The following is a 56,261-nucleotide window of genomic DNA, read 5'->3' as shown; positions in this document are numbered from 1 at the left end:
GCACGGTTTTCGCCGGGTCGATGAAGTTCTTGCGCTGGGACGGATCGAGCTCCAGCCCGAGATGTTCGTAGAAGGGCTTTACCACCGCCGTAGGTGACCCGGGCAGAACAGGCGCGGCAGGCGCCGGTTCGGCCGGCTTGCTTTCCGGCGCAGCGGCCGCAGGCGGCGAGGTATCGTCGCCCGATGAGGCTTTCGGCGGCGGCGCACCGAAGAGCCCCTGCGCAGAGGCGCCGCCACTCAGTCCCGCGGCCAGCATCGACAAGCTCGCCAGCGCGAGGACAAAGCGGCGAAGCACGACATCACTCCGTCGAGGCGCCGCATTCCAGCGCGCTGAGCTTCCAGTCGCTGGTCTTGGAGCTGATGTCGGCGATCTTCCACTTGCCGTCCACTTTCTTCAGCGACCACACCATTTCGCGTTTGGAGTCATCGCCTTCCGGGAAAAGATTGAAGTTTGCCGTCACCTCGGCGGTATCGCCGTTGACGGTCTCGGTGAGCTTCAGCGTCTTCGACAGAGTCTTCTGATCGAAATCCTGCGCGTCGAGGCCGGGGTCGAAGTCGAGGCAGGACACCTCGTCGGGCTTCTCCTTCTGCGCCTTGTCGTTGGCTTCGAACAGCTTGGTGACCGGCTCGGTGAAACGGTCGCGATATTTCGCGTCTCCCTCGAACTTCACCGCCGGCACATAGAAGAACTTGACGGCGTTGGACGCCGGCCCGGCGAGCACGGCGCCGGGCAAGGCAATCGAGAAGACAGCGGCAAGCACTATCGGCTTCATGCAGGATCTCCGGGGTTCGGCGGCGTGGCGGCACGCTTGCCACCACGCATCCTGCATATCGCCTTTTTTGCGGCTCATGAAGTCCAGGCGCGCTCAGGCATCCAGCCAGACGTTCTGGAAGTCCATTTCATAGGTCTGGTGCATCGAATAGTTCTTCACCTTTTTGTTCATGTGGCAGTAGAGCTTCTGCCAGAAGGGCTGGATGATGACGCCGGAGTCCTGCAGGATCGCCTCGACGTCTTTCATCACCTCCTTGCGCTTGGCGACATCGATCTGCGACAGCGCCTCCTTGAGCTTGGCATCGAACTCCGGATTGGAATAGGCCGTCTCGTTCCAGGCTTCGCCCGAGCGGTAGCCCAGCGCCAGCACCTGCACGCCGAGCGGGCGCATGTACCAGATGGTCATGGAATAAGGATATTTCGTCCAGTCGTTCCAGAAGGTCGAGCCGGGCAGCACGGTGCGCTTCACCTTGATGCCGGCATCGCGCAGCTGTCCGGCGATGGCATCGCCGGTGTTCTTCTGCCACTCGTCCTCGACGGTGATCAGCTCATGTTCGAAGTCGGCCTGGCCAGCGTCGGCCATCAGCTTCTTGGCGCCGGCGGCGTCGCGCTCCTTCTTAGGCAGCGGGTAGTATTCGGGATGGATCGGGGCGACGTGGTGGTTCTCGCCGACCGTGCCGCGGCCATTGTAGCCGAGCTGCATCACCTGGTTGTTGTCGACCGCCATCTGCAGTGCGTTGCGCACCCGCTTGTCGTCATAAGGCTTATGGGTGATGTTCGTGCGGGCGACGAGCGTGGTTGCCGTCGCGACCTCCGACTTGATCAGGCCCATCTTGTCCAGCGGATCGATGTAGTCGGCCGGCGTCTCGAAATCGAGGTCGATCTCGCCGGAATCGAAGGCGTTCAGCGTGGCGTTGAAGTCGGTGCCGTAGTCGATGAACTCGACGCCGTCGAGCGGTGCCTCGCCACCCCACCACTTGCCGTTTTCGCGGCGCTTGACGACCGCCTTTTGACCCACCGAATAGGACACCAGCTCGAAAGCTCCGGTGCCGATCGGCTTCTTGATCGGATCGGCGCCGTCCTTGTCGAAGTCGCGATGCACGACCAGCGCCGGATAGTCGGTGAGGCCAGGTATGATGGCGATATCGGCTTCGTTGAGCTTCAGCTTGACCGTGTGGTCGTCGACCTTGGTGATCGCGCCATCCTTCGCCTTGCCGGTCTTGGCGTCGATCAGCGCGCCGACGCGGGCGGCCATGGAATTGCCGGAAGCCCCCTTCTCGCACCAGCGGTTCAGATTGGCGACCACGTCATCGGCGTTGAAGGCATCGCCATTGTTCCAGGTCACGCCCTTGCGCAGATGCAGCGTGTATTCGGTGGCATCATCATTGACGTCCCAGCTTTCGAGCAGGACCGGCTCGAAGGTGAACTGGTGCGTGTAGCGCACCAGCGGCTCCAGCCAGCAGCGGGTGACGTTCGCCATCTCCGTCCAGTCATAGGTGCGCGGATCCTTCTGCGCCTTGACCGACATGGCGACATGCAGCGTGCCGCCCTTCTTGGGCTCGTCGGCCAGCGCCTTGGTCGGCGCGGCAAGGCCGAGCATGCCATAGGCGAAAGCCGTCGATGCGCCGAAGGCGCTTGCCAGCGCCAGGAATTCGCGCCGGTCGACACGGCCCGCGCGCGCCTCCTCGGCCATCGCTTCGATCGCGGCCGGGACCCGGTCACCATTGCTTCTGAAAAGTGTCATTGTCGTTCTCCCATTCTTATCGGGTCTACGCCCGTTTTTGGTTCAACTAGTGCGTTTCACCGTTTCACTGAAACGGCGAAACGCCCTATCTCCTTGTTTTTAAGCAATTCCGGACGGAAAACCGCTCACACTTCTCCTGGAATTGCTCTAACGCTGCCTTCCATCAACTAACGCTGTCGGGCAGCTTTTCCTCACGCCGCGCGATCAAATCCGCGAGACCCTCGGCAATGGCCTCGTCGAGCTTCGGCTCCTGGTAGTCGGCCAGCATGGCGCGCGCCTTTTCGCGGCCGCGCGTGTCGTGGTCCTTCGCGCCTTCGGCGCTCCATTGCTCGAAGGAATTGAAGTCCATGATGTTGGGCATGAAGAAGGCGCTCTCGAAATGCTCGAGCGTGTGCTGCGTGCCGAGGAAATGCCCTTGCGGGCCGACCTCGCGGATCGCCGCCATCGCTTCCTTGAAATCGCCGAAGGGCAAGCCGCCGGCATATTTGTACCAGCCGACCAGTTGCTCGCAGTCGGTGGCGAATTTCGAATAGCCGCAGGTGAGGCCCGCCTCCAGCCAGCCCGCGGAATGCCAGATGTAGTTGGCGCCGGACAGGATCGCGGCATGCATAAGCATGTTCGCCTCGTAGCCGGCCTGCGCATCGTTGAGCTTTGAGCCGACATGGAAGCCGGAGGTGCGCCATGGCAGCTTGTATTTCCTGGCCAGCGCGCCCATCAGATACATCATCTGGGCAGCCTCCGGGGTGCCGCCCATCGGCGCGCCGGTCTTCATGTCGACCGTCACCATGAACTGACCATAGATCTGCGGCGAGCCCGGACGGATGAGCTGGGTGAACGCGACCCCGGCCAGCGCCTCGGCATTGACCTGCGCCACCGCGCCGACGGCGGAAGCCGGCGTCGAGGCGCCGCAGAGCGCGAACGGCGCCAGGATGAGCGGCTGATTGTGGCGCGCGTAAACCCGCATGGCGTCGAGCATGGTGGCGTCCCACACCAGCGGCGAATTGCAGTTGGTGATCGCCACCAGCACGGGGTTGTCGCGCACGAACTCCTCGCCGAAGACGATTGCAGCCATGGCCATCGTATCCTCGGCGCGCTCCTTGGAGGTCACGATACCCATGAACGGCTTGTCGGAGTGTTTCAGCGCCGAATGGATGATGTGCAGATGCCGCTTCGGCACCGGGATCTCCATCGGCTCGCAGATGATCGAGCTCGACGAATGCAGCGCCGGCGCCATGTAGGCCATCTTGTGGAAATTGTTGAGGTCAGCGAGTGTGCCGTAGCGGCGCTTGTTGTCGAGGTCGCGGATATAGGGCGCGCCATACATCGGCACGAAGATCGAATTCTTGCCGCCGACGCGGACGGTGCGTTCGGGGTTGCGCGCGTGAAGCGTGAACTCCGGCGGGACCTTCGAGACCAGCTCCATCAACAGCGCGCGGTCGATACGCACACGCGTATCCCTGACATCGGCGCCCGCCGCCTTCCAGAGCGCGATGGCCTCGTCGTCGCGGAATTCGCAGCCCACTTCCTCGAGGATCTTCAGCGATTCCTCGTGGATCAGCTCCACCGCCTCGTCGGGCACGATCTCGTAGGCGGGAATCTGCCGGACAAGGGTGGGAAACGACGCGATCGGCGCGCTTCTGAGCGCCTTGCGGCCAAGGCGGCCACCGCCGCGACGGTGCGTCTGTTCGGTCAGTTCAACGGCCGGTGCGTTCATGGGATCTCCTTCTTCCCGCCCGACCAAGTTAGCGAGACGAAATATGGATGTGATGCTGGAAAATCCTGATCTCTTGTATAAGCTCGCCTTATGCGAAGCCTACGCCACCTCCTGCCCTCCGCCGGCAGCCTCATCGTCTTCGAGGCCGCGGGCCGACTGTCGAGCTTCACCGCCGCCGGGCGCGAGCTCGGCATGACGCAGGCGGCCGTCTCCTATGCGGTGCGCGGCCTGGAGGAGCAGCTCGGCGCCAAGCTCTTCCAGCGGCGCCACCGCCAGGTGGTTCTGACGGAGGCCGGCGAACGTTTCCACGCCGACGTATCGCTGGGCCTCTCGCATATCCGCAAGTCGGCCGAGGACCTTCGCCTGCAGGCGACCGGCGGTCATGTGACTCTAGCCGCCTCGACCGCCTTCGGCTCCTTCTGGATGATGCCGCGCCTGCAGCAGTTCCGCGACGAACTGCCGGGCGTCGACCTGCGCATCCAGACCGCCGACCGCGACCTCGACATCATCGCCGAGGGGATTCCGCTCGGGGTGCGCGGCGGCGTGCCGCGCGACTGGCCGGACTATCATTCGCTGTCGCTGTCCGACGAAGAAATCTTCCCGGTCGCCGGCCCAAGCTATCTCGCCAAATTCGGCAAGCCGAGGACGGTCGAGGAACTGGCCACGCACCGGCTGATCCACCTGGAAGAACCTTATCGCGAGGCCCCGACCTGGGACGAATGGTTCGCATCGGCCGGCACCAGCCTGCGCAATGCCGAGCGTGGCTTGCGCATCAACGACTATGCGCTGGTGATTCAGGCGGTGATGGAAGGGCAAGGCATCTCGCTCGGCTGGCGGCATCTGGTCGAGCGCCTTGTGGCCTCAGGGCTGCTGGTGCCGGTGACCGATCATGTGATGCGGACCGGCATCGGCTTTCACGTCATCTGGCCGAAGAACCGCGACCTCAGCGACAACGCCCGCAGGGTCAGGGACTGGCTGGTGGCGCAGGCGTGAGGTTCTGGAAACAACCCCTCCCCGACGCAGTTCGAATCCGCCTATAATCGCCGCATGCCCATCCGCCAGCTTTCCGAAACGATGATCAACCAGATCGCCGCCGGCGAGGTCATCGAGCGTCCGGCGAGCGTGGTGAAAGAGCTGGTCGAGAATGCGCTCGACGCCGGCGCTTCGCGCGTCGAGATCGTCACCGCCGGCGGCGGGCTGAACCTGATCCGCGTCACCGATGACGGCTCGGGTATCCCCGAACGGGAACTGGCGCTGGCCATTGCCCGCCACTGCACCTCGAAGCTTTCCGACGATATCCACGACATCCGCTCGCTCGGCTTTCGCGGCGAGGCCTTGCCCTCGATCGGGTCCGTCGCGCGGCTGTCGATCCGTTCGCGCACGGTGTCCGGCGACAGCGCGGCCGAGATCGGCATCGACGGCGGGCGCGTCTTACCGGTGAAGCCGGCGGCAGCCAATCGCGGCACGACGGTCGAGGTGCGTGACCTTTTTTTCGCCACGCCGGCACGCCTGAAATTCATGAAGGGCGAACGCGCCGAAAGCTCAGCCACCAGCGACGTGGTGAAACGCATCGCCATCGCCTTTCCCGCTGTCCGTTTCACGCTAGCCGGTGCCGACCGCTCGACGCTCGAATTGCCGGCGACCAGCGACACACCAGAGGGCCGGCTCGCCCGCGTCGCGCAGGTGATGGGCAAGGATTTCCCCGACAATGCCATTGCAATCGATGCCATGCGCGACGGCGTGCATCTGGCCGGCCACGTCTCGATCCCGTCCTACACGCGCGCCAACGCGCTGCAGCAATATGCCTATGTCAACGGACGGCCGGTGCGCGACAAGCTGATCGCCGGCGCGATCCGCGGCGCCTTCGCCGACGTTTTGCCGCGCGACCGCCATGCGGTCACCGTGCTCTTCCTGTCGCTCGATCCTTCGACGGTCGACGTCAATGTGCATCCGGCCAAGGCCGATGTGCGCTTCCGCGATCCGGGCCTGGTGCGCGGACTGATCGTCGGCGCCATCCGCGAGGCGCTGGCCGGCGCGGGCATTCGCGCGGCAACCACGGGGGCTGCCGGCATGATGGCGGCGTTCAGGCCGGGCGTAGCGCCTTATTCGCATCCCGGCCCGACCGGCGGCCATCGCAGCTACGAGGCCGCCTATCACGCTTCCGGGTCCGGCGGCTTCGACCCGTTGCGCTCGGCGCAGCGGCCACTCGACATGGGTTACGGCGAAGCAAGGCCGCCAGCGAACGGCTTTGCGGAAAGCGAGCAAGCGGCTTTCGACACCGGGCCGCTGGCCAGCGCCGATGCCCGCGCGGGCGTCGCCGAGCCGGCCGAGGCGCTGCTCGGCATGGTGCTGGGCGCGGCGCGCGCGCAGGTGCATGAGAATTATATCGTCGCCCAGACGAGGGATTCGCTCATCATCGTCGACCAGCATGCCGCGCATGAGCGGCTGGTCTATGAGGCGCTGAAGAATGCGCTGCATTCGCGCGCGGTGCCGTCGCAGATGCTTCTGCTGCCCGAGATCGTCGACCTGCCGGAAGAAGACGCCGAGCGGCTGGCGATGCATTCCGAGACGCTTGCCCAATTCGGCCTAGGCCTGGAGCGCTTCGGCCCCGGCGCGGTAGTGGTGCGCGAGACGCCGTCGATGCTCGGCGAAACCAATGTGCAGCAGCTGGTGCGAGACCTTGCGGACGAGATCGCCGACAACGACACCGTCGAGACGCTCAAAGACCGGCTGGACAAGATCGCCGCCACCATGGCCTGTCACGGTTCCGTCCGCTCCGGCCGGCTGCTCAAGGCGGAAGAGATGAATGCGCTGCTGCGCCAGATGGAGGCGACGCCCGGCTCCGGCACCTGTAATCATGGCCGCCCGACCTATATCGAGCTGAAGCTCGCCGACATCGAAAGGCTGTTTGGGCGGCGGTGAGATTTCGCCAGCCTTCAACAGGCAATCTCATCAGTGCACCAATCGGTGATACGTCCCGGTTTTCGGGGAGAAGCCATACTCCACCGTATAGCCGCCGTTGCCGCGAAAATTCACGGAAATAATCTCTTCGTCCTGCTTTTGAACGTTCAAATAGATGGGCGTCATCAGCATGCCGGCGTTGCAGTCGTTATCGTCGAACCGAATGCTCTGAACGGCCTTCCTTTGCTTCTTGCTGATAACCTGCAGTTTGGTCATGCATATACCGGCGTCGGTTTTGGTGAAGATGCCTGTAAATCGATGGATGGCCGTCTGCGCCCAAAAGGGAATCTCGACGATTCCCTTGACCCTGCCCTCGGCCGTATCGTCGAGGCCGGCGACCTGCTGAAGCACGACCGGAAACTTCTCCAGCCCCTTGATCCAGATTCCGGTTGCTCCGCTTTCACTGAGGTCGAGCGAAAGCGGGCATCCCGTGGTATCGACAGGCGTCTTTGATCCCATCACCAAAACTCGATCCAATTCCTTGTCGTCTGCGATCTCGCAAAGCGTGAGCTTGGTTCCTTCGGCTTTGCCGTAGAGCGCGATAGGGCTCTGCTTGGCGTCGTAAAAGTAGCTTCCCTCCACCGTGATCCCGCTGCCGAAGCCGTCATATCTCTGGAGGGACAGGTGCACCGGGTTCGGCCCGATTGAGCCTTCATAGTTCTTGACCTGATACCAGCCCGCGAAAGCTTTTCCGCTCGACACGAGCAGGCAGAGCGTCACGGCTAAGAGCCATTTTCCCATCTCGATCCCCTCCATCGAACGGGGGTCAAGATAGCTTGCTTCGTGCCGGCATCAAAAGCCGGCACTTGATTGATTGCAACTTATCAACTTGAGTCCGGAAACGGCCTCAACCATTTGATCTACCGCTTCAAATTCACCACGATCACACCACCCAGCGCCAGCGCGCCGCCGAGGATGCCGAGCAGGCTTGGCACTTCGCCCAGCCAGAAGAAGCCGATCAGCGCGGAGGTCGGAGAGACCAGGTAGAGGAAGTTCGAGGCGCGGGCGGCAGGCAGGCGCGAGAGCGCCGTTGCCCAGGCGGCATAGGCGATCAACGAGGGCACGATGCCGAGATAGATGACGGCACCAAGGCCGGCATGGTCAGCGACGGCGGCCTGCCGGAATGCCTCGGGCAGGAAGGGCGACAAACAGAGCGCGCCGAGCACCATGTTGGAGGCGGAGATCGTCAACGGATGGTGGCGGGCAAAGAGCGGCTTCTGGACGATGGTGTTGACGGCTGAACAAAGCGCCGAGCCCAGCACCAGCAGCGCGCCGGTATTGAAATGCAGCCCGTGCCCGTCAGCCATCGCGATGATGCCGATGCCGGCGAACGAGATGACGGTGCCCAGCCAGGCGATGCCGGAAAAGCGCTCGCCGAGCAGCGCCATCGCCATGATCGCCGTGAAGATCGGGCTGACATTGATGATGAAGCCGGCCGCGCCCGCCGAGACGGTGAGCTCGCCGAAATTGAGCATGGCGGTGTAGAGCGCGACGAAGATGGCGCCGCCGAAGGCGAAGCGCCAAAGCTCGTCGATCCTGGGCAGCGCCGGGCGCCTCACGGCCAGGAAGATGGCGGCCGGAACCGCCGCGATGGCAAAGCGCAGCGCACCGAGCTCCAGCGGCTGGAAGGCGGCGAGGCCGGCGCGGATCGCCGGGAAGGCCGAGGCCCAGCCAAGCACCGTCAGCGCCACCGCGATGGCCGCGGTGGTGTCCATGCGCTGTGTCTCATTCAACGTGCCGGTGTAAGCGCTCATTGCCGTAACCTCGTTTTTCTGTGCCATGGATGCAGAAAACGCTATCGCCGGCCAATTGACAAACGAGCAAATCGAGGGTCAGCTGTGAGCATGGATCACAGCTCTGACCAGATATTGCCGTTGGAAACCTTGCGCGCCTTCGATGCCGCGGCGCGCACGGGGAGTTTTTCCGCGGCGGCCGAAAAACTCAACCTCACCCATGGCGCGGTGAGTCGCCAGATCGCCAAGCTTGAAGACTGGCTGGGGCTGAAAGTCTTCGAGCGCAATGCGCGCGGCGTGACGCTGACGATCGAGGGCAATCGCCTGCATCTTCGCACCACGGAGGCCTTCGCGCTGATTTCGGTCAATTCCGACCGCTGGGTCGAGCCCCGCGGCACAGCCGTCGTGCGGCTGGCCTCGATCCCCTCGGTGAGCGGGCTGTGGCTGATGCCGCGCATGGCCGCATTGGAGAACCATCCGACCAAGCTGCGCATCGTGCTCGATGTCGACAACCGCCAGGCAGACCTTGCCGACGAAGGCATCGACCTTTCGGTGCGCTGCGGCCGCGGCCGCATTCCCGGCCGCGTCTCGGTGCAGCTCTTCGAGGAGCAGATTTTCCCCATTGCCTCGCCGGAACTCGCCAAGGAGATCGGACGGGGCGACCCCGCGCGGCTGCTGAAGTACCCGCTGATCAACGATTCCGATGCATCCGCGTGGCGCGCATGGCTCGCCGCGCAAGACATCGATTACCGCCCCCGTCCGCAGGACAGGCGTTTCGAGGACTACAATCTGGTGCTGGACGCGGCGGCGCATGGGCTGGGCATTGCGCTGGCGCGGCCGCCGCTGACCGCGGACCAACTCCAATCGGGCCGCATCGTTGCCGTCGATGAGCGCGTTGCGCTCAATCCGGTGTCTTACTGGATGGACCGCCCGGTCGGCCGGCCGCGCGCGGCCGCGGCAGATCTTGCCGGGCGCATCGCCGAGCAGGCGGGGCTTGCTCCGGAAAAGCTCGAAGCTTTCCTTCAGGACGATGTCTAAGGACTGACTTAGCGAAGCAGCAGAACCATGATTGTTGCCGTCACCGCCGAGACGATGGCCGTGACAACCGAGATCGTCCAAAGGGATATCGGCGCGGATTCCGATCTCGGCGCGTGACCAGCCGAGCGGACCGCGGCGCCGCGCGGCTGCGGCGCGTTGGCGTTGGCCGCAACCAGCACCGCGGCGGAAGCGACGGCCGGCGAAAAAGTTGACGGCACCGGCACAACCGCGGGCCTGGACATATTGTCTGCAACCGCTGCCTGCGGCGAGCCGAAGCCGCGCGGAGCCTGATCGGTATCCGTCGCCGCCCTGCCCGTCGAGGGTCTTGCCGGCGATTCTTCGGTGACGGCATCGGGCTCCATCACGGCCCGGTAAGCGTCCTCGACCTCGGAGGACGACAGGCGTTGCGGTGCCTGGGCCGCAGGGCGCGGCAGCGCGCTTTGCAGCGACTGGGCCGCGATTTGCGCCGCCTGCCCCGTCGAGGGCGCCGGCGGCTGGATCAGCGTCTTGATCAAAGCCGCCGCCGCCGGATCGGCCTTGGGCAAAGGCACCGGCTGCGGCGTGAGCGCTTCACCGATCAGTGCGTTCAAGCGGGTCGAGGTGATGTCCATGCCGGCTTCCGGAAACCATTTCTCCACTTGAGCCATACCGCATGAGCATTGCGTCAAGCTTGACGTTGCCGGCAATTTGTGGCGATTGAAACCCGATGAACGCAAGCGTCCTTTCATGATGAACCGTTTCGAAGGCCCGGGCGGCAGGGAAGCCCGGATCCGCTATCTCGACGGTGACTTCCAGGTCACCAGTCCGGGTGCGTTCGTGCGCTGCGCGGTGACGGGCGAGAACATTCCGCTCGACGAGCTCAAATATTGGAGCGTCGCCCGGCAGGAGCCCTACGTGAACGCCGCGGTCTCGCTTGCCCGCGAAATCGAGATGCACCCGGAACTGCGCAAACGGGGATAGGCCGTGCGAGCCCATGGCGCCGTGGCAATCAAATCTCGACCGCCGACGATACCGCATTGAAAACTTCAAAAACTCTCTCAAGACCCTTCTTCGCATGCCACTTATCATGCGTGCGAGACTGCGCGATCGGGCGGTGTCGAGGGCGCCTCGATTCAAGCTGACGGCCTGCGCCATCTTCCGCGAGGAAGCGCCGTTCCTGGCCGAGTGGATCAGGTTCCACCAGAATGTGGGATTTGAGCACTTCTATCTCTACAACAACTTCTCGACCGACAATTTCAGGACGGTGCTGGAGCCGTTCATCGAGGAAGGGCTGGTCACGCTGGTCGATTGGCCGCGGCCGGTGGGGCAGTTGTCCGCCTATCAGGACTGCGTCCGCCGGCGCTGGAACGAAGCATTGTGGATCGGGCTGTTCGATATCGACGAGTTTCTTTTCGCGCCCGACGGGCGCGACGTTCCCTCCGTCCTCAGGGACTATCGCGACCTGCCTGGCGTTTGCGTCTGGCAGGCTTTCTATGGCTCGTCGGGGCATGTCGAGCGACCGGAAAGTCCGGTGGTTGAAGCCTATACGATGCGGGCAGGACCGGATATCACGACCGCCAAGACAATCGTCAATCCGCGCTTGGTCTACAAGCCGGGGGTCCATCTGTCGAAATTCCTGTTCGGCGAAGGGATGGACACCCATAGGCGGACGATCGTGCCCGGCATGCCTCCCAAGCTCGATATTTTGAGGATCAATTACTATTGGTCGCGATCGCTCGCCGACCTCGACCAGAAAATCCGGCGCGGCGACGCCTCGACGTCGGCACTGCGCGACCGGGACTGGCATTTCGATTTCGAAAGCAAGCTCAATGTCGAGCGCGACGAGGCCATCCTCGAGGCGATGCGGCGCCAGCGCTGAGGCAAACCTTGCAACTGGCCTCGTGGCTTCACCGCCGGCACCATCCGCCCGCGGAACCCGGCCCCATACAGGTTCGCGGCCGAGTGCCGGCAACAATTGATCGCCGCGGCGAAAAACCATTCTTCCAACGCACGTGACAGGTTCGTGAATCTGCGGTTATAGAAGTTGGGGGTATGGGGGATCTGCCGTGAAGGCTCTGGTGACCGGCGGCGCCGGCTTTATTGGTTCGCATCTATGCGACCTGTTGCTGGCAAGAGGCCATGAAGTAATATGTCTCGACAATTTCTCGACTGGTTCGGATGAGAACATCCGCCACCTTTCAAACAATGCGCGGTTCAGGCTGCTGAGGCACGATGTCACCGTGCCGCTTCAGGCCGAGGCCGATGAGATCTTCAATCTCGCTTGCCCCGCCTCGCCTGTTCACTATCAGCGCATTCCGATCGAGACGACAAAGGCCTGCGTCTATGGCGCCATCAACATGCTCGACCTTGCATGTGCTTCGGGCGCCAAAATCCTTCAGGCGTCGACATCCGAGGTCTATGGCGATCCGCAGGTCCATCCCCAGACCGAGGCCTATTGGGGTCATGTCAACCCGATCGGCCCGCGCAGCTGCTATGATGAAGGCAAAAGATGCGCCGAAGCGCTGTTCTTCGACTATCGGCGCCGGTCGCAACTGCCGATCAAGGTGGTGCGCATCTTCAACACCTATGGGCCTCGCATGCACCCTTCGGATGGGCGCGTGGTCAGCAATTTCATCGTCCAGGCGTTGCGCAACGACCCCATAACCATCTACGGCGACGGAAGCCACACGCGCAGCTTCTGCTACGTCGACGACCTGGTGGAGGCGATGGCCGGGATGATGGCGACGCCCGACGATTTCATCGCGCCCGTCAACATCGGAAACCCGATGGAAGTCACGATCCTAGAGCTGGCCGAACTGGTGTTGGGCATCGTCGGCGGCAAGTCCAAAATCGAGTTCAAACCCCTCCCGGAAGACGATCCGCAACAGCGCCAACCCGATATAGGCCTGGCGCGTTCGGCATTGGGCTGGTCCCCTCGTGTTGCCCTCGAAGACGGACTTGGCGAGACCGTCCGCTATTTCCGTGGGCTTATCAACTGACCGCAGCGCACCGGATCGACCAGGCGCACCGGAAACTCAGCCGCGCATCTTGCGCTGGCGCCAGGCGTCGAGCGTCTCGCCGATGATGCGTTCGGGCACGTGATCGAGCTCGAACACGGCCTCGATATCGAGCACGTCCAGTTGATCGAGGAAACCGGCGGGCACCTCGCCGTGGCGCAGCCGCGCTGCGTCCTTCGCAGTGGTGACGAGGCGCAGCCCCTCCTGGCGGGCGAGCGTCAGAAGGTCGGCAAGCTCGTCCTGGGCGTAGAAATGATGGTCCGGAAAGGCGCGCGACTGGGGCACTTCGCCGCCCGCGCCGCGCACCGTGTCGAAGAATTTCTCCGGATGGCCGATGCCGGCGAAGGCAAGGAAGCGGCCGCCGGCGAAGCGCGACGGATCCGCCGGCTCGACATGCGCCAGGAAGATCGGCCGGCCGGCGCGCGCCGCCTGGCGCACCACGCCGTCGGCGGCGGCCCCCTCGCCCATCTTCAGCAAGCCGCTGGTGAAGACCAGTTGGTCGACGACCTTGGCGCGAAGCGGTCCGCCCGGGATGACGCGGCCGTTGCCGACGCCGAAACGGGCGTCGACCACGACCAGCGCATAGTCGATATGGATGCGCGCCGACTGGAAGCCGTCATCCATGATCAGGAAGTCGCAGCCATGCTCTTCGATCAGCAGTTTCGCGCCGGCGGCGCGATTCGCCGTCACCGCCACCGGGGCATGTTCGGCCAGAAGCAGCGGCTCGTCGCCGACATGCTTGGCGGCGTCGTGATGCGCATCGACGACATGCGGCTTGGCGAACGAGCCGCCATGGCCGCGCGACAGGAAGCCGGGCGTGAGCTGCATGCGCCTGGCTTGCTTCGCCAGAGCGATAGCGACCGGCGTCTTGCCGCTGCCGCCGACGGTCAGATTGCCGACGCACAGCACAGGTGCTGCGACCTTCTGGCGAGGGGCATGCCGCATGCGGCGGCCGGCAACCATGCCGTAGGCAGCCGACACCGGCGACAGAGCGAGCACGCGCCAATCCGGCTTTTCCCACCAGAAGGGGGGCGCCTCGCTGGTCATCTCATCGCCCGTTAGCGCCTTTCAGGCGCGCCTTCACGACCAGCGGTTGGATATAGGGCTCCAGCGATTTCAGCGTGCGGGCAAGCGCGCCGCGCATCTCGTCGACGGTGGCGGCACCCGCCGCGATCATTTCGTGGCGCGCCACCTCGTTGGTCAGAAGGAAATTGACGGCGCCGGTCAGCATGTCGCGGTCGCGCACCAGCTTGGCGCCGCCGCTGTCGAGCAGGCGCTGGTAGGCCTCGCGGAAATTCTGCACATTGCGCCCGGCAAGCACCGCGGTTTCGAGCATTGCGGGCTCAAGCGGATTCTGGCCGCCTTCCGAGGTCAGCGAGCGGCCGACGAAAGCGATCTCGGTCAGCCTCAGGTAAAGCCCCATCTCGCCGATCGTGTCGCCCAGAAGGATATCGGTGTCGGGCGAGATGCGGTCGCCCTTGCTGCGCCTCGCCACCGTCAGGCCCATGCCGGAAATCTGCGCGGCAAGCGCGTCGGCGCGGTCGGGGTGACGCGGCACGATGATGGTCAGAAGCCCATGGTGGCGCCTGTGCAGGCTGGCATGGACCTCGGCGGCCACAACCTCCTCGCCGTCATGGGTCGATATCGCCGCCCAGGTCGGGCGGTTGCCGATTTGGCGCTGCAGGGTGCCCAGGGCCCGGTCGTCGACCGGCGGCGGGTTGGTGTCGACCTTGAGGTTGCCGGAAACCGTGACCGGCCGGGCGCCGAGCGCGCGAAACCGTTCGCCGTCGACATCCGATTGGGCAATGACATGGGCGAGGTTCTCGAACAGCGCCTCGGCGACGCCGGCGCGCTTCTTCCACGAGGTGAAGGAGCGGTCCGACAGCCTGCCGTTGACCAGAACCTGCGGCACGTTGCGGGCGCCCAGTTCCAGGATGGTCATCGGCCAGATCTCCGATTCGGCGATGATCGCCAGTTCCGGCCGCCAATGATCGAGGAAGCGGCTGACGGCGGGCTTGAGGTCGAGCGGCACATATTGGTGGATGATGCGCTCGCCAAGGCGCTCGTCGGCGACCTTGGCCGAGGTCACGGTGCCGGTGGTCAGGACGATGTTGACACCGTAGTCGAGGATGCTCTCGACCAGCGGCACCACTGCGATCGTCTCGCCGACGCTTGCCGCATGGATCCAGATCACCGGCCCTTCCGGCCGGGGCCGGCCGGCGACGCCGTAGCGCTCGCGGCGCCGGGCGCGATCCTCCTTGCCGCGCGAGGCGCGCCAGGCGACATAAGGGCCGATCAGCGGATAGGCGACCGCCCCCGCATAGCGGTAGGCGGTCAGGGCCGCCCGCGCCCAGCGCTCGCTCATTTGCCGCCGTCCACGAGGCGATAGGCCTCGGCCATTGCGGCGTTGAGGGAGGCGGTGACCTCCTGGCGCTTGCGCTCCATCTCGGCATCGTCGGCATCGGCCGGCACGAAGACCGGGGGTCCCACGATAACCGCGGAGCGCCCGAAAGGCAGGTTGATGGTGGTCTTGTCCCAGCTCTTCTCAAGCACCTTGCGGCGGCTGGTGGCGATGGCCGAGGGCAGGATCGGCCGGCCGGAAAGCCTTGCCAGAAGAACGATGCCAAGTCCGGCGTCGCGCGGCTTGCCGTTCGGAATATCGGCGATCATGGCGACATTCTTGCCGGCGATGAGCGACTTCCTGAGCGCGATCAAGGCCTTGGCGCCACCCTTGTCGAGATGATTCGAACTGTTGCGGCCGCCGGAACCGCGCACCGCCTCGATGCCGAATTTCTCGAGCATCAACGCCTGGAGCTCGGCGTCGGCGCTGCGCGAAACCATGGCGACCAGCGGCCGGCCCTTGGGGTAATAGGCAGGCGTCAGAAGATGCTGGCCGTGCCAGAGCGCGATGATGCCGGGCTCAAGATGCGCATAAGCGCCGCCGGCCACCTTCGTCGAGCCTTCGACGAGCGGACTGGTGAGGCGAATCAGTCGCAGGAACCAGGCAAACAGGCTGGCGATGAAATTCTTGACGAAATTCGACTGCGCCAACGGCTCGCGGATGCGCCGCCATAGCGTGCGCGTTCCGCCGCGTCTGGCGGCGCGCCGCCTGGTCGCCCCTTTCACCGCTTCATGCTCCATCGACGTCAACCGCCGACCTTCGATTCTGGGTCGAGCAGACGGTGCAGATGAACAACGAAATAACGCATATGGGCATTGTCGACACTGGCTTGCGCCTTCGCCTTCCACGCAGCGTGCGCCGTTTGATAGTCGGGGTAGATGCCGACGATGTCGAGCGCGTCCAGGTCACGAAACTCGGTTCCACCCAGCTTTTTCAGCTCCCCACCAAAAACCAGGTGCAAAAGCTGTTTCTTTCCGTCTTCCACGGCCATGCCGATCCTTCGCATGCTTATGAATTCGTGACAGGTTTTAGACCAAAGCTGCCGGTTTTGGAACCGCCGACCGCCTCACCCTTCGTCAAGTCCGGCAAGGACGCCGGTGAGCACGCCGAGCAGGTCGCCGCTGCCGGCGGCGAGCGCACCGTGATTGATCACCTCGCCGGCATAGCGCGGCGGCTTGCCGTGGCCGTCGAGCAACGCGCCGCCGGCCTCGGTGAGGATGAGATCGGCGGCGGCGATGTCCCAGTCATGCGCGTTCGGCTTGACGAAGGTCGCGTCGAGCTTGCCGGCGGCAATCATCGCAAGCCGGTAGGCGAGTGAAGGAATGTAGGCGGCCCGCCGCAGCCTGTCGTGCCAGGCTTCCGGCATCCGATCGACCAGCGGCTTGGGGCCGCCGATATCGACGCTCTCACCCAGCGGACGCAAATGGATGCGCTTGTCGTTGAGATAGGCTCCCTCGCCCGGCAGCGCCCAGTAGGTTTCATGCTTGGCCGGGCATTCGAGCACGCCGGCGAGCGAGCGCCCGTTCTCGACCACGGCGACACTGACGCACCAGGAATGCAGGCCATCGAGAAAGCCGCGCGTGCCGTCGATCGGGTCGACGACGAAGGTGCGGCGGGCCGACAGCCTGGCGTGGTCATCGGCGGTCTCTTCCGACAGCCAGCCATAATCCGGACGCGCCTTGAGCAAGGTCTCGCGAAGATAGGCGTCGGCCGCATGGTCGGCCTCGCTCACCGGCGAGGTGCCGCCCTTCATCCACACCTGCGGGTTGTTGCCGAAATAACGCATGGCGATGAGGCCGGCTTCGCGGGCGGCATCGCGTAGCAAAGCGAGGTCCTCGCCGACCGCGCTGGAGGTCAGTTGGTCAAGCGCCGGCAAGGGTCATCCCTTCGATCAGGAGCGTCGGGGCAGCCGTGCCGAAATTGCGGTCGAGGTCGTTCGCCGGCACCATGTTGAGGAACATGGTCTTCAGGTTGGAGGCGATCGTCACCTCGGCCACCGGATAGGCCAGCGCGCCGTTCTCGATCCAGTAGCCGGAGGCGCCGCGGCTGTATTCGCCGGTCACCATGTCGACGCCCTGGCCGAACACCTCGGTGACGTAGAAGCCGCGCCTCAACGACGCGATCAGGTCGTCCGGCGAACGCTCGCCGGGCTCGATGGCAAGGTTGGTCGAGGACGGCGAAACCGATGAGCCGCTGCGCGAGCCCCGGCCGTTGGTGACAAGACCAAGCTCGCGCGCGGCCGAGGTCGATAGGAACCAGTGGTTGAGCACGCCCTTCTCGACCATCAGCAGCCTCTCGCCCTCGACGCCTTCGCCATCGAAGGGCCGTGAGGCTTGACCGCGCCGCCGCAAGGGTTCGTCGGTGACGGTGATTCCGGCCGAGGCCACTTGCTTGCCCATCATGTCGCGCAGGAAGCTGGTCTTGCGCGCGACCGAAGCGCCGTTGATGGCGCCGGCGAGATGGCCGGCAATGCCGCGCGCGACGCGCGGATCGAACACCACGTCGACCGGGCCGGTCGCGGCCTTGCGCGCGCCCAGCCGGCGCACGGCGCGTTCGCCGGCCTTGCGGCCGATCTCTTCCGGCGCGTCGAGATCGGCGAAATGCTGGCGCGATGAAAATTCATAGTCGCGCTCCATGGCCGTGCCCTCCCCAGCGATGACGCTTGTCGAGCGCGAGAAGCGCGAGGCGACATACTGGCCGACGAAGCCATGCGAGGTGGCGAGCACCAGGCCACCGAGGCCCGCACTGGCGCTGCTGCCCGAGGAATTGGTGACGCCCTTGACAGCCAATGCGGCCGCTTCGGCGGCAAGCGCTGCCTCCTTCAGCTGGTCTGCCGGCACCTCGGTCGGATCGAAGAGATCCAGATCGCGCAAATTGCGGGCAAGCAGCGCGGGATCGGCAAGCCCCTGGAACGGATCTTCGGGCGAAACCTTCGCCATGGCCACGGCACGCTCGGCGAGCGCCTTCGGATCGGAAGCGGCGGTGGCCGAGACGCTCGCGACACGCTGGCCGATGAAGACGCGCAGCGAGACGTCCTCGCTCTCCGACGATTCGGTGCTCTCGACCTTGCCCAGCCGCACCGAGACGCCGGCCGAGCGGCCGCGCACCGCCACCGCATCGGCCGCGTCGGCGCCGGCGCGCCTGGCGGCCTCGACGAGCGCCGTCACGCGGTCGGTCAATTTCGCTGCGTCGAGCTGATTGGTCATACAGTTATTCCTGTTTGTTCAAGCAGTCTGTTAAGGCGTCATTCCATCAAAGGCCCGCAGGATCGCCCCCGCCGCACCATCATGGGTGCAGCGCAACATCCATGGACGCCCCGCACCATCTATTGTTCCGCCGGCACTTGCGCAATGGGCGACGGCCGATCCAGGCGCCGCGACCAAATCGCCCAAGGGTCGGCGGGACGTCCGCGGTTCATCCTCGTTCCGGAGTTTTCCCATAACGCCCCTTCAAACCGCCCTTCCGGTCCGTGATCCCGACGAAATCCGCGCTTTCTATGACGAGCGCTCGGTTTAATTCGCACCTCATCCGGCACCCGGGCCAGTTCGACCTCCATTGTCAGCAGATTTCGACGCAGTCCCGTCGATGGGGGGACTTCGGCGCGGCCCCACCCGCAGTTCTGTCGTCGACGCGGCGGAACGATCGATGGTACGCTGCAGGCTTGCCTGTGATTTCCGGGCAATGGGGTTGGAATTAAAGAGGTGCCGATCACCGGGGCAGGTGTTCGCGCACCGGCAATTGGGACTGGTCATGTGCTCGCTTCGGGCACCGGACCTGATGGGGGAAGAATGGATTATTTCGCAGGTGGACGGTTTACCTATGACTGGACCTCCCATCACCTGAACCTTTGGGAGGAACTCCTCCACGACAGGATCGACGCCGCGACCGCAGTGCTGGAAATCGGCTCATTCGAGGGCCGTTCCGCGCTGTTTTTCCTGCAATTCCTGCCAAAATCCCGCATCACCTGCGTGGATACCTTTCAGGGCAGCGAAGAGCATGTCGAGCGCGGCTCGAAATATGAATCCGACATGGCCGAGGTCGAAAGACGTTTCGACCAGAACCTCATGCCCTTCGCCGACCGGGTCGAGAAGCGCAAGGGCTGCTCGGTGGTGGTCCTGCCGGCACTGGCCGCCGAACAGCGACTCTACAACGTGGTCTATGTCGATGGCGATCATTCCGCCGCATCCACCTACACCGATGCCAGACTGGGTTGGGACCTGCTCGACAAGGACGGCCTAATGATCCTGGACGACTATCGGTGGGGAAGGGACCGGCCGGCAGCAAAACGTCCAGCTGTGGGGATGGAAGCCTTCCTGCAGCAGATCGCCGGCGAATATGAGCTGCTGCACCAGGACCAGCAGATCGTCATACGCAAAATCAAGATCGGCGAAGCATCGATCGGCGCAACCAAGTCATTCACGATCGCCGGACGCGACATCGGCGAGCTCGCGGGCGGCGCGCTGTCGCCGCCGCTCGTCAGCTTCGTTGTCATCAACTGGAACTACGGCCGCTACGTCGGCGCGACAATCGACTCCATACGCAGGCAGGACTATCCGCATTTCGAGTGCATCGTCATCAACAACGGGTCGACCGACGACAGCGCGGAGGTGATTGCCCGGCATATCGAGGGCGATCCGCGTTTCCGGATGGAAACGCTGGCGCAGAACCATGGCCAGCTCGGCGCCGCCCTGTGGGTGCTGGACAAGGTGAATGGCGGATTCGTGACCTTCGTGGATGCGGACGACGTGCTGTTCGACAATTACGCCTCGATGCACATCCAGGTGCATATGGCACTGCGGCGAAGCGTCGGCTTCACGTCGGCCAACGTCGCCGAGATGGATTCGACGGGCAAGACCCTTACCGCCTCGTATTTGCACCACCGGTTGGACAAGACGGACGCGCAGCGCGGCCTTCGCGGAGAGCAGACGGTCTTGCGGCTTCCTACGGTTTCTCCGTCGCAGTATCGGTTCCTCCACGCCAACACGGCGACCATACCGCGGTGGCACATAGGCTGGCTCTGGGCGCCCGGCAGCGCCAACATGTTCCGCACCTCGGTGCTGCGTCTGTTGCAATTGGACGATGGCAGCAAGCCGCGGATGACAGCGGCGGACGGGTATTTCAACACAATATGCCATGCCGTTGCCGGCAGCGCGCTGATCGACATGCCGCTGTCGGGCTATCGCCTGCACTCGAGCAACTATTTCGCGACTGGTGAAAGCGTGGAGGGCGTACGCAGCGGAACGAGAAGCTACGCGGCCAAGTCGCAGCAATTCACATATGAGAGCGTGAGGTTCCTGATAGAACAGAGCGAGCGTTTCGACTGGCTGCTCGGACCGGAATTCTGGCCGACCGTCGACATGGTCACACGGGAGAACGGCGCGGCTTTGCGCGACTATTTCAGGAATGAGCTCGCGGTTGAAATTTTCAGACAAAACGCACCGCAACTAAGGTCCCTTTTCGGCGACGAGAAATTCCGCCGAGAGATCACGAACCGCTTCTCCGGCGCACAGGCGAGAACAATCCTGCGAGCCGGTTTCGGCGGCCGAATTCCGATACGCCACCTGCACAAGTCGCTGTTCCGTGATTTCCGCGTATTCCTGCGAAGGACGCGGAGACGGTGATGACCCCGCCGAAGCTGAGCTTCCTCATCATCAACCATAATTACGGCCGCTACGTCGGCCAGGCGATATCGAGCGTTCTGTCGCAAACTTACGACGACCTCGAATGCCTTGTCGTGGACAACGCGTCGACAGACGACAGCCGCGATGTCATTGGGCGATTTGCGAATACCGACCCCAGGCTGGCCGTCGAATATCTGGACAACAATCTGCACCAGATGGGCGCATTTCTCCACGTCCTGGATCGTCTCGGGGGAGAACTGGTCTGCATCGTGGACGCCGACGATTTCCTGTTCGCGAACTTCGCGGCCTTCCATGCCCAGCTTCACTGCGACTGCCCGACGATTGGGGCAACGTCGAGCGGCGTTCTTGAAACCGATCATTTCGGGCGGCCGCTCTCTTCTGGTTTCGCATGGCTGCTGCACCTTAGGGTGGGCAGGCCCTTCGATCGCGATCGTTTAAATTCAGACCACATGATCCTGGAAGGACGAGAGCGCGAGTTGCTCTGGCAACATTCGACGGTGATAGGGCCGCACGAACCGGGCTGGCACTGGTCGCCTGGAACGGCGAACATGTACAAGCGGCATTATCTTGCCCGATGCAAGCCATCTCGGGCCGTTGTCGGCAATGCCGCGACCGACAATTATTTCATGCCGTTCGTCCATGCCTTGGCTGGTTCGGCCTGCATAGACCTTCCGCTATCGGCCTACCGTATTCACGGGAGCAACGTACACGGCGCGCAGCCCTCAATGCCGGGCCTGAGGACATTCAGCAAAGCCGCCCATCAGCGCTCGTGCGCACGGCGAAGTGCCATCGTGCGCGAACTGGCTTCACGTGCCCGGGACTTTGTCTCGACCCACGGGCGCGCCTTCTGGAGCCTGATGGATGCCCCAAGCGTGCCGGACGGCGTTTCGTTGGATACTTATTTCAACGACCCCGTGATCCAGGAAATTTTGCACGATCATTTCGACGAGATCCTGGCGGCATGCGGAGAAGCCGAGACACGCGAGGCGTTGACCGCGCGCATGGGCCAGAAAGGTTACAAACACTTCCTGGCCTCGCGGGGTCAGAGAAAGTCCAGCGCGGGCTGAAGGGGCTGACGCAGCCGGGATCACGCCACCGGCGCCCAGATCACGTCCTCGATCCTCGTTGCCCCCGTCGCCAGCATCACCAGCCGGTCGAAGCCCAGCGCTGACCCGCTTGCCTGCGGCATTATCGCCAAAGCCGCGAGGAAATCCTCATCCAGCGGATAGCGCTCGCCATAGATGCGCTCCTTCTCGTCCATCTCGGCGAGGAAACGGCGGCGCTGCTCTGCCGGGTCGGTCAGCTCGCCAAAGGCATTGGCGAGCTCGACGCCGCAGCAATAGAGCTCGAAGCGCTCGGCGACGCGCGGATCCCTGGCGCTCGGCCGGGCAAGTGCCGCCTCCGCAATCGGATAGCCGTAAAGGATGGTGGCCCGCCCCTGCCCCAGCGCCGGTTCGATCCTCTCCACCATCACCCGGCTGAACAGATCGGCCCAATTGTCGTCGGGCGCGGTGCGCAGGCCAGCTCGGACCAGGGCGGCATGAAGTCCGCCACGATCCGTGCTCCCGTCTGCCGCGACGGTCGCCAGAAGATCGATGCCGGCAAATCGAGCGAAGGCCTCCGCCACACTCAGCCGCTCCGGCTCTGCGAAGGGGTCGGCCTCGCGCCCGCGAAAACGCAAACTCCTGGCGCCGGCCTTCTCCGCCGCGAGCGCCAGGAATTCGGCGCAGTCGTCCATCAGGCGCTCGTAAGTTTCGCCGACGCGGTACCACTCAAGCATGGTGAATTCGGGATGATGCAGCGGCCCGCGCTCGCGGTTGCGCCAGACGGGGCCGAGGCTGAAGATGCGCTCCTCGCCGGCGGCAAGCAGCTTCTTGCAGGCGAATTCCGGCGAGGTGTGGAGATAGAGCGGCCGGCGCGACGCATCGGGCCCGATCGCCTCGGTGGCGAAGGCGGAAAGATGCGCCTCGTTGCCTGGCGAAACCTGCAGCGCCGAGGTCGTCACCTCGATGAAATCGCGCTCAACGAACCAGCCGCGAAGCGCGGCTACGATGGCATTGCGCGCCATCAGCCGTGGCCGGCGATCGGCATGGATATGGGGCGTCCACCAGGGCGAGGCGGCGGTCATAGGCAGGAAAATCGCGCGGAAGACTGGCGGTTCGGCGCAAGATGCGCTAGGGCGCACGCGATGGCCGCCGTCGCCGCTTCGCGGAAATCGACGCTTGCAGGCCGAAAAACTCGAACGGGATCGAATATCGTGGTCAAGGTCATCGCCAGTTCCTTACGCAAAGGCAACGTCGTCGATAAGGACGGCAAGCTCTATGTCATCCTCTTTGCCGAAAACATCCACCCTGGCAAGGGCACGCCCGTGACCCAGCTCGACATGCGCCGCATCGGCGACGGGGTGAAGGTGTCGGAACGCTACCGCACAACCGAAATGGTCGAGCGCGCTTATGTCGAGGAGCGCGAGCACACCTTCCTCTATTCCGACGGCGAAGGCTTTCATTTCATGAACCCGGAAAGCTACGACCAGGTCGTCGCTTCGGAAGCCGTGGTCGGCGACATGGCGCCCTATCTGCAGGAAGGCATGGCCGTCCAGCTCGCGCAGTTCAACGGCGTGCCGATCTCGCTGGTTCTGCCGCAGCGCGCCGTCTTCGAGGTTGTGGAAACCGAGCCGGTCACCAAGGGCCAGACCGCATCTTCCTCCTATAAGCCCGCCGTGCTCTCCAACGGCGTGCGCACAGCCGTGCCGCCGCACATCTCCGCCGGTACGCGCATCGTGGTGATGACCGCCGACGGTTCTTACGTCGAGCGCGCCAAGGACTGATATTTTACGGCGGCACGAGTAGCACAGCTCGCCCGCAAGGGCGGGCTACGTCGCGAGCGCGCCCGCAGACTTCCGCAACTGTGTCCCTGTGGGCCTTCCCCGCTGGAAGTACGGCTGAACTACTCTCCCGAAGGCGACGATATCAGCACATATCCGCGGGTCTTGTTCTCATTGTCGCTGTCGACCGTGTTCATAGCTCCGAACAAGTCGGTCGTTTTCACCCATACCGGCGGGTATTTGTAGCGGGCGACATCGAGGATCAGGAATCTGTCCGCTTTCTCGTCGTAAGCGGCCAGTGGGGATATATGCCCGCCCTTCTCCTGGCCCATCGCCTTGCGCAGATAGTTGACGATGACGAAGTGCCCGGGTTTGGCAAGGAACGAACTGGCCTGGGTGCGGAACTGCTCAAGGCTGGCATCCGAGGCGTGGCGGACCTCGGCCTTGATCGGCTGGGTGGATAGAATGGCCCCGATCTGGTCGAGCGTCATTCCCTGCTTGTCCAGGACCTGGCGAGGAAGAATGGTCTCCGTGCGGTCGTTCAGAACATTATCCTGCGTGAATGTTTTATAGGGTTCGTATTCGGGCACTGCGGGCGCCGGAACGTTGAGCGCGTTCAGCACCATGACGATGCTGGCCACGCCGCAATAGGCCTGCGTCTTTTGCGTGAGAAAATTGCTCGCGAGGGGGAAATAGGCTTCCTTCGCTGTGCTTTCGGCAAGAAAGCTCTCGCCGGCAGGGGAACCGAACCCCGTCAGATTGTCCGGAAGCTTCAGCGTCTCGGCAAAGGCGCCGGGTGCAGCCAGCAGAAGCGCCAGCAGGAGCGAATAAAAACGCGCAGACATCGTGACCCTCCGCCCGATTAATGAAGGCATCGAGGAATGTATCAGCTTGTCGGTGCCGTGGCACGTTCCAGTTCGATCCCGCCGGCACGCCGCCCCCAAGCCTCGCAACCCAATCCCGATGCCGATTGCCGAAACCGGCGCCCAGATTACAGGCGGGGCCTTCTAAGTGGCCTTACCGAGCCTCCACGGGAGGGCAATGTCGGCAAGGTCAAGTCCGAAAGAGACTGCGCAGGCGAAGCCACAGCCGGGGACAATCGAGAGGAGGTTCGGCGCCCGTGTCGCTGGATGCTGGCTCGTTGGGTGGCAGCAGATAGAGCCAGGCCAGCATCTCATTGGCCTCGCCACAGCATGGCCCTGCGATACCGGCTGAAAGGATGCTCAGCGCCTCCGCTCGCGAAAGTGTCGTGGGTGCAATCGGCGTGTCAGCCCTCACATGCATTATTGCCCTCCATGATTGGCGATGGCAGCGCCGCGCAGGTTTTTGAGTGACGCGAGATAGTTGGCGAACCTCATCTCATCGACATCAGGTCCGTCATGAGGCCGACCCTGACGACGAACTTCGGCGCAGAGAGTTCCGGACAGCCGATGTCCCTCAACTCATGGGGCGTCAGGTCTGCCAACGCCCTGCGTCCCGCAATGGCGCGCCGCCATGCCACGAAGGCAGCGACTGCTGCCGCCGCGCTTCTCGACACTGCCCCAAGCGGCCAAGGGTTCGATGCGTGGGTCTTCGCATGAGTCTCCGTATTAGCCATTTCGCTCTCCCGTTCCAGGTTACGGCAGCAGCTTGTCACGGCGGCGATTTGCGGTTGTTCGGCCGAGCGTAAATCATCGCGGAAGGTCCGGCGGATCGCCGTTAAATCCGCGTTAAATCGACCGGCGAAGGTGCTATTCTGTAGCCGCGTTCGAATTTCGGAGGGACGTCGTGCGCATCCGGTTGCTTGGCGGTCTCGAAGTGACTTCCGCAGAGGGGCAGCCCGCCCGCTTCGCAACGCGCAAGTCCGCGCTGCTTTTCGCCGCCCTGGTCCTGGCGGGTCGCCGCGGCCATCGCCGCGAACGGCTTGCCGAAGGATTTTGGCCGGGACGAGGCGACGCGCAGTCGCGCAACAGCCTGCGCCAGGCCCTTGCCGACATCAGGCGATGGTTTCCCGCCGCCGGCGACGCGGCCATTTCCATCGAGGGGGATCAGGAAACACTCGCGCTGACGGCCGGTCCGGATGAAGCGGACGTCTGGCTCTTTGAGCGGAAGCTCGCCGAAAACGGCACCGCGGACCTCGCCTTCGCCGCCGATCTCTACCGAGGCGATGTCCTGGCGGGCGAAGTCATTCCCGACGGTCTGGATGAATGGTTCGGCCCCTACCAGATCAGATACCGGCAGAAGGCGCTGCAGTTGGTGGAACGGCTGAGCCTGGCGCTGCCCAAACCAGACTCCGCGAATGAAGCGGCATGCGAACGGCTGGCGGAAAGGCTGCTCGCCTCGGATCCGACCGCTGAGCCGGCACATCGGGCATTGATGCGCATCCACGCCGCGAGGGGCCACGAAAATGCTGCCCTGCGCCAGTTGGAATCCTGCCGCGCGCTGCTGAAGAAGCATCTGGGCGTGGAACCCGAGGCACAGACGCAGTCACTGGCGGTGTCGCTGCAAGCGCGTGACGGAAATCGCCAGGCCGCGTCGACGCACGACGCCGCTCAGCCGGCTCAGCCTGTCGCCAACCCGGTGAGACCGCATGACCAGCCCTCGGTGGCCGTGATGCCCTTCGACAATCTTGGCGGAGCGGACGACGAATATTTCGCCGACGGCGTCGTCGAGGAGATAACGGCCGCGCTTTCACGCGTGCGCGATTTCTTCGTCATCGCGCGCCAGTCCGCCTTCACCTATAAGGGCCGCTTCGTCGACGTGCGTGACGTCGGCCGGGAACTTGGCGTCAACTACGTGGTCGAAGGCACGGTTCGGCGGGGCGGCGACCGGCTGCGCATTTCCGTGCAGTTGGTCGATGCTGAGACGAGGACACAGCTATGGTCCGAGCGCTACGAGGGCGCGACAGAGGATGTCTTCGAGTTCCAGGACAGGATCGCGGCACAGGTGGCGGGCGCCATCCATCCTGCCATCCGCGGCGCCGAGATAAAGCTAGCCAGCCGCAAGCCGCCGACCAGCCAGCGGGCGTATGATTTCGTCATGCGCGCCTATCCGAACATTTGGGGCCGCCGCAAGGACACCAACGACCTGGCAATAGAGCTGCTCAAGAAAGCGATCGCGGTCGATCCAGCCTATGGTCGCGCGCACGCGCTGCTAGCATGGTGCCACGCCTCGAACGCCGTGTTTCTGTGGGCCGAGAACCCGGAAAGCGAGCTGGAAAAGGCGGTGGCGGCGGTCGAGGCAGCCGGCTCGATCGGCGATGATCCAACCGCGTTGACCGCCGCCGGCGCGGCATTGAGCATGGGTGGTGACCAGGAGCGCGCCGCCGCCTTCATCGAAAAGGCGCTCGCGCTTGATCCGAACAATGCGTGGGCATGGGCACGCCGTGGCTGGATCGCGATCTACAGGGGCGAAGCCGCCTATGCCTCGCAATGGTTCCAGCGGGCGATGACGCTTAGCCCAATGGATCCGTTCGCGTTCGCCGTGAGACTGGGAATGGGCTACGCCTTGGCCAAGGCGGGCTCCCTTTCCCAGGCCGTCGCGATCGCCCGTGAGGTCATCGCCGCCCACCCCGACATCATCACGTCCTATCGCTATCTCGCCGCCTGGTCGGCCATGGAGGGCGACCTGGAGACCGCCCGCTGGGCCGCACAAAAGCTCATGGCCGCCCAGCCGGGCTTCACGATCGAGCGATTCCGGTTGCTGCCTGTCTTCCGCAACACCCCGGAATGGGCAAACCAGGTGGTCGAAGGCTTGAAGCTGGCAGGATTGCCGGAGCGCTGACATCACTCTCGATCGGCCACCTCCACCGGCAGGCCAGCGGCTTTCCATTCCGGCATGCCGTCCTCGAGGCGGCGCGCGGGATGACCGAGCGAGCGCAGCGCCGCGACAGCCTCGAAGGACATCACGCACCACGGGCCGCGGCAATAGGCGACGACTTCCTTGCTGGCATCGGTGCCGGCCGACCACGCCTTGATTTCGCCCAGCGGGACATTGATCGCTCCGGGCACATGGCCGAGCGCGAACTCGTCCGCCGGACGGACGTCGATCAACGTCACCAGCCCATCGCGCATCAGCGTCTGGAGTTCGCCCCGCGTGACAGGCCGCATGTCGTCGCGCGCGTCGAAATAGCCGCGCACGATGCGGTCGACCTCGGCAAGCCGCCGCTCGGCAACGCCGCGCACCGAAGCGAAGGCGGAAAGCACGCTGTCATCGGCCAGCGAATAATGCACGAATTTGCCGTCACGCTCGGCCGAGACGATGCCGGCGCGGCGCAGCGCCTGGAGATGCTGCGAGATGTTGGCGACTGGCTGGCCGAGCTTCGCGGCGAGCGCCTCGACGCTTCGGGCGCCTTGCGCCAGATGCTCGATCATCTCCAGGCGCAGCGGATGCCCGAGCGCCTTGGCAACGATCGCGAACTGTTCGTAGAGCGCCTGCTTCGGATTGCGGATTGACATCGGTCCTTCTGCGACGCATCGTCATTCAATAGAATTATTGAATGACGACTTGAACCTCACCTGTCAAGCCAGACCCGTCCCGACACAATTGCCCGATCGGAGCAAGCGATGATTCTCAGGCAGTTCCTGCACACCGATCCGGTCGCCGCTTCCTATCTGTTCGGCTGCGGCGGCAAGGCGTCAGCGGCGGTGGTCGATCCGGTCGGCGACATCGCGCCCTATGTCGAGGCGGCGCGCGCGACCGGTATGCGCATCCTCTATGTTGTCGATACGCATATCCATGCCGACCATATCTCGGCGGGACGCGCGCTCGCCGAGGCAACCGGCGCCGAATACGTGCTGTTCGAAGGCGCCGAAGCAGGCTTCCCGTTCCGGCGCGTCAAGGACGGCGAGGTGCTCGGGCTCGGCAATGTCACGGCGACCGTGATGCACACGCCGGGTCACACGCCGGAGCATCTGAGCCTTCTCGTCACCGACCGGACACGGTCGGCCGAACCCTGGTTCGTGCTCACCGGGCACACGCTGATGGTGGGCGATCTTGGCCGCACAGAGCTCGCTTCCAGCGCCGAGGACGGGGCGCGCGCGCTTTTCTCCAGCGTGCGCCGGCTGAAGGAATTGCCGGATCATATCGAGGTGCTGCCGGGCGCCTATTCGGGCTCGGTCTGCGGCCGCTCGCTGAGCGGCAAACCGACATCGACCATCGGCTTCGAGCGGCGTTTCAACAAGGCGTTCCGCATCGAGGACGAGGGTGAGTTCATCACCGCCATGACCGCAGACATCCCTCCCCCGCCGCCGGAGGCCGCCCGGACCCGGGCCGTCAACGCCGGGGCAAAATCTTGAGCGCAGCGGCGCTCGCCGTCGCGCTCGGCCTCAAGGCCAACTGGAAGCAGTTTTCGCTGCTGGTGCTGATCAACGCATTCGTCGGCGGCATGGTCGGCATCGAGCGGACCGTCGTGCCGCTGATCGGCGCTGAGGAATTCGGCGTCGCTTCCACCACGCTCGTCACCTCCTTCATCGTCAGCTTCGGCGTGGTCAAGGCCTGCGCCAATCTCGTCTCCGGCCAGCTCGCCGACATATGGGGCCGCAAGCGCGTGCTGATCCTCGGCTGGCTGTTCGGACTGCCGGTGCCGTTCATCATCATCTGGGCACCTAGCTGGAGCTGGATCGTCGCCGCCAACGCGCTGCTCGGTATCAACCAGGGTTTGGCCTGGTCGATGACGGTGATCATGAAGGTCGATCTGGTCGGGCCGAAATCACGCGGACTAGCCGTCGGCCTCAACGAGTTCGCCGGCTACCTCGCCGTCGGCGTCACCGCATTCCTCACCGGCTATCTCGCCGGCCGCTACGGGCTGCGGCCGGTGCCGATCTATCTCGGGGTCGGCTATGCGATCCTGGGTGCGACGCTGTCCATCCTGCTGGTGCGCGACACGCGCGAGCATGTGCGGCTGGAACTGGCCAACCACCCAAAACAGGCTTCACCGCTCAGCTTCCGCGAGATCTTCATGCTGACCTCGTTCGGAGACCGCAATTTGTTCGCCGCTTCGCAAGCCGGCCTGGTGAACAATCTGAACGACGGCATGAGCTGGGGGCTGTTCCCGCTCTTTTTCGTGGCCAATGGGCTCGGCGTCGAGCGCATCGGCATCCTCAAGGCCGTCTATCCGGCGGTATGGGGCATCCTGCAGGTCGCGACCGGGCCGCTGAGCGACCGCTGGGGCCGCAAGGGGCTTATCGTCGCCGGCATGTGGGTGCAGGCGGCGGGGCTTCTCTTGACCGCCCTGACGCGCGATTTTGGCTGGTGGCTGCTGGCGAGCCTGCTGCTCGGCCTCGGCACGGCGATGGTCTATCCAAGCCTGATCGCGGCGGTTTCGGACGCCTCTCATCCCTCCTGGCGGGCGCGCTCGCTCAGCGTCTACCGCTTCTGGCGCGACCTCGGCTATGCGATCGGTGCGCTGTCGGCCGGTCTCATCGCCGACTTCTTCGGCTTCGCCGCGGCGATCGCGGCAATCGCGGCGCTGACGTTCCTGTCGGGCGTAATCGTCGCGCTAGCGATGCGGGAGACGCGTGCCGCCGTCCAGTCTCCGTAAGGTGATGGTTAACGCAGGCCCCAAACAAGGTTTCCGTTTACGATATCGTAAGCTTGTTGCTGCGGGGCATTCGCCGGTCCGCTACAATCTTGGCAGTTGAATTTTCCTTGAGATCGCGCATGAGCAGCCCCAACCGCATGCCGTGGGTGGACACGGCAAAAGGCCTTTCCATCATCCTGGTGGTGATGATGTACTCGGCCTACAACACCGGCGAGTACACCGGCGGCGTCGGCTTCCTGCATTATGTCATCGGCTTCGCGACGCCCTTCCGCATGCCGGAATTCTTCCTGATCTCCGGCCTGTTCCTGTCGCAGGTGATCGACCGGCCGTGGCGGCGTTATGTCGACCGCCGCGTCGTCCACTATCTCTATTTCTACGTGCTGTGGGCGCTCATCTCGATCGGGCTGAAGATCGGCATCTTCAGCCGCGACCCCGCCGGCATGCTGCACGACCTCGCAATGGCCATCGTCCAGCCCTATGGCGTGCTGTGGTTCATCTACATGCTGGCGGTCTTCGGGATCGTCATCCGCGTGCTGCGCGAATTCAGAGTGCCGCACTGGATCGTCATCTTGGCTGCCGCCGCGCTGCAGATGTGGGCGCCGAAGCCGGACAGCTACGCACTCGAGCAGTTCGCGGCCTATTTCGTGTTCTTCTATCTTGGCTTCGTGCTCGCGCCGTTGATCTTCCGGCTGGTGGAATGGACACAGGCGCGCCCGGCGGTCGCCGTTGCCGGCCTGCTTGGCTGGGCGGTCGTCAACGGCCTGCTCGTCTATTCGCCGGGCTACGCCGTGCAACCGGTCGGCATGCAGATGGGCCTGGCGGCCTGGCCGCCGCTGCATCTGGCGCTTGCCGTGGCCGGCGCGGTGGCGCTGTGCGTTGCCGGCGGCTTCCTGTCGAAGTTCGCCTCGATGGAATGGCTGCGCTGGCTCGGCGAGCATTCACTGGTCGTCTATGTCGCCTTCACCATTCCGATGTCGATCTTCCGCGGTGTCATGCTGGCGAGCGGCCTCCTGACCGACACCGGGATGCTGAGCCTGGCGGTGCTGCTTGTTTCGGTCGTCAGCCCGGTGGTTCTCTACTTCATCGTCAAGCGCATCGGCTTCGGCACCTTCCTGTTCGAGCGGCCGGCCTGGGCGCATGTCGACCGGCCGAACGTCGCGAAGGCACCCAGCAAGCCCATGCCGCGACCGGCGCGCGAAGCGGCCTGACCGCGCCGCCCTTTCCGCCAGTCCGTTACTTGTCGCGCTAGAGCGTTTCACCGCGGAAACGGCGAACCGCTCTATCTCCTTGTTTCTACGCAATTCCGGACGGAAAAACCGCTCACACTTTTCCTGGAATTGCTCTATGTCCCGGACGCTTCGCGGCCTTGATCTTGCCGCTGCTCCCGCCACCGCAAAAGAAGCAGCCGCCGCCGTCGGATTCCAACCCCGACACGCCGGAGGGCATCGCCAGCTCCTGCAGCACGTCGCCCGTGGCGGGATCGACGCGCACCAGGTCGCCCTCCTCGCCCTCCCAGGTGGCATGCCAGAGCTCGCCGTCGACCCAGGTGACGCCAGTGACGACGCGCTTTGATTCGATCGTGCGGATCACGTTGCCCGTTTCAGGATCGATCTGATGGATCTTATGCGCCCGGTATTCGCCGACCCAGAGCGAACCCTCGGCCCAGGCCATGCCTGAATCGCCACCATTGCCGGGGGCCGGAATGGTGGCAACGATCTTACCGATCTTCGGGTCGACCTTGTGGATGCGATCCTCGGCAATCTGGTAGAGATACTCGCCGTCGAAGGCCGTTCCGGCATCCGAGGCGACATCGATCGAACGCACGATCTTGCCGCTGTCGGGATCGAGCGCGTTCAGCTTGTCGCCGCTGGCGAACCAGACATTCTTGCCGTCATAGGTCACGCCGTTGACACGGTCGATGCCGGGGAACGGTCCATATTCACGCAGGATCTCGGCAGCGGCTCGTTTCATTTTCGATCTCCATTTCGAACAATGGCCGCAAACTAGTCGGTCGGCAGCGGACCCGGGAGTAACAACACAGTCGGGAATCCGGTCACCGGCGGCATCATCCAGCGGCGCGCCCGGCCGCGGCCGACCGCCTGCACTTTGTGCTCGGCCGAAAGCTGCTCCAGCGCCCGCTGCACGGTGCGCGCGCTGGCGCCAAGCGCGATCGCCAGCGCCGAGCTGGACCACGCCTCGCCATCGGTCAGGAAGGCAAGCACCGCGCCGTGCTCTTCCTCGACCGGCGGCGCCAGCACGACGACCTCGGCAGCCTTTAAGGGCGTCAACGCAAAACCGGCTGCCGTGGCATTGATCTCCGCCACCCCGGCGAGCTCGGCGCGCAGGCGACCCATCTCGACCCTGAGCCGTGCGCGATGCGATTCATCCGCATGCCTTGCCCGGAAGGCGCGTCTCAACAGCACTTCCCGCGAGGCATCCGCCGGCCATGCCTCGGCCAGCGTGCGCGCCAGCGAGAACAATACAGGCCGCGTTGCCAGCGAAACGACCGCGTCGGCCACCCGGACCACGTTGCGGGAAGCATCGACGACGAGCGCGCCCGAGGTCAGCAACGCTTCGACCTCGTCGAGCAGCAGCTCTTTCTCCGTCCCACGCGCGATCAGTCGGCCGACCGGCGTATTCAGGACCAGGGATGCCGCTTCGACTTCGGCCTTCAAGGCCGGGATGTTGGCTTCGTAAGCGGCCAGCGATGCCCGGCCGAATGCCGAGCGCGCCGCTTTCGTCCTCAGACGCCTCACCGCAATGCCCGCCGCGGCCAGTTCATGCGCGACGCGCGCGACCGGCGGCAGCGGCGCCGGATCGAAGTCCGAGAGCAGCCGCTCGGCCTCGTCGAGCCGGCCGATCAGGATGAGGCGGCGCGCCTCGAGGCTGCCAGCATAGGCGGCGTTCAGCCGGTCGCCATGCGCGGCAAGCGTGGCGCGCGCGGATCGCAAAGCCTTCTCCGGCCAGCCGAGGTCGCGCGAGACCAGCGCGATCTCGGCCTCGGCGACGACGCAGCGCGCGCGGGCGACGGTTTCCCTCGAACTGAAGGCCATCGCCGCGTCCTTCAGCAACGCCTTGGCCTTGGCGAAATCGCCGAGCTGCGCCATCGCGATGCCGCGCAGCGCCAGCGCCGGCGCATCGTCGCGCAGCGCGACGCGCTTCAAGGCGCCGAGCGGATCGCCCGCGGCAAGGGCGCGGCCGGCGGCGTTGATCAGCGAGTCCATGCAGTCGCCTCAGGGCTCGCCGCAGCAAATCGCGCCACACTTGTAACTCTCACCATCGCAGCATGCGGTCCTATGTCTGTCCGCGTCACCCCCAACCAAACCCAAGAACGGGACAAGAGCAATGACCCAACACATGAAGACACCGCCGGTCGTTTCGCAGGAAGCATGGGAAGGCGCATATGAAGAGATGCTGGTGAAGGAAAAGGCGCTCACCCGCGCCCGCGACGCTTTGGCCGCCGAACGCCGCCGCATGCCGTGGATGGAAGTCACGAAGGAATATGTCTTCGAAGGCCCGAACGGCAAGGCGAGCCTGCTCGACCTCTTCGAAGGCCGCCGCCAACTCGTCATCTACCGCGCCTTCTTCGAGCCGGGCGTCTATGGCTGGCCGGAACATGCCTGCCGCGGCTGCTCGCTCGGCGCCGACATGGTCGGCAACCTCGCCCATCTCAACGCCCGCGACACCACGCTTGCCTATGCCTCGCGCGCGCCACAGGCCGACATCCAGCGGTTGAAGCAACAGATGGACTGGAAAATGCCCTGGTACACCATCACTGACAGCTGGGATAAGGATTTCGGCGTCGATCAATGGCACGGCCACAACGTCTTCATCCATGACGGCAAGCGCATTTTCCGCACCTATTTCGTCAACAACCGCGGCGACGAGGCCTTCGGCACCGTGTGGAGCTATCTCGACGTCACGCCGCTCGGCCGTCAGGAGGTGTGGGAGGATTCGCCCGAGGGCTATCCGCAGACCCAGACCTACAAGTGGTGGAACTGGCACGACAATTACGAAGCGGGCGCCGCCCCCGATCAGAGATGGGTCGAGGTGTCGGATGCCGGCGAAGCGGCGTTCCGCAACAAGAACGCCTGAGTTGAAGCGACTCCGGCGGCGGCCTGCACGTCGCCGGAGCCGATCTGGCCACGCCCGTGTTTTGATGGGCTTGAAAACCTGTCCGCTTCAGGAGGTGGATATCATGAGCATCGACTCCCCTCGCCCGAGCAGCTTCGGCCTCGCCGACTGGCTTTGCCTCGCCGCCGCTCCGACTTTCGCAGCGATGGGGCTGCTGACGGCCGCCTATGACGGCCACGACATGATGTGCATGTCGGGCACCCCGGTGCTCGGCGGCATGACGCCAATGTATCTGTTGATGGCCGGCTTCCATCTGGCGCCGTGGCTGAGGCTCCTGGCCAGGCGCACCAACGCGATTTGACGCAAGCGCTCAGCTTTCCCGTTACGTTGCGTTTAGCTCTGCCATGTAGAGAATTCGGCATGCGGAGGCGGCGTCTGAATGCTGGACAATTATGAGGTGGACAGGTTCGGCGTGATCCACCAGATCGACTTCACGCCGATCAAGTACGACAAGAAATACATTTCCTATTACGAGGACCTGAGCGACCGGACCATCAAGCTCGGCTACCAGCGGCTTGGCTGGGTGCTAGGCATCACCGGCGAGATTCCTCGCTCCGTGCTGGAGATCGGATATGGCACGGGCACCTTCATCGAGGCCGCGAAGATAACCGGCGTCGCCGACTGCGCCGGCTGCGATATCGCCGAGTTTCCACTGCCCCAAGGTGTCCGCTTTGTCGATTGGGATGAGGCGCTCGCCAGCGCGTGGGATCTCGTCGCCATGTTCGACGTGCTCGAACACATCCCGGACCTGAGTTTCCTCGGCCGCCTGAAGACCCGGCAGCTCGCCGTCGCCGTCCCTTACTGCCGCTGGCGCGAGCTCGGCGCCGACGGCGACTCATGGTTTGCCAAGTGGCGCATGCGCCTGCCCAACGAGCACCTGCACCATTTCGACCGCGACTCGCTGGTGACGTTGCTCGCGCATTCCGGCTTCGAATGCGTGACGCTGAACTGCTTCGAGGATGAGATCAGGCTGCGGCCCGGCGAAGCCGGCCCGAATATTTTGTCGGGCTTCTTTCGAAAACCGTAGAATGGCCGTTAGCCGACTGGTCCGCCCCGCAGCGACACCGACCTTGGCGGGTGATGGCGTTGGTTACGGCCGCTTCGGCGGCCATGACATCATGTGCAGGTCGGGTGCATTGTTGCTGGCCGGGATGGATGGCAGGACGGGGCGCCGTTCAGCTGCCCCCCGCCAATTCGGAGAAAAACGGTCGACGGTCGCTGGTTACCCCACGTTGCTTAGACGGAACCCATCGGTAAGCATGCTCTCGTTGGGATCGATCGGACCCAAATTCTTCACGACCCGGAATCGACCGTTCTGCGCCTCAGCAATGTACATGTTCATGCGAACATGGTGCTGTCCGGGAACCATCTCGGCCGGACCGCCAGGGCCTTCACTGATCCGGACGTGGTCAAGTGCCCGGATAACCGTATCGCGCTCGACACTGCCCGCTTCCTTCACCGCTGCTTCCCACATCTTGATTGCGCGGTAGTGGCCGGTGCACCCACTGCCCGCAGTCAAAGTGGCGCCTCCAGGGAACCGTTCGCTGTAACGGCGCAAGAGCGCGCGGCCGAACGGTTCGTCGAGTTCCTGGTAGTAGTCGAGGCAGCTGTGGAGGCCCTCGATCTGCTCGGACGGCACCAGATTGAAGAAGTTCTCGTCGAAGTAAGTGCAGACGATCCTGCCGCCGCGTTTGCCGAAACCGGCCTTGTGCAGTTCTTCGAGAAACGGCGTCAGGCCCGGCGGCACGATGGTGTTGAAAACCACGTCGGTGCCGCTCGCCATTATCTGCCGCACCGTGCGCCGGAAATCGACGGTGTCCAGCGGAAAATACTCCTCGCCGACGATCTCGCCGCCATTGGCGCGCACCGCCCGGCTCGCGGCTTTGTTCAGCAAATGGGGCCAGATGTAATCGGCCGACGGCAAATAGAATTTCCTGGCTCCGGTGGACTTCATAAGCCATGGGATCAGAGGCTCGACCTGCTGTGCAGGCACGGGACCTGTGCAGAAGATCAGGGGATCGTTTTCCTGTCCCTCATACTGTTCGGTATAGATGTAGAGCGTCCTGCCCCGGGTGACCGCCTCGCTCTTGATGGCCAGGCGGGTTGAGCTGTAGATGCCGCCGACGACGACATCGACCTTGTCGACGTCGACCAGTTTCGCGGCTTTCGCCTTGGCGACGCTGTCGATCGTTTCTCCATCCTCGACGACGAGTTCCACCGGCCGGCCGAGCAGGCCGCCCTTGGCGTTGATGTCATCGACGAGCATGGTGCTGAGGTTGGCGTTGGCGATGCCCATGAAGGACAATGGGCCGGTGAGTTCGGCTATTAGGCCGATCTTGATGGGCTTCGGATCCATCTGAATTCTCCGATTATGGGGTTCGTCTTCTGGGTTTTGTCGGGCGCGCCGCCGCCGACGGCAGGTGACGCGCGGCGGGACGTCAGGCCTCGTAGTGGCCGAGTAGCAGTGCCGCCTGCGGCTTGCCGACATGGCCCGCTTCCTGCAGGATCGCCGGCACCTCCGGATCCGACACGAAATTCTTCCAGCCCTCGGCGTCCCAGTCGAAGATCGCCCAGACACGGTCTGGTTCGCTCGGGTCGCGGAACACGGTTGCGCCGTTCGAGCCGTGCAGCCGGCGCTTGTCGGCGCCCTTGGTTGAAAAGATACGGATGAAGTGGTCGACGTCCGCCACCTTGGTCGTTGCGAGAAGCATCGGATTTCCTCCTGTCGGTCGCGGCCACCATTGGTCCGTCGACAGGATCACGATGCGCGCCCCGCAGCGGGCGCACATGGGGTGGATTCCCTATGCCGGCATTTCGCCTGGCCGGACAAGGCCGTGCTCGACCGCATAGAGCGCGGCGGCGGCGCGGGTCCCGACGCCGATCTTGGAGTAAACGCTCTCGATATGGTGGTCGGCGGTCTTGGGCGAGATATCGAGTTTGCGAGCCGTCTCCTTCGCGGTCAGGCCGGCGGCGATGAGGCGCAGCACCTCGATCTCGCGCGGCGTCATGCCGGCCAATGCCTGCGGCAAGGTCCGGCGCGACTGCTGCCCGGCGAACGACAACACGGCCTCGGCGGCCTCGGGGCAGATACAGCCGTCACGAACGGCCACGCGCAGCTGTGCCGCCGCCGCCTCGCTGGACAGCGCCTTGCGATGCGGACGCTCCTCGCGCGACGTCTGGAAAGCCTCGGCGGCAGCCAGGATCCTGGCTGCCGGAGACAGGTCGGAACCGCCGACCTTGCGGTGATATCCCGAACCGTCCAGGCGCTCGTGATGACGCAGTACCAGCGCGCCCATCGCATCGCCGTCACGGCCGAAGGAAGCCAGCGCCCGCTCGCCGTAATAGGCATGTAGCTGCGCGGCGTCGCGCTCGCGCACCGACAGGGGGCCGTTGCGCATCCAGGTCGCCACGGGCACCACGAGTTCGCCGATGTCATGGATGCAGCCCGACCAGCGCAGCGCGCGGATATCGGCGGCGGGCAGGCCGATCCTTGCTCCTGCGCCCGCGGCGAGTTCCGACACCATCCGCGAATGGCCCTGCGTAAACGGCATGCGCATGTCGATCATGTCAGCGATGGCGAGGAACGCCTCGTCGCAAGCCCCCTCGTCCAGGGTGACCGGCGGATCGGGTTCCAGCGCCAGGATCGTCTCGCGATCGACCGTGGCGCCGATACCCCGCATCAGCGTCGCCGCATTGGCCGAGACGAGCCGGGCCAGATCCGCCTCGTATGGGCCGTCGGCGCGACTGGCGATGGTCTCGGCCATGCCGTCAATGCCGACCGCGTCGCTGAGCGCAATCGCGTCCTGCGCCAGCGTGATCAGGCGCACGGCCGGCAGGACATCCTCGCCGCTCAGTCCACGCGGCAGGCCCTTGCCGTCCCAGCGTTCGTAGATTTGTCCGAGATTTCGCCGAATCTCGCCAGACAGGCCGAGTCGTTCGCCGATCCGCTGCGCCACCTCGCAATGGGCCGTCAGAACCGGGCGGGCCACGGCGAGCGCCTGCGACATCGCGGCCTCGATGGCCTTGGCTTGCGCGTCAGGCTCGAGATCATAATAGAACCGCTTGAAGGCTTGCACGAAGACCCTGCCCAGTTCCGCGCGGTTACCCATGTCGAGCCCGACGAGATCCTGACGAAGCGCGATTTCGTCGCCGAAGAGGCCTGAGAGAAGGTCGGTGTCGGCGTTGCAGCCGACATAACGCAGCATGGATTGGTGATAGGCGTTGCGCCGAACCTGCTCCGAAACGCCGGCAAGCTCGGCGATCCGCATTGCTAGCACGCAGGATTTCAGCGCGAAATCGCGCGAATGGCCGGTGGCGAGATCCGAGGCATAAGCGAGGACCATCATGAAGTCCGCTCGGCGTATCGCGACTTCTGTCATCGCACACCCCCCGTTGAGCCCCATGGTAGTCCCACATACCGCCAATACCTAGGAAAAAGTCCAAGGCCTGACGAAGACCGTCCGCATTGCCTTCCGCGCTTCCTCGCACAATAGTCGGGTCGATGCTTGAAGCGATTGCGAGTCACTGGTCGACGCTTATCCTGATCCTCTCGCTGGCGATGGCGGCGGTCGGCATCGTGCATGCCATCATGACCAAGGAGGACGTGCGCGCCGCCACCGGCTGGGTGGGCGTGATGCTGCTCTCGCCCTTTCTCGGCGCGATCATCTACGCCATCGCCGGAATCAACCGCATCCGCCGCGCAACGATCAGCGCGATGCGGCCGTTCTCGCCCGAGGCTGCCGCCGCCAGGCATGACCGCGACGTCGCGCTGGAAGCCTTGATCAACGCCGAATACGGCCAGCGCTTCACCGGCCTGAAGACGCTTGGCGACAGGGTGGCGCGGCGTCCGCTGACCTCCGGAAACACCATCGCCGTGCTCAACACCGGCGACGAGGCCTATACGGCGATGTGCCGGGCCATTGACGCGGCGCAAAGAAGCGTCCTTTTGGAAACCTATATTTTCGACAACGACGCGGTCGGGGCGCTTTTCGTCCAGTCGCTCGGCAACGCCGTCAAGCGCGGCGTCACCGTGCGCGTGCTGATAGACGCCGTCGGCGTGCGCTATTCGGTGCCCAGCATCCTGAAACAGCTCAGGGAGGCCGACGTCACCGTCGACCTCTTCAACGGCAACATCGTCATGGGCCTGAGACTTCCCTATGCCAATCTGAGGACCCACAGGAAGATCCTGATCGTCGACGGCGCAGTGGCGTTCACGGGAGGCATGAACATCCGAAAGGGATTCTCCGCCGAATTCGCCGGTTCCGAGAGTTCGCGCGACACCCATTTCCAGGTCACCGGGCCGGTTGTGGCCGACCTGTTCTCGGTTGCGGCCGAGGACTGGCGCTTTGCCGGCAACGAGGCCTTGAAAGACGGCCCATGGCAGGTCGAGCGCGCCGCACCGCCGCCCGGACAGCCAATGCTGGTGCGCGCGGTGGCGAGCGGGCCGGACGCGTCGAACGAAACCAACTTGAAGCTGCTGATGGGCGCATTCTCGGTCGCCCGCAAATCGATCCGCATCATGTCGCCCTATTTCCTGCCGGATCGCGAATTCATCAGCGCGCTGACCACCGCCGCCCGGCGTGGCGTCGAAATCGACATCGTCGTGCCGGCGGTGAACAATCTCTTCCTCGTCGATCATGCGATGACGGCGCAGTTCGACCAGGTGCTGAAGCACTATTGCCGGGTCTGGCGCCACGGGGGCTCGTTCGACCATTCCAAGCTGATGGCGATCGACGGCGTGTGGGCCTATGTCGGCTCTTCCAACCTGGATGCGCGATCGCTGAGGCTGAATTTCGAGATCGACATGGAAGTGCTGGATGAAAACTTCGCCGCCGAGATCGACGCCCGCATCGCGGCCGCCATCTCAAGCGCCCAGCCGGTGACGCTGCAGACGCTGAATGCAAGGCCGTTCGTAATCCGCGTTTTCGACCGTTTGCTGTGGCTGGGATCACCCTATCTTTAGAACGGAAACGAGCATCGGGACCATGGAGACAAACGACATAAAAGGACGCAGCCTCCCGGAGACCGTGCTGCTTACGATCCGCGCCAGGAACGCGCGCAAGGCGAAGGCGACGCCGCGCAAGCGTGTCAACGGCGCGGAGATCGTCGTTGCCTCCTACAACGTCCACAAATGCATCGGCACGGACCGCAGGTTCGACCCTGACAGGACGGCCCGCGTCATCCGCGAAATCAGCCCCGACGTGATCGCCCTGCAGGAAGCCGACAACCGCTTCGGCGACAGGGCCGGGCTGCTCGATCTCGCCCGCCTGGAATTGGAGACGGGACTGGTGCCGGTGCCGGTCTCGGGCAACGGCAAGGGGCATGGCTGGCGCGGCAATGTGCTGCTGTTCAAGCGCGGCACCGTGCGCGACGTCCACCAGCTCAAGCTGCCGGGGCTGGAGCCGCGCGGCGCGCTGGTTGCGGAAATCGATCTTGACGAGAAACGGTCGCTGCGCGTGATCGCCGCCCATCTCGGCCTTTTGCGCCGCTCGCGCTCCGAGCAGGCCCGCGTCGTGCTCGACATCATGAGCAGCGCCGATGAAAGGCCGACGCTGCTGCTTGGCGACCTCAACGAATGGCGGCTCGGCAACCGCTCGGCGCTGAACACGCTGCACACGACCTTCGGGCCGACGCCGCCGGCGGTGCCGACCTTCCCGTCGGCCCTGCCGGTGCTGGCGCTCGACCGGATCCTGGGCAACCGGCACGATTTGGTTTCGAACGTCGAGGCGCATGACACGCCGCTGTCGCGCGTCGCCTCCGATCACCTTCCGCTGACGGCCTTCGTGCATCTGTAGCGAAGATTAAGCCGCGGCATGACTTGCCGAAGACCGGGCCGTCGGTGCCATTGGCGGCCCGATGATCTCGGCCTCATAGCGGGCGCTGACACGTTTCAGGGCCTCGATATCCGGCGGCGACGCCGGAGGCAGTCCTTCCCCCTCCGCCGGACGTCCACCGTCTATGAAAACGCCCTCGCCGCCACCTGGGGTCAGCAGCGTCAGCATCCGCGCCGGCTTGTCGCCCTCGACCACGAAAGTGTGGGGAACGTTTCGTGGCAGGAACACGAACGACCCAGCGGTGGCCCGGAAGGTGCGATCGCCGCATTTCATCGTCAATTCCCCTTCGAGCACGTAGAAGGACTCGTCCTCGCGGCGATGGACATGCAGCGGCGGCGAGAAACCGGGCGCGATAAGGGATTCCAGCAAGCCGAAGCCGCCTCCGGTGCTGGCCTCGGTGGCCTTCACCGTCATGCGGTTCCTCAGAAACCAGATTGCTTCCCCCTCACCCGGGCCCAGGAAACGGGCGTCATCGGCGGTGTGGCTGGAGATCGTCATTAAAGCCCCCTTCACATTTCTGATGTCTATATTGCACTCTTGTGCAATTAATGCACTCCGGTATACTTAGCACGCATGAATGTCAATCCGCACCCTCGCACCGCGCAGAGACGCCGCACCCGCAAGGCGATCGTCGACGCGGCGATCGCGTTGCTCGCCCGCGGCGAGACGCTGACCGTCAACGACGTGGCCGCCGCGGCCGACGTCTCGCGACGAACCGTCTACCTCTACTTTCCGAGCTTCGATCAGCTGCTGCTCGATGCAACCGTCGGCGCGCTTAGCCAGGCCTCGGTCGATCGTGCCATCGAACAGTCGGCCGACGATGGCGAAGCGCGCGTGGAGCACCTGGTCCGTGCGCTGCATCACGTCAGTCCCGAGGTCGAGCGCCTCGGGCGCTCGCTGATCCGCCTGACCGTAGACACCGACGCCACGCCGGCCGGGCAAGGCGTGCCGCGTCGCGGCTACCGGCGGATCGAATGGATCGAACAGGCGTTGTCGCCATTGCGGGACCGGCTGGAACCGGACGGCTGGAACCGGCTTGTCCGCGCGCTGGCCATGGTGATCGGCTGGGAGGCGCTGATCGTCCAGCGCGACGTCTGCGGTCTCAGCGCGGCTGAGGGCGAGGACCTGTCGGTGTGGGCGGCCAACGCACTGGTGAAGGCGGCGATGGAGGAGGAGCAAAAGGCTGGCGCTCCGGTATCAGGGAGGCGAAAGAATAAGGATAAGCCGGCAAGGTAGCGTTCCTTTACGTGTCCGGCAGGACAGAGGAGGCGCAGTCCCGCCAGCGTCTCAAGTTCCGCGACAAAAAGGCCTACCCTTCCCTGAGCCAGACCAGCATCTCGCCGGGATCGCGATTGTCCCAGGCGAAATAGGGAACCGCCTTGAGTGTCATCTCCTCAGTCGCCGGCGGTTCGGGACGATAGAGATCGGCGCCCCAGTTTTCCGTCTCGGCCCGGCTGCCGATGGCCGAAAGGGTGACGACGCCGCCGAGCAGGTTCGGCTCCTTGCGTGCCTCTAACCTGGCCTCGCGCGACAGGGCGATGCGATGAAGCCCGCCGCCATTGTCGGTTTCCTCGACGCAGTAGATCAGCGGGCCGCGCGCAAGTGCTATACGACCGATGTCCTGGCGCACCTGCGGATTGGCGAAGAGGCGCGCCATCGACATTTCGAGGTCGAGCTCGACCTTGTCGCCCTGGCGCCATTCGCGACGGATCGCGGCATACCCGTCGACTGTCGCCGCTTCGAGATCGACCAGCTTGCCGTTGACCCGCAGCGCCGCCTTGCGGCACCAGGCGGGGAAGCGGAGATAGAGCGTGAACTCCACCGGCGCTTCCGGCCCCACCTCGATCGCGACCGCGCCGTCCCAGGGATAGTTGCTGGTCTGGACCAGGGTGACCTGGCGGCCGGCGATCTCGAAGCGGGCCGTCGAGTCGCCATAGAGATGCACGGCCAGCGCATCGTCGGCGAGGCCGTAGAAATAGCCGCCGATCGACGCCACCATGCGGCCGATATTGGGCGGGCAGCAGGGGCAGCGATGCCATTTCCAGCGGTGGTGCCCGCCCCGGCTCTCCAGCGGGTTCTCGTAGAAGAACAGCGAGCCGTCGAGCGACAGGCCTGAGATCGAGCCGTTGTAGAGCGCGCGTTCCATCATGTCGGCGTAGCGGGCGTTCGGCCCCATGCCGAGCATACGGCTTGCCCAAAACACAAGGCCGACCGAGGCGCAGGTCTCGGCATAGGCGGTCTCGTTGGGCAGGTCGTAATCGCTGGTGAAACCCTCATTGTGCGCCGACGGCCCAAGGCCGCCGGTGACGTAGAGGCTCTTTGTCATGAGATCGTCCCACAGACGGTCGAGCGCGACGCGCAGCGTGTCGTCGCCATATTCAGTCGCGATGTCGGCCATGCCTGAATAGAGGTACATCGCGCGCACGGCGTGACCGACGACCTTGTCCTGCTCGCGCACCGGCTTGTGCGACTGGTTATATTCGTAGGTCTTGAAGTGATAGGCCTTCGGGTCGGCGCCGCGCGCGCGCGCCTCCTCGTCGAAATAATGCGGCTGCTGGCCCCGCTGGTCGATGAAATACTTCGCCAGGTCCATGTATTTCCGGTTGCCGGTGACGCGGGCCAGCTTGACCAGCGCCAGCTCGATCTCCTCATGGCCACAGTACCCTTTTTTCTTGCCGGGTTCGGGGCCGAACACCGAGGCGATGTGGTCGACGTAGCGGCACAGGACGTCGAGCAATTTGCGCTTGCCGGTGGCCTGAAAGTAAGCGACCGCGCCCTCGATCAGGTGGCCGGCGCAGTAAAGCTCGTGGCAATCGCGCAGGTTCGTCCAGCGCAGGCCGGGCTGGATGCGCTGGTACCAGCTGGAGAGGTAGCCGTCCTCCTGCTGCAGTTTTTCGTACATATCGATGACGGCGTCGATCTTCTGCTCCAGTTCGGGGTTGCGGCGGCGATAGAGCGAATAGGCGGCGGTCTCGATGGTCTTGCCCCAGTCGGAATCCCAGAACATCTGCGTCGTCACCGTCGAGCCGGTGAAGGTGGGACTGGCCGCCTCGTCCGGCGACGGCGAATGGAAGGGAATGACGACGCCTGGCGACGGCCGATCGGGATCGATCTGCTCCAGCATGCGCGCCTCGACGCATCGGTCATAGAGGATGCCGGCCGTGCGTGTGGCGACCGCGTCGACGCGATCGCCCCAGAAACCGCGGACATCGACCTGCGGCACGGGCAGCGGCCGGAAAGCCAGCCTCGGTTTGGCGGCCGGGGCTGCGGCGGCGGGTTGCGTTGCGGTCATCAACTTCACTCCATTCGAATGCGATTTATTTGACGGCCCCGGCCATGAGGCCGCGGATGTAGAAGCGCTGCAGCGCCAGGAACAGGATCAGGCAGGGCACCATCATCACCGTGACGCCGGCCTGCACCGCGCCCCAGTCGATGGCGCCGAAGCGGCCGGACTGCAGCACGGTCATCATCACCGGCAGGGTGAATTTGGACTGGTCGGTCATCAGCACGAGGGCCGCCAGGAACTCGTTCCAGGCACCGAGAAAGGCGAAGAGCGCGATGGTGACGACACCCGGCCAGACCAGCGGCAGCATCACCTTGATGAGCATGGTGACGTTGTTGGCGCCGTCCATGCGCGCCGCCTCCTCGATCTCGCGCGGCACGGCGTCGAAGGCGTTGCGCATCATGAAGATCGAGAATGGCAGCTGCAGCGTGACATAGACGCAGACCAGACCCGTCAGCGTGTTGTGGAGACCCAGCCTGGTCAGCACCAGGAAGATCGGCGTCAGGATCGACTGGAACGGGATCATGATCGTCGACAGGATGAGGACGAAGAAGAAATCCCGGAAAGGAAAGCGGAAGCGGGAGAAGCCGTAGCCGGCCAGCACGCTGACCAGCACCGAGAGCAACACTGTCATCACCGAGACATAGATGCTGTTCTGCGCCGAAACCCAGAGCCCGTCGCCGAAGGAATTCAGCGTCTCGTAGTTCTCGATCGAGAAGCCGGTGGTCGGCCAGGGCGGCAGCGGCGGCTGGCGCGCTTCCTGCGCCGGCTTGAAAGTCGACAGCACGGTCCACACGATCGGCGCCAGAAACAGCACCGAGGCGATGATGCCGGTGGAATGCCTGGCGAGGCTGAACGCGGCCTTGCGGCTCTGCGACATCGCCTCGGCCATCAGTCGAGCCCCTCGGGCTTGCGCAGCAGCCAGAGCTGGATGAGGCTGAGCGCCACCAGGATGGCCAAGAGCACCATGGAGAGTGCTGCGCCGTAGCCAAGCTTGAACGACACGAAGGACTGATTGAAGATCCAGTAGACGGCCGTCAGCGTCTGGTTGCGCGGGCCGCCTCGCAGGATGATGTAGAACTGGTCGAAGGCAAGGATCGAGCCCGCCACCGACAGGATCAGCGCCAGCGCCAGCGTGCGGCGCATCAGCGGCAAGGTGATCGCCCTGAAGCGGGCAAACGGCCCTGCCCCGTCGATGACGGCGGCCTCCTGCAAATCCTGCGGGATCGACTGCAGGCCGGTCATTAGGATGATCATGGTGAAACCGGCGACCTTCCAGACCACCATGGCGATGATCGACCAGAAGGCCGGCTGGAAGGTGGCGAGGAGATTGACCTTCTTCTCGGTCAGGCCGAGGTCGAAGGCGGCTGGACTGAACAGGCCGGAATCGACATTCAGAAGCCAGGACCAGAGCAGGCTCGCCGAAGCGAAGCCGACAACCGCCGGCATGAAGAAGGCGGTGCGGTAGAGGTTGGTGAGCGGGCGCGGCTTTTCGATGAAGATCGCCAGCGGGAAGGCGACGGCGAAGATCGCGATGGTGACGATGACGGTATAGTAGAAGGTGAATTTCAGCGCGTTCCAGAACCGCGTGTCACGCAGGATCGCGACATAATTGTCGAGGCCGATGAAGGCATGTTCGCCCATCAGCGGCCAGTTGTGCAGCGACATCCACGCCGTCATGCCGAGCGGGATGACGAAGAAGACGGTGACGAAAGCGACAGCCGGCAGCACATAGAGCAAGCCCACCCATTGCCGCAGGCTGGCGCTGCTGCGCGAGCGGGCGGGCGCTGAAGCTGTGATGGCGGTCATGGTCGCGCTCCCCCTTCTCCCCTTGTGGGAGAAGGTGTCGCCGAAGGCGACGGATGAGGGGTGTTCCAGCGGAGTGAGACGCTGGCTTTCCCTGGAACACCCCTCGTCCGTCTCGGCGCTGCGCGCCGATCCACCTTCTCCCACAAGGGGAGAAGGAAGGCGCGAACCTGATGAGGCCCCCTCACCCGGATTGCAAAGGGCAATTTGGGGCAATCCGACTTCTCCCCAAGGGGAGAGGAGATCGCGAGCGTCGGCGCCAACCTCTTCTCCCCACCGGGGAGAAGGTGGCCGCGAAGCGGCCGGATGAGGGGGTCTTGTCTCAACGCGTCTGTCCCTGCCATTCAGCGATGCAACATCCCGGCCGCCCGGCCAGGGAGACGGGGCGGGCGGCCGGTCAGAGCCTTGGCGGCGAGGCGTTGCGCGATCCCCGCCGCCTGTAGGCCCTGGTATCTACTTGTTCGGCGCCTGGTCGATGATCGACTGCATCGTCTCCTGCGCATTGGCGACGGCGCCGTCGACGTCATCGCCGAAGAACACCTCGTTGATCATCTGCGTCCAGGGACCGTTGGCGGAGTTGATCAGGTCGTTGAACACCACCGAATAGGGCGTCCTGCCCTTGGCCATCGCCTCGGCCGCCACCTGGTAGCGCGGGTCAAGATCCTTCAGCGCGTCCTTGGCGATGTCGTTTCGCACCGGCAGGCTGCCATATTTGGCAAGGATGGTCTGGCCATCGAGCGAATAGGCGAAGTCCAGGAACTCCTTCACCACGGCGATCTTCTTGGTGCCCTTGGTGACGACGAAATTGTCGCCGCCGGCGAAGGACGACCAGCCGCCATCCTTACCCGGCAGGAAGGTGATGCCGTAGTCGATGTCCGGGTACTGCGTGTTGAGCGCGCCGATGGCGAAGGCGCCGGATGGCGAGATGCCGATCTTGCCGCCGGCGAAGGCGGCGAAGAAATTGGCGCCGGTGTCGGTCTGCGCGCCCTCGGGCACCAGCCCCTTCTTGATCATCGAGCGGTAAAGGTCGATGGCGCCGCGCAGCTGCGGGCTGTCGAGCGTCGCCTTCGAGCCGTCCTCCGACAGGATGTCGCCGCCCGAAGCCCAGATCAGCGGTGTGAAGGTGAAGATGTTGCAGCCGCCGCAATTGCCGGAGAAGTAGAAGCCCTTGATGTCGCCGCCAAGCGCGTTGACCTTCTCGGCGTCGGCCGCGATCTCGGCCCAGTTCGTCGGTCCCTTCTCCGGGTCCAGGCCCGCCTGCTTGAACAGCTTCTTGTTCCAGATCAGCACCGAGGCATCGGCCGAGAACGGCAGGCCATAGATGCGGTCCTTATAGGTGCCGGTCTTCACATGCGCCGGCGACAGGCTGGAAAAATAGGGCAAGGATTTCGCCCAATCGGTGATGTCCTCCAACTGGCCGGCGGCGGCGAAGGACGGCGTGTAGATCAGGTCGAGCGAGAGCGCGTCGGGCGCCGTGCCGCCGGCGGCGGCCGCCCCATATTTCGGGATGATTTCGGCGTTGGGAATGATGTCGAGCTTGATCTGGTCCTGATGCGCCTTGTTGAAGGCGTCGACGATGCGCGGCATGAAGTTCGAGCCGTCGGCGCGCACCCAGATGTTGGCGGTCTCGGCGGACGCGGCCTGCAGGCCGCCGCCGATGACGGCCGCGGCCAAGGCCAGCTTGGCAAGCATGGTCTTCACGTTACTCCTCCTCATGGTTCTCCTCCCAGTTTCGGCCACGCCGCCCGGCGGATGCGGGCGCGCGGCCTTGTTGCTTCATTCCGGCGGACTTCCGCATGACTGACGCACCACCAGCCGGCACGGCAGTTTCCTGATGCCCGGCGCGGCCGGTTGGCCGTCGACGAGCGAAAGCAAGGCGAGCCCGGCCTCGCGACCGAGCGTCGAAAGATTCATGTCGACGGAGGTGAGCGGCGGGCGCGTCGCCTCGGCCACGATCTCCCAATTGTCGAAGCCGATGACGCCGACATCGTCCGGCACGCTGATGCCGCGCTCGCGCAGCGCGTCGATGACGCCGCGGGCGATCTGGTCGTTGCCGCAGAAGACGGCGTCCGGCCAGCCTTCCCTGCCCGCGCTGCCGAAGAGTTTTGCCACCGCCTCGTGGCCCCAGCCTTCCGACCAGGCGCCGAGCAGCGGCTCGTTCACGGCCAGGCCGTTCTCCTTCAGGACATCGCGATAAGCCTCGGCGCGCGTATGCACGACGGCGAAGCTCGCCGGTCCGCTGACATGGGCGATGCGCCGGCGGCCGAGCCGCAGAAAGTGCTCGACCGCCAGCCGCGCGCCGCCGGCGTCGTCGGAAACCAGGCCGACCGCGCCGGGATCGGGCTGGGTGAAGGCGTAGACGACCGGAATGCGCAGATCGGAGAGATCGACCGGCAGATGGCGATCGATGCGCTTTCCGGTGGCGACGATGCCGTCGACGCGCTTGTCGAGCATGGCCTCGACATGCAGCTGGCCGAGCCGCTGGTCGTCCTCGACATTGCACAGGAACACCGAGACGCCCTTGTCGACCAACGCATCCGAAACGCCGGCCATCAGCGGCAGCGAGAAGCGGCCATAGGTATCGTTGGTGAGCAGCCCGACGGTGAAGGAGCGTTTGCGCAACAGGCTCTGCGCCAGGCTGTTCGGCCGGAAGCCGAGCAGCCGCGCCGTCTCGCGGATGCGCTCGCGCGTTTCCGCCGTCATCCGCCCCTGCCCGTTCAGCGCTTTGGACGCCGTCGCCACGCTGACGCCCGCGGTCGCCGCCACCTCGCGAAGGGTGACCGGCGTCTTGGCGGAGACTGGCGCTGGCTCGGCGTCGGAAGGCATGGGCGCGGCGGATTCCCTTAGCTGGGAAAAGGTTTTCTCTTACCGCCCTGCGCGGCGATGACGGGTGAGGTCAGCGGGCGCGGGGCGATTTGGGAAAAGGTTTTCTCAGGGAGATTAGAATGAAGATGAGAGAGGAGGCAAGGATTTTTTGTGCCAACCGATCCGCTGAAAGCCCCACGGACATTCGCGGCCAGTCGCCATTCATTATGGTGATGAGAAGGTATGCAACGCTTTGGGTGGGTTCCCCGATGCTGCCTGTCGCTACCCCAAAGGTCGAAAACTCGACGGCGGCCTTGTCACCCATCCTTCTACCTCGCGGCTGACAAATCCCGCAGCCTGGTGGTGGATGAAGTGGCCCGCACCTGGAATCGCGACAACCGACGTGACATTGTCGACTTCACGGAAAGTGCCGTCATAGGCGCCGGCCGGGATATACGGGTCGTCGGCGCCGAACATAACCAGTGTCGGGACCCTGACCAGTGGCAGCGGGCCGATATCCGGTACTTTGCCGAGCGGGATGTTGGCCCTGTAATAACCGAGCATCGCGTCCGGGTGCGAGCGCCGAAGCGCTTCCGCCAGCGCCTGCCTCTCTGCCTCGTCGGCGACCCAGGAGGCGAGTTCCTCCGGCGTCGGCAGGATGGCGCCGGCCACGCCCTGGAAACGGCGGATATAGTCGATGGTGCCGGCATTGGCCGGATCGTTGATGGCGCGCAAATAGTGGCGCGGGTGCGGTGCCGAGAGCAGCACGAGGCGGCGCACCGCCTGCGGCACGCGCATCGCAAGCCACCAGGCGATCATGCCGCCCCAATCATGCCCGACGACGGAGGCCTGCGAAATGCCCTCGGCCGCCAGCACGGCCAGCACGTCCTCGATCAGGCAGGGCATCAACGCGTAGCTGGCATGACCTTGCGGGGAATCGCTTCGCCCGAAACCGCGCAGATCCGGCGCAAGGACCCTGAACCTGCCCTGGAGTGCCTCGATCTGGCGCCGCCAGCCGAGGCCATGGTCAGGAAAGCCGTGCAGAAACACGATCGGCGGGCCTGAGCCCGCCGCTGTGTAGTGCAGTTTGACGCCGCCGTTTGCCGCGAACCTGGATTCGAAACCCGTTTCCGAATTCACCTGCAGCCGGCCGCCGCCGTCACATCTTGACTTCGAGGCGCAGGAACGGGCCGTTGAACGTCGACGTCTTCTTGTCCGCGGTCACCAGCAGATTGTGCCACTGCTCGACCTTGTAGCCTGCGGTGAAGGTAGTGTTGGTGAAGGGCGTCCAGCTGATACCGGCCGAGGCATCAAAGCTCGTGACCGTCTCGTTGGAGTGCTGGCTTTCGCTGAAGTGGCCTTCCTGATGGGTGGGATTGTTGTTCGGGTTATCGCTGACAACATCGAAGGAGACGGTTTCGGTGCGACGGCCCCACATGACCGCACCCGAGGCCGAGCCGGTCAGCCCCCATTTCTCGCCGAGCGGATAATAGCCTTCGACCCCGACATGCGGACCGATGCCCCAGTATTCGGCCTTGCCGAGCTTGTCCGCGCTGCCGCTCTTGTCGACCGGACTGGTCTCACTGAAGCTCTCGCCAACGCCGATATGCTCCTTGGAGTGCACCAGCCGCAACCCGCCGAAGAAACGGATGTCGGCGGCCTGCATCTTGACGTGCTTGCCGAGATCAAAGTCCAGCGTCTGGAAATTGAAGTCGTCGCCATAGTTGAAGTCGAACGCCTCGGTCGGCGAGGAGGCGTTGAAATCCCAGGAGCGATCCTTGCCGGTGTGGAAGGCGCCGGCGAGGCGCCAGTCGACATCGGGCGAAATCTGCTTGGTTAGCGCGATCGAGCCGTAGAGATCGCCATTGGCGTTGCCGAGCTTGTCGCTGCCGCCCAGGCCGGTCTTGTCGCTGTGGACGTTGTTTTGAAACACCGCGCCTTCGAAGGCGATCTTGATGCGCGAATCGATCACCGATGGATCGGTCACCTGCGCTTCGGTGGCATGGGCCGTCGCCACACCAACCGATGTCATCGACGCGGCTGAAGCCGCTACAGTCGCCAGAAATTTGCCGGAAGCTTGCGCCCGCATGCCTTCCCCCCGTTGGAAGCCCAAACCCAAAACCCGCGCGAAGCTAACTCAAGGGAACTTTTGAAGAAAGCCGCCAAAATCTCTTCGTCCGGCAATGTTGCATCTTTGCTACAGCGGCCGCCGCATTGGTGCCGATTGCGGGTCCGCCTATTAACTCGAAACAAATATGGCTAGCCTTAGGTTGGGTTAGTTCGGCCGCCGCGACCGGCGGGCTTGGCGGGGGCCAAATGCAGCAATCGCAGATCGAGGACGTCCTCAACGGTCTCGTCTATGCGCTCTACGCGCAAAGCGGCGAGCAGAGCGACGTCGAAAAACGCGTCGGCAACCTGCAGGTGTTCGACCACCCGGAAGCGGTCGACCGCATCGTCAAGGCGCCGGCCCTGTTCCGCAAGAATTTCTCCATGATCTCGGCGTTGGGCTATAGCCGCTTCAACACCAATGACGAAGACTGGGCGGCACGGCGCGACATCACGCAGGATGCCTATCTCGCGGCTGCGAAGCCGGCGCAGCAGAACGCGGTCCTGGATGTCTACACGGCGCGCCTGTCGCAAAGCGATGCGACGCTTGCCGGTATCCAGAAGGCGCTGTTTGCCGCCTCACTCACGATTTTTTACCGCGCATTCAACCTGGTTCCAGACATCGCATCAACGATCGCGCTGATCGACCGCGTCCGCGAGGTGCTGCGGCGGCTGCAATATTTCTCCTGGGTGGCGCCTACGACCTCGGAACGCGACAGCGCCATAGGCGAGGCCCGCCAGGTGGTTGCCGATTTCGCCAGGCAACTCGCCGCCGATCCGCGCGCCGCGGCGGAAATGGCACGCTTCGCGGACAGGGCCAAGGACATAGATGGCTTCTCCCCGGTGGAGGAGTTCGTGATGAACGCCTTTGCCGGCGTGGAAACGACGGTCGCCACCATCCTGTGGGTGATCGACCGACTGGGTGCCAACGCAAAGGTGCAGCAGCGCGTTCAGGACGAGATTGACGGCAACGCGGCCGAGACGCCGTTCACCGACTGCATCGTCAACGAGACGATGCGCTACCTGCCGCCGATTCCGTTCCTCGTCCGGGAAGTTGGCGCCGAGACGTCGCTCGAGGGCCGCAGGCTGGGGCGGGGACAACTCATCCTCCTCTCGGTGGTGGGCGTTCACCAGCATCCGGCATTCTGGTCGGACCCGAGAACCTTCGATGCCAGCCGAAGGGAATTCATCGAAGACACCTACGACCGCCGTGCCTTCATCCCTTTCCTGACCGGGCCGCGTATGTGCGGCGGCGCCCGGCTCGGTCGGCTCGAGGTCAAGGAGGCAGTGCGCGCCGTGGTGCGCCAGTTCACCTTCAGCCGCGCGGACGACGTGATCCGCTTCGACTATGCGCTGGCGCTGCGGCCTGCGGCCGGCTCGTCGGTCGGTGTCGCGCGGCGATGAACGAAGCGCCCGCGACCCGGCTGTTCGTCGAGGGCGAGCAGCTCGCCTTCCCGCGCATCGGGCACCGCCGCTACGTGCGCGGACTGGACGTCGTGGCACTGATCGAGCGCCGCTGCCCCTACTTCGCCCGTCTTGGGCTGAAATTCCTGCGGCCGATCGCCAACCACGCCGCCATCAGCTTCAGACGCGGCCATGCCACGGCCGTTGCGGTGTCGCTGGCGCCGCGCCATGGCGCACCGGTCGACTTCTTCGTCACCAACCTCGAAAATGCCCTGCCCCCAGTTGAGAGCGAGCCTGCGCTTGCTTCTCACGTCGCGCTCCCCGGCTGCGCCGGGTACCATCGCTATCTGGTTCTGGGCCGGCATGGCCACTCGGAAATCCTGGCGGTGGTTTTCAACCGCTATCAGGCGGCCACAGGCCGGCGCTTCCTGCTTCGGACGCTGCATCTGGAGCGGCGGCCGGCGGCGGCCGTCGAGCTGGTCAGCCTCAAGAAGCCTGGAACCGAACACGGCCTCACGACCTGCTCGATCACCCGCCAAGGGCGGCCCTGGTGCCGGATCGAGATGATCGAAGCCGACGGCTGATCGCGGTCGCTATCCGCGCATTCAGACGGTCGTGAGGAAGCCGAGAACAAGCAGCGCCTGGCCGAGCGTCATCAACGACGGTGGATGGCCGGCATCGACATTGTCGACCACCAGCAGATCCGGCCGAACTTGACGGGTGCGGTCGATGGCCTGCCTGTCGATGAAATTGCTCTCGCGGCCATACATCAAAAGGAAGCGCGCCTGCACCTTCGACACGATCTGGAACAGGTCGTAGTCGCGACCGGTCATCGAACCGAAGCTTGCGGTCGTGGCCGGGTCATAAGCCAGGCGAAAGCCTTCGGGACCGGAAACGATCTTGTTGGCGACATAGCGCGAGAACACGCTCTCCTCGACGGGTCCCATGAAGGAGCGGGTCGCGCGCACATAGGCCTCGGCTTCGGCGCGGGTGGAAAATTGCGCCTCACTGTCCCGAATGATCTCGGAACGAATGTGATCGACATTGGCGCCGCCAATCATGGGAACGTCGTTGAGCACCACCTTGGTGGCCCGCGCACGGGTCATATAGAGAAACAACAGAAGGATCGTGCCGCCCCAGGACGACCCGATAAAATGGTTCTCCTTGCCAGCGAACTGGCCGAGCGCGCGCAGGCAATTATAGTAGACATTGATGTCATAGCCGCCGCCGAGATAGGCGCTCCGCCCTCGCCCAAGCAGGTCCGGACAGACCACCAGGTAGCCGTTGCGGCAGAGAAATGCGGCGAGATAATCGAAATCGGAACCGTTTCCGGTAAAGCCGTGCAGACAGAAAACACTGCCGCGGGGCGTGCCCGCCGGCTGCCAGATGCGCACGAACATCGACGCATAACGGTCGCCGAGGCGGATGAGAATCTCTTGGGTCAGCGCCTCGCCGGGCGACGCCTGGTCCATCAGCCGTCCCGCTTGCGCACGGCGCGCTTCATCGCGCCGCGCGCGTCGATGAAATCGCGTTTCCAATAGACGGATTTGTCGAGGTTGAGCAGCTTGGCTTCCTTGATCAGCGGGAGGATATGCGAGGAAGAGCGCGTCGCCATCACGGTCGCGGCAATGGCGGCGCCACCGGGATCTGGATTGAGCGGACCGTTGTTCGCGACCCATGCCTCGGCGATCTCGCGGCTGGTTACGATCCAGCCGACATAGGCAACGATCGCATCCTCCACCGAGCCGATAAGGTGTGTCTGTTGCTCGAGTTGATAGCGCAAGGTCTTCACCATCAGACCGAACTCGTAGCCGTCGAATGGCGGGTAATGCGCAAGAAAATTGCAGACGAGCCCGAGCGAGACCGGGCTGGCGGGAACGCGGGTGAAAAGAAGTTTGCTCATGCGACTCGTGCGTTTGAAACGGCGCGAGAGACTATGATGGGCAAGCCGCGCGGGGCTAGAGGGAAAGAGCGCGGGCAACGCTAAGTTTGTCAGGTCGATTTTTCAAGCATGCTGTCGGCACTGGCTGATGGGGCAGCTTCCAACGCTGGACATGGTGCCGCGGTCGCGGCCGCCCGCTTGATCGCGTGAGCCCTGTGTCTGATTGCGTCTTGTCGCCGAACGATCGGGGGCAAGGTGCCCCCGATCATGAGATTTGCGCACAGCTCGTCAAATCAGGAAGACGCTGGCGTCCGGATGCGTCTGGTTGTTCATCGCGTCGAACGCGTTCGCGATATCCTCTATCCCCGGCTGCCCGGTCAGGCCGAAGTTGGAGGTTGGGGCGTTGGTGTCGTTAAGGACGTCCAGCACCGCGCCAGCCACCTCGCCCGGTTGCAGCGTGTGATCGTGGTTCGCGTCAATCAGATTGAGAATAGAGATGATGGTTGGGTTCGAACTGGTCGCCGCGGAGAAACTGAAATTGAGCTCCGGTTTACCGCCCGGGCCGTCAGGCACGGCGGTGACGGCAGCCGAGAGATACGCCGCCGCCGAGGAGCGTTCGAGGTGATGGATGCCGCCACCCTTGGCTGCCAACGCATCCGCGATCGAGAGCGTTTGGGGGATCTTCGACAGGTCCTGGAACCCGAAGACAGTGTCAAAGGAGGTGTTGGAGTTCCAGCCTGGATGGAACGAGCCCAACTCCTGGTTCAAGATACCGATGTGGTTCTTCCAGAAGCCAGGCGTCAAGCCCTGGCCCGCCGGTGGCAGGAAGTTGCCAAAGTCCTCGCCGGTGGTGTTGTTGCCGCTGGTGGCCGCGACGATATAGCCGTCCTTGCCCAGGGTCTCGACATAGCCGCTCGGCAGCACTTCCTGCACGACATAGGTCTGGCCACCGCTGAGCGGGCCGAGATTGTCGAAGTGATAGCTGCCGTCGGCCGCCGTCGTCGTCTGCGCGATCGGGTTGACGAGATCGTTGCTGGCATAGAGGTTGATGGTGATGTTCGCCAGCGGCGTGTCGTCGGCGTTATGGGTCGTCGTGTCGTCGCCATTGGCGTCCAGATACTTGGTGCCCGAGATCGAGAACTTCACGAAGTTGGCGAAGTCCTCGCCGGTGGTGGTGTTGCCGCTGGTGGCCGCGACGATATAGCCGTCCTTGCCCAGGGTCTCGACATCGCCGCTCGGCAGCACTTCCTGCACGACATAGGTCTGGCCGCCGCTGAGCGGACCGAGATTGTCGAAGTGATAGCTGCCGTCGGCCGCCGTCGTCGTTTGCGCGATCGGGTTGACGAGGTCGTTGCTGGCATAGAGGTTGATGGTGATGTTCGCCAGCGGCGTGTCGTCGGCGTTATGGGTCGTCGTGTCGTCGCCTTTGACGTCGGTGTACTTGGTGCCCGAGATCGAGAACTTCACGAAGTTGGCGAAGTCCTCGCCGGTGGTGGTGTTGCCGCTGGTGGCCGCGACGATATAGCCGTCCTTGCCCAGGGTCTCGACATCGCCGCTCGGCAGCACTTCCTGCACGACATAGGTCTGGCCGCCGCTGAGCGGACCGAGATTGTCGAAGTGATAGCTGCCGTCGGCCGCCGTCGTCGTCTGCGCGATCGGGTTG

At 64.3% G+C, this 56,261-nt stretch carries 53 protein-coding genes and 1 pseudogene (1 of these 54 running past the window's edge); 21 read left to right on the top strand and 33 right to left on the bottom strand.

Going from position 1 to position 56,261, the window contains the following annotated elements:
- The 4 genes from DPM35_RS24640 to DPM35_RS24625 form a co-directional block, all read right to left on the bottom strand.
- Positions 1–295, bottom strand: partial view of a YqhG/Tai3 family protein gene (locus DPM35_RS24640; RefSeq protein WP_112129826.1) — the 5' portion only. 281 nt of this gene lie to the left of the window's left edge; the window shows 295 of its 576 coding nt (coding positions 1–295); it begins with the start codon at positions 293–295; its stop codon lies off the left edge, out of view.
- 4 nt (positions 296–299) lie between these two features.
- Positions 300–773: a DUF3828 domain-containing protein gene (locus DPM35_RS24635; protein WP_112129825.1), complete on the bottom strand. Its 474-nt coding sequence runs from the start codon at positions 771–773 to the stop codon at positions 300–302.
- 93 nt (positions 774–866) lie between these two features.
- Complete coding sequence (locus tag DPM35_RS24630) at positions 867–2,516, bottom strand: ABC transporter substrate-binding protein (RefSeq protein WP_112129824.1); 1,650 nt, start codon at positions 2,514–2,516, stop codon at positions 867–869.
- 163 nt (positions 2,517–2,679) lie between these two features.
- Positions 2,680–4,230 (bottom strand): trimethylamine methyltransferase family protein, encoded by a 1,551-nt coding sequence (locus DPM35_RS24625; protein WP_112129823.1) that lies wholly within the window; start codon positions 4,228–4,230, stop codon positions 2,680–2,682.
- 90 nt (positions 4,231–4,320) lie between these two features.
- Here DPM35_RS24625 and DPM35_RS24620 point away from each other — a divergent pair, with 90 nt between their 5' ends.
- Positions 4,321–5,223 carry a LysR substrate-binding domain-containing protein gene (locus DPM35_RS24620; protein ID WP_112129822.1) on the top strand — a complete coding sequence of 301 codons (903 nt, stop codon included), beginning with the start codon at positions 4,321–4,323 and terminating at the stop codon, positions 5,221–5,223.
- Positions 5,224–5,277: 54 nt separating this feature from the next.
- Positions 5,278–7,152, top strand: coding sequence for a DNA mismatch repair endonuclease MutL (gene mutL / locus DPM35_RS24615; protein WP_112129821.1), 1,875 nt, complete (start codon positions 5,278–5,280; stop codon positions 7,150–7,152).
- Between the two features lie 30 nt (positions 7,153–7,182).
- Here mutL and DPM35_RS24610 read toward each other — a convergent pair whose 3' ends face one another.
- Positions 7,183–7,932 carry a hypothetical protein gene (locus DPM35_RS24610; RefSeq protein ID WP_146767984.1) on the bottom strand — a complete coding sequence of 250 codons (750 nt, stop codon included), beginning with the start codon at positions 7,930–7,932 and terminating at the stop codon, positions 7,183–7,185.
- Between the two features lie 119 nt (positions 7,933–8,051).
- On the bottom strand, positions 8,052–8,945 hold the full coding sequence (locus DPM35_RS24605; protein ID WP_112129819.1) for a DMT family transporter: 894 nt from the start codon (positions 8,943–8,945) through the stop codon (positions 8,052–8,054).
- 90 nt (positions 8,946–9,035) lie between these two features.
- Between DPM35_RS24605 and DPM35_RS24600 the strand changes: the two genes are divergently transcribed.
- Positions 9,036–9,962 carry a LysR substrate-binding domain-containing protein gene (locus DPM35_RS24600; protein ID WP_112129818.1) on the top strand — a complete coding sequence of 309 codons (927 nt, stop codon included), beginning with the start codon at positions 9,036–9,038 and terminating at the stop codon, positions 9,960–9,962.
- A gap of 8 nt (positions 9,963–9,970) precedes the next feature.
- Here the strand turns inward: DPM35_RS24600 and DPM35_RS24595 are convergent, their stop codons facing one another.
- Positions 9,971–10,573 carry a hypothetical protein gene (locus DPM35_RS24595; protein ID WP_146767983.1) on the bottom strand — a complete coding sequence of 201 codons (603 nt, stop codon included), beginning with the start codon at positions 10,571–10,573 and terminating at the stop codon, positions 9,971–9,973.
- Positions 10,574–10,688: 115 nt separating this feature from the next.
- On the opposite strand from DPM35_RS24595, the gene DPM35_RS24590 reads away from it, so the two are divergent.
- The 3 genes from DPM35_RS24590 (at position 10,689) to DPM35_RS24580 (ending at position 12,940) form a co-directional block, all read left to right on the top strand.
- A complete protein-coding gene (locus DPM35_RS24590) occupies positions 10,689–10,922 on the top strand; it encodes a DUF2093 domain-containing protein (protein ID WP_095818449.1) in 234 nt (77 codons plus the stop codon).
- 106 nt (positions 10,923–11,028) lie between these two features.
- Positions 11,029–11,820: a glycosyltransferase family 92 protein gene (locus DPM35_RS24585; protein ID WP_245431629.1), complete on the top strand. Its 792-nt coding sequence runs from the start codon at positions 11,029–11,031 to the stop codon at positions 11,818–11,820.
- 199 nt (positions 11,821–12,019) lie between these two features.
- The gene (locus DPM35_RS24580; protein ID WP_245431628.1) at positions 12,020–12,940 is read left to right on the top strand and encodes a UDP-glucuronic acid decarboxylase family protein; all 921 of its coding nucleotides are present in this window, start codon (positions 12,020–12,022) and stop codon (positions 12,938–12,940) included.
- Positions 12,941–12,976: 36 nt separating this feature from the next.
- Here the strand turns inward: DPM35_RS24580 and lpxK are convergent, their stop codons facing one another.
- The 6 genes from lpxK to DPM35_RS24550 all read right to left on the bottom strand — a co-directional run bounded on the left by lpxK (position 12,977) and on the right by DPM35_RS24550 (position 18,565).
- Positions 12,977–14,005, bottom strand: coding sequence for a tetraacyldisaccharide 4'-kinase (gene lpxK, locus DPM35_RS24575; RefSeq protein WP_112129814.1), 1,029 nt, complete (start codon positions 14,003–14,005; stop codon positions 12,977–12,979).
- A 1-nt stretch (position 14,006) separates the two neighbouring features.
- Positions 14,007–15,323: a lipid IV(A) 3-deoxy-D-manno-octulosonic acid transferase gene (gene waaA, locus DPM35_RS24570; protein WP_112129813.1), complete on the bottom strand. Its 1,317-nt coding sequence runs from the start codon at positions 15,321–15,323 to the stop codon at positions 14,007–14,009.
- Positions 15,320–16,099, bottom strand: a complete 780-nt coding sequence (locus DPM35_RS24565; RefSeq protein ID WP_112129812.1) for a lysophospholipid acyltransferase family protein — start codon at positions 16,097–16,099, stop codon at positions 15,320–15,322. The genes waaA and DPM35_RS24565 overlap by 4 nt, the downstream gene beginning before the upstream one ends.
- Positions 16,100–16,104: 5 nt before the next feature.
- Positions 16,105–16,350 (bottom strand): DUF4170 domain-containing protein, encoded by a 246-nt coding sequence (locus tag DPM35_RS24560; protein ID WP_112129811.1) that lies wholly within the window; start codon positions 16,348–16,350, stop codon positions 16,105–16,107.
- Positions 16,351–16,425: 75 nt separating this feature from the next.
- On the bottom strand, positions 16,426–17,235 hold the full coding sequence (locus DPM35_RS24555) for a 3'(2'),5'-bisphosphate nucleotidase CysQ (RefSeq protein ID WP_112129810.1): 810 nt from the start codon (positions 17,233–17,235) through the stop codon (positions 16,426–16,428).
- A complete protein-coding gene (locus DPM35_RS24550; RefSeq protein ID WP_112129809.1) occupies positions 17,222–18,565 on the bottom strand; it encodes a TldD/PmbA family protein in 1,344 nt (447 codons plus the stop codon). Before DPM35_RS24550 ends, DPM35_RS24555 begins: the two co-directional genes overlap by 14 nt.
- A gap of 495 nt (positions 18,566–19,060) precedes the next feature.
- Here DPM35_RS24550 and DPM35_RS24545 point away from each other — a divergent pair, with 495 nt between their 5' ends.
- Positions 19,061–20,980: a glycosyltransferase gene (locus DPM35_RS24545; RefSeq protein WP_146767982.1), complete on the top strand. Its 1,920-nt coding sequence runs from the start codon at positions 19,061–19,063 to the stop codon at positions 20,978–20,980.
- Positions 20,980–22,068, top strand: a complete 1,089-nt coding sequence (locus DPM35_RS24540; RefSeq protein ID WP_112129807.1) for a glycosyltransferase family 2 protein — start codon at positions 20,980–20,982, stop codon at positions 22,066–22,068. The genes DPM35_RS24545 and DPM35_RS24540 overlap by 1 nt, the downstream gene beginning before the upstream one ends.
- A 20-nt stretch (positions 22,069–22,088) precedes the next feature.
- On the opposite strand, the gene epmA is transcribed toward DPM35_RS24540, so the two are convergent.
- Positions 22,089–23,129 (bottom strand): EF-P lysine aminoacylase EpmA, encoded by a 1,041-nt coding sequence (gene epmA / locus DPM35_RS24535; RefSeq protein WP_112129806.1) that lies wholly within the window; start codon positions 23,127–23,129, stop codon positions 22,089–22,091.
- Between the two features lie 129 nt (positions 23,130–23,258).
- Between epmA and efp the strand changes: the two genes are divergently transcribed.
- The gene (gene efp, locus DPM35_RS24530) at positions 23,259–23,828 is read left to right on the top strand and encodes an elongation factor P (protein WP_112130014.1); all 570 of its coding nucleotides are present in this window, start codon (positions 23,259–23,261) and stop codon (positions 23,826–23,828) included.
- A gap of 119 nt (positions 23,829–23,947) precedes the next feature.
- Here the strand turns inward: efp and DPM35_RS24525 are convergent, their stop codons facing one another.
- A complete protein-coding gene (locus DPM35_RS24525; RefSeq protein WP_112129805.1) occupies positions 23,948–24,670 on the bottom strand; it encodes a phytochelatin synthase family protein in 723 nt (240 codons plus the stop codon).
- A gap of 509 nt (positions 24,671–25,179) precedes the next feature.
- The gene (locus DPM35_RS24520) at positions 25,180–25,422 is read right to left on the bottom strand and encodes a DUF1127 domain-containing protein (protein WP_112129804.1); all 243 of its coding nucleotides are present in this window, start codon (positions 25,420–25,422) and stop codon (positions 25,180–25,182) included.
- A gap of 170 nt (positions 25,423–25,592) precedes the next feature.
- Between DPM35_RS24520 and DPM35_RS24515 the strand changes: the two genes are divergently transcribed.
- Positions 25,593–27,587, top strand: coding sequence for a BTAD domain-containing putative transcriptional regulator (locus DPM35_RS24515; RefSeq protein ID WP_112129803.1), 1,995 nt, complete (start codon positions 25,593–25,595; stop codon positions 27,585–27,587).
- Positions 27,588–27,589: 2 nt separating this feature from the next.
- On the opposite strand, the gene DPM35_RS24510 is transcribed toward DPM35_RS24515, so the two are convergent.
- A complete protein-coding gene (locus DPM35_RS24510; RefSeq protein WP_112129802.1) occupies positions 27,590–28,261 on the bottom strand; it encodes an ArsR/SmtB family transcription factor in 672 nt (223 codons plus the stop codon).
- 108 nt (positions 28,262–28,369) lie between these two features.
- On the opposite strand from DPM35_RS24510, the gene DPM35_RS24505 reads away from it, so the two are divergent.
- From DPM35_RS24505 to DPM35_RS24495, 3 genes are all read left to right on the top strand, one after another.
- Positions 28,370–29,101, top strand: coding sequence for an MBL fold metallo-hydrolase (locus tag DPM35_RS24505; RefSeq protein ID WP_112129801.1), 732 nt, complete (start codon positions 28,370–28,372; stop codon positions 29,099–29,101).
- Positions 29,098–30,345, top strand: coding sequence for an MFS transporter (locus DPM35_RS24500; protein ID WP_112129800.1), 1,248 nt, complete (start codon positions 29,098–29,100; stop codon positions 30,343–30,345). The genes DPM35_RS24505 and DPM35_RS24500 overlap by 4 nt, the downstream gene beginning before the upstream one ends.
- Before the next feature lie 119 nt (positions 30,346–30,464).
- Positions 30,465–31,553, top strand: a complete 1,089-nt coding sequence (locus DPM35_RS24495; protein ID WP_112129799.1) for an acyltransferase family protein — start codon at positions 30,465–30,467, stop codon at positions 31,551–31,553.
- 112 nt (positions 31,554–31,665) lie between these two features.
- Here DPM35_RS24495 and DPM35_RS24490 read toward each other — a convergent pair whose 3' ends face one another.
- The gene (locus DPM35_RS24490; RefSeq protein WP_112129798.1) at positions 31,666–32,316 is read right to left on the bottom strand and encodes a Vgb family protein; all 651 of its coding nucleotides are present in this window, start codon (positions 32,314–32,316) and stop codon (positions 31,666–31,668) included.
- A gap of 32 nt (positions 32,317–32,348) precedes the next feature.
- On the bottom strand, positions 32,349–33,569 hold the full coding sequence (locus tag DPM35_RS24485) for a helix-turn-helix domain-containing protein (RefSeq protein ID WP_112129797.1): 1,221 nt from the start codon (positions 33,567–33,569) through the stop codon (positions 32,349–32,351).
- 121 nt (positions 33,570–33,690) lie between these two features.
- Here DPM35_RS24485 and DPM35_RS24480 point away from each other — a divergent pair, with 121 nt between their 5' ends.
- From DPM35_RS24480 to DPM35_RS24470, 3 genes and pseudogenes are all read left to right on the top strand, one after another.
- Positions 33,691–34,440: a DUF899 domain-containing protein gene (locus DPM35_RS24480; RefSeq protein ID WP_112129796.1), complete on the top strand. Its 750-nt coding sequence runs from the start codon at positions 33,691–33,693 to the stop codon at positions 34,438–34,440.
- 139 nt (positions 34,441–34,579) lie between these two features.
- Positions 34,580–34,780: pseudogene (locus tag DPM35_RS24475) on the top strand (hypothetical protein); the annotation flags it as partial.
- Between the two features lie 78 nt (positions 34,781–34,858).
- Positions 34,859–35,506 (top strand): class I SAM-dependent methyltransferase, encoded by a 648-nt coding sequence (locus DPM35_RS24470; protein WP_112129795.1) that lies wholly within the window; start codon positions 34,859–34,861, stop codon positions 35,504–35,506.
- Positions 35,507–35,701: 195 nt separating this feature from the next.
- On the opposite strand, the gene DPM35_RS24465 is transcribed toward DPM35_RS24470, so the two are convergent.
- The 3 genes from DPM35_RS24465 to DPM35_RS24455 form a co-directional block, all read right to left on the bottom strand.
- Positions 35,702–36,835, bottom strand: a complete 1,134-nt coding sequence (locus DPM35_RS24465; RefSeq protein WP_112129794.1) for a substrate-binding protein — start codon at positions 36,833–36,835, stop codon at positions 35,702–35,704.
- Positions 36,836–36,917: 82 nt separating this feature from the next.
- Entirely contained in the window at positions 36,918–37,190 is a 273-nt protein-coding gene (locus DPM35_RS24460) for a hypothetical protein (RefSeq protein ID WP_027024197.1), read from the bottom strand.
- Positions 37,191–37,280: 90 nt separating this feature from the next.
- Entirely contained in the window at positions 37,281–38,858 is a 1,578-nt protein-coding gene (locus DPM35_RS24455; RefSeq protein WP_112129793.1) for an HD domain-containing phosphohydrolase, read from the bottom strand.
- Positions 38,859–39,037: 179 nt separating this feature from the next.
- Between DPM35_RS24455 and DPM35_RS24450 the strand changes: the two genes are divergently transcribed.
- Both DPM35_RS24450 and DPM35_RS24445 read left to right on the top strand, forming a co-directional pair.
- Positions 39,038–40,441 carry a phospholipase D-like domain-containing protein gene (locus DPM35_RS24450; protein WP_425373415.1) on the top strand — a complete coding sequence of 468 codons (1,404 nt, stop codon included), beginning with the start codon at positions 39,038–39,040 and terminating at the stop codon, positions 40,439–40,441.
- A gap of 22 nt (positions 40,442–40,463) precedes the next feature.
- Positions 40,464–41,273: an endonuclease/exonuclease/phosphatase family protein gene (locus DPM35_RS24445; RefSeq protein WP_112129791.1), complete on the top strand. Its 810-nt coding sequence runs from the start codon at positions 40,464–40,466 to the stop codon at positions 41,271–41,273.
- Positions 41,274–41,279: 6 nt separating this feature from the next.
- Here the strand turns inward: DPM35_RS24445 and DPM35_RS24440 are convergent, their stop codons facing one another.
- Entirely contained in the window at positions 41,280–41,810 is a 531-nt protein-coding gene (locus DPM35_RS24440) for a quercetin 2,3-dioxygenase (RefSeq protein WP_112129790.1), read from the bottom strand.
- A 75-nt stretch (positions 41,811–41,885) separates the two neighbouring features.
- Between DPM35_RS24440 and DPM35_RS24435 the strand changes: the two genes are divergently transcribed.
- Positions 41,886–42,548 (top strand): TetR/AcrR family transcriptional regulator, encoded by a 663-nt coding sequence (locus DPM35_RS24435; RefSeq protein ID WP_112129789.1) that lies wholly within the window; start codon positions 41,886–41,888, stop codon positions 42,546–42,548.
- 73 nt (positions 42,549–42,621) lie between these two features.
- Here DPM35_RS24435 and DPM35_RS24430 read toward each other — a convergent pair whose 3' ends face one another.
- The 7 genes from DPM35_RS24430 to DPM35_RS24400 form a co-directional block, all read right to left on the bottom strand.
- Positions 42,622–44,604 carry a glycoside hydrolase family 127 protein gene (locus DPM35_RS24430; RefSeq protein WP_112129788.1) on the bottom strand — a complete coding sequence of 661 codons (1,983 nt, stop codon included), beginning with the start codon at positions 44,602–44,604 and terminating at the stop codon, positions 42,622–42,624.
- Between the two features lie 25 nt (positions 44,605–44,629).
- On the bottom strand, positions 44,630–45,487 hold the full coding sequence (locus tag DPM35_RS24425; RefSeq protein WP_112129787.1) for a carbohydrate ABC transporter permease: 858 nt from the start codon (positions 45,485–45,487) through the stop codon (positions 44,630–44,632).
- Positions 45,487–46,404 carry a carbohydrate ABC transporter permease gene (locus tag DPM35_RS24420; RefSeq protein ID WP_112129786.1) on the bottom strand — a complete coding sequence of 306 codons (918 nt, stop codon included), beginning with the start codon at positions 46,402–46,404 and terminating at the stop codon, positions 45,487–45,489. The genes DPM35_RS24425 and DPM35_RS24420 overlap by 1 nt, the downstream gene beginning before the upstream one ends.
- 450 nt (positions 46,405–46,854) lie before the next feature.
- Positions 46,855–48,093: an ABC transporter substrate-binding protein gene (locus DPM35_RS24415; protein WP_425373414.1), complete on the bottom strand. Its 1,239-nt coding sequence runs from the start codon at positions 48,091–48,093 to the stop codon at positions 46,855–46,857.
- An 84-nt stretch (positions 48,094–48,177) separates the two neighbouring features.
- Complete coding sequence (locus DPM35_RS24410; protein WP_112129784.1) at positions 48,178–49,227, bottom strand: LacI family DNA-binding transcriptional regulator; 1,050 nt, start codon at positions 49,225–49,227, stop codon at positions 48,178–48,180.
- Between the two features lie 261 nt (positions 49,228–49,488).
- Positions 49,489–50,346, bottom strand: coding sequence for an alpha/beta fold hydrolase (locus DPM35_RS24405; protein WP_181592125.1), 858 nt, complete (start codon positions 50,344–50,346; stop codon positions 49,489–49,491).
- A gap of 19 nt (positions 50,347–50,365) precedes the next feature.
- Positions 50,366–51,295 (bottom strand): Lpg1974 family pore-forming outer membrane protein, encoded by a 930-nt coding sequence (locus DPM35_RS24400; RefSeq protein ID WP_146767981.1) that lies wholly within the window; start codon positions 51,293–51,295, stop codon positions 50,366–50,368.
- A gap of 227 nt (positions 51,296–51,522) precedes the next feature.
- Here DPM35_RS24400 and DPM35_RS24395 point away from each other — a divergent pair, with 227 nt between their 5' ends.
- Together DPM35_RS24395 and DPM35_RS24390 are read left to right on the top strand one after the other, a co-directional pair.
- Positions 51,523–52,716 (top strand): cytochrome P450, encoded by a 1,194-nt coding sequence (locus tag DPM35_RS24395; RefSeq protein WP_112129781.1) that lies wholly within the window; start codon positions 51,523–51,525, stop codon positions 52,714–52,716.
- A complete protein-coding gene (locus DPM35_RS24390; RefSeq protein ID WP_112129780.1) occupies positions 52,713–53,300 on the top strand; it encodes a hypothetical protein in 588 nt (195 codons plus the stop codon). Before DPM35_RS24395 ends, DPM35_RS24390 begins: the two co-directional genes overlap by 4 nt.
- Before the next feature lie 21 nt (positions 53,301–53,321).
- Here the strand turns inward: DPM35_RS24390 and DPM35_RS24385 are convergent, their stop codons facing one another.
- The 3 genes from DPM35_RS24385 to DPM35_RS24380 all read right to left on the bottom strand — a co-directional run.
- Entirely contained in the window at positions 53,322–54,188 is an 867-nt protein-coding gene (locus DPM35_RS24385) for an alpha/beta hydrolase (RefSeq protein ID WP_181592124.1), read from the bottom strand.
- On the bottom strand, positions 54,188–54,619 hold the full coding sequence (locus DPM35_RS32530; RefSeq protein ID WP_181592123.1) for a hypothetical protein: 432 nt from the start codon (positions 54,617–54,619) through the stop codon (positions 54,188–54,190). The genes DPM35_RS24385 and DPM35_RS32530 overlap by 1 nt, the downstream gene beginning before the upstream one ends.
- 267 nt (positions 54,620–54,886) lie before the next feature.
- The coding region (locus DPM35_RS24380; protein ID WP_146767980.1) for an MSCRAMM family protein at positions 54,887–56,261 on the bottom strand (1,375 nt) is incomplete at its 5' end.

The organism is Mesorhizobium atlanticum, assembly GCF_003289965.1.
Taxonomy (GTDB): Bacteria; Pseudomonadota; Alphaproteobacteria; order Rhizobiales; family Rhizobiaceae; genus Mesorhizobium; species Mesorhizobium atlanticum.
The sequence above is the reverse complement of the archived record's forward strand: the minus strand, read 5'-3'. Positions and strand labels throughout refer to the sequence as shown.

Bases quoted from the DNA above. Each gene is read 5' to 3' on its own strand.
- DPM35_RS24560 (WP_112129811.1), bottom strand. From the start codon at position 16,350: ATGGCCGTGGAAGACGGAAAGAAACAGCTTTTGCACCTGGTTTTTGGT.
- DPM35_RS24450 (WP_425373415.1), top strand. From the start codon at position 39,038: ATGGCGGCGGTCGGCATCGTGCATGCCATCATGACCAAGGAGGACGTG.
- DPM35_RS24540 (WP_112129807.1), top strand. From the start codon at position 20,980: ATGACCCCGCCGAAGCTGAGCTTCCTCATCATCAACCATAATTACGGC.
- DPM35_RS24425 (WP_112129787.1), bottom strand. From the start codon at position 45,487: ATGGCCGAGGCGATGTCGCAGAGCCGCAAGGCCGCGTTCAGCCTCGCC.
- DPM35_RS24490 (WP_112129798.1), bottom strand. From the start codon at position 32,316: ATGAAACGAGCCGCTGCCGAGATCCTGCGTGAATATGGACCGTTCCCC.
- DPM35_RS24550 (WP_112129809.1), bottom strand. From the start codon at position 18,565: ATGACCAATCAGCTCGACGCAGCGAAATTGACCGACCGCGTGACGGCG.
- DPM35_RS24420 (WP_112129786.1), bottom strand. From the start codon at position 46,404: ATGACCGCCATCACAGCTTCAGCGCCCGCCCGCTCGCGCAGCAGCGCC.
- DPM35_RS24460 (WP_027024197.1), bottom strand. From the start codon at position 37,190: ATGCTTCTCGCAACGACCAAGGTGGCGGACGTCGACCACTTCATCCGT.
- DPM35_RS24470 (WP_112129795.1), top strand. From the start codon at position 34,859: ATGCTGGACAATTATGAGGTGGACAGGTTCGGCGTGATCCACCAGATC.
- DPM35_RS24605 (WP_112129819.1), bottom strand. From the start codon at position 8,945: ATGAGCGCTTACACCGGCACGTTGAATGAGACACAGCGCATGGACACC.
- DPM35_RS24525 (WP_112129805.1), bottom strand. From the start codon at position 24,670: ATGTCTGCGCGTTTTTATTCGCTCCTGCTGGCGCTTCTGCTGGCTGCA.
- DPM35_RS24395 (WP_112129781.1), top strand. From the start codon at position 51,523: ATGCAGCAATCGCAGATCGAGGACGTCCTCAACGGTCTCGTCTATGCG.
- epmA (WP_112129806.1), bottom strand. From the start codon at position 23,129: ATGACCGCCGCCTCGCCCTGGTGGACGCCCCATATCCATGCCGATCGC.
- DPM35_RS24590 (WP_095818449.1), top strand. From the start codon at position 10,689: ATGATGAACCGTTTCGAAGGCCCGGGCGGCAGGGAAGCCCGGATCCGC.
- DPM35_RS24495 (WP_112129799.1), top strand. From the start codon at position 30,465: ATGAGCAGCCCCAACCGCATGCCGTGGGTGGACACGGCAAAAGGCCTT.
- DPM35_RS24620 (WP_112129822.1), top strand. From the start codon at position 4,321: ATGCGAAGCCTACGCCACCTCCTGCCCTCCGCCGGCAGCCTCATCGTC.
- DPM35_RS24635 (WP_112129825.1), bottom strand. From the start codon at position 773: ATGAAGCCGATAGTGCTTGCCGCTGTCTTCTCGATTGCCTTGCCCGGC.
- DPM35_RS24595 (WP_146767983.1), bottom strand. From the start codon at position 10,573: ATGGACATCACCTCGACCCGCTTGAACGCACTGATCGGTGAAGCGCTC.
- DPM35_RS24435 (WP_112129789.1), top strand. From the start codon at position 41,886: ATGAATGTCAATCCGCACCCTCGCACCGCGCAGAGACGCCGCACCCGC.
- DPM35_RS24410 (WP_112129784.1), bottom strand. From the start codon at position 49,227: ATGCCTTCCGACGCCGAGCCAGCGCCAGTCTCCGCCAAGACGCCGGTC.
- DPM35_RS24465 (WP_112129794.1), bottom strand. From the start codon at position 36,835: ATGGATCCGAAGCCCATCAAGATCGGCCTAATAGCCGAACTCACCGGC.
- DPM35_RS24510 (WP_112129802.1), bottom strand. From the start codon at position 28,261: ATGTCAATCCGCAATCCGAAGCAGGCGCTCTACGAACAGTTCGCGATC.
- DPM35_RS24600 (WP_112129818.1), top strand. From the start codon at position 9,036: ATGGATCACAGCTCTGACCAGATATTGCCGTTGGAAACCTTGCGCGCC.
- DPM35_RS24400 (WP_146767981.1), bottom strand. From the start codon at position 51,295: ATGCGGGCGCAAGCTTCCGGCAAATTTCTGGCGACTGTAGCGGCTTCA.
- lpxK (WP_112129814.1), bottom strand. From the start codon at position 14,005: ATGACCAGCGAGGCGCCCCCCTTCTGGTGGGAAAAGCCGGATTGGCGC.
- DPM35_RS24625 (WP_112129823.1), bottom strand. From the start codon at position 4,230: ATGAACGCACCGGCCGTTGAACTGACCGAACAGACGCACCGTCGCGGC.
- DPM35_RS24520 (WP_112129804.1), bottom strand. From the start codon at position 25,422: ATGGCTAATACGGAGACTCATGCGAAGACCCACGCATCGAACCCTTGG.
- DPM35_RS24440 (WP_112129790.1), bottom strand. From the start codon at position 41,810: ATGACGATCTCCAGCCACACCGCCGATGACGCCCGTTTCCTGGGCCCG.
- DPM35_RS24585 (WP_245431629.1), top strand. From the start codon at position 11,029: ATGCGTGCGAGACTGCGCGATCGGGCGGTGTCGAGGGCGCCTCGATTC.
- DPM35_RS24415 (WP_425373414.1), bottom strand. From the start codon at position 48,093: ATGCTTGCCAAGCTGGCCTTGGCCGCGGCCGTCATCGGCGGCGGCCTG.
- DPM35_RS24385 (WP_181592124.1), bottom strand. From the start codon at position 54,188: ATGGACCAGGCGTCGCCCGGCGAGGCGCTGACCCAAGAGATTCTCATC.
- DPM35_RS32530 (WP_181592123.1), bottom strand. From the start codon at position 54,619: ATGAGCAAACTTCTTTTCACCCGCGTTCCCGCCAGCCCGGTCTCGCTC.
- DPM35_RS24430 (WP_112129788.1), bottom strand. From the start codon at position 44,604: ATGACCGCAACGCAACCCGCCGCCGCAGCCCCGGCCGCCAAACCGAGG.
- DPM35_RS24565 (WP_112129812.1), bottom strand. From the start codon at position 16,099: ATGGAGCATGAAGCGGTGAAAGGGGCGACCAGGCGGCGCGCCGCCAGA.
- DPM35_RS24445 (WP_112129791.1), top strand. From the start codon at position 40,464: ATGGAGACAAACGACATAAAAGGACGCAGCCTCCCGGAGACCGTGCTG.
- waaA (WP_112129813.1), bottom strand. From the start codon at position 15,323: ATGAGCGAGCGCTGGGCGCGGGCGGCCCTGACCGCCTACCGCTATGCG.
- DPM35_RS24480 (WP_112129796.1), top strand. From the start codon at position 33,691: ATGACCCAACACATGAAGACACCGCCGGTCGTTTCGCAGGAAGCATGG.
- mutL (WP_112129821.1), top strand. From the start codon at position 5,278: ATGCCCATCCGCCAGCTTTCCGAAACGATGATCAACCAGATCGCCGCC.
- DPM35_RS24390 (WP_112129780.1), top strand. From the start codon at position 52,713: ATGAACGAAGCGCCCGCGACCCGGCTGTTCGTCGAGGGCGAGCAGCTC.
- DPM35_RS24630 (WP_112129824.1), bottom strand. From the start codon at position 2,516: ATGACACTTTTCAGAAGCAATGGTGACCGGGTCCCGGCCGCGATCGAA.
- DPM35_RS24505 (WP_112129801.1), top strand. From the start codon at position 28,370: ATGATTCTCAGGCAGTTCCTGCACACCGATCCGGTCGCCGCTTCCTAT.
- DPM35_RS24610 (WP_146767984.1), bottom strand. From the start codon at position 7,932: ATGGGAAAATGGCTCTTAGCCGTGACGCTCTGCCTGCTCGTGTCGAGC.
- DPM35_RS24455 (WP_112129793.1), bottom strand. From the start codon at position 38,858: ATGACAGAAGTCGCGATACGCCGAGCGGACTTCATGATGGTCCTCGCT.
- DPM35_RS24485 (WP_112129797.1), bottom strand. From the start codon at position 33,569: ATGGACTCGCTGATCAACGCCGCCGGCCGCGCCCTTGCCGCGGGCGAT.